At 48.8% G+C, this 57,671-nt stretch carries 49 protein-coding genes and 2 tRNA genes (1 of these 51 running past the window's edge); 23 read left to right on the top strand and 28 right to left on the bottom strand.

Annotated features, from left to right (window positions below; genetic code table 11):
• The first annotated feature begins 406 nt into the window (after positions 1-406).
• The 3 genes from EG028_RS05465 to EG028_RS05455 all read left to right on the top strand — a co-directional run bounded on the left by EG028_RS05465 (position 407) and on the right by EG028_RS05455 (position 7,395).
• Positions 407-3,337: a SusC/RagA family TonB-linked outer membrane protein gene (locus tag EG028_RS05465; RefSeq protein ID WP_221198097.1), complete on the top strand. Its 2,931-nt coding sequence runs from the start codon at positions 407-409 to the stop codon at positions 3,335-3,337.
• Positions 3,338-3,358: 21 nt separating this feature from the next.
• Positions 3,359-4,999, top strand: coding sequence for a RagB/SusD family nutrient uptake outer membrane protein (locus EG028_RS05460; RefSeq protein ID WP_241559060.1), 1,641 nt, complete (start codon positions 3,359-3,361; stop codon positions 4,997-4,999).
• Between the two features lie 104 nt (positions 5,000-5,103).
• Positions 5,104-7,395, top strand: a complete 2,292-nt coding sequence (locus EG028_RS05455; protein ID WP_120515225.1) for a GH92 family glycosyl hydrolase — start codon at positions 5,104-5,106, stop codon at positions 7,393-7,395.
• A gap of 89 nt (positions 7,396-7,484) precedes the next feature.
• Here EG028_RS05455 and EG028_RS05450 read toward each other — a convergent pair whose 3' ends face one another.
• The 3 genes from EG028_RS05450 to EG028_RS05440 all read right to left on the bottom strand — a co-directional run bounded on the left by EG028_RS05450 (position 7,485) and on the right by EG028_RS05440 (position 10,987).
• Positions 7,485-9,767 (bottom strand): GH92 family glycosyl hydrolase, encoded by a 2,283-nt coding sequence (locus EG028_RS05450; protein WP_120515226.1) that lies wholly within the window; start codon positions 9,765-9,767, stop codon positions 7,485-7,487.
• Between the two features lie 234 nt (positions 9,768-10,001).
• Complete coding sequence (locus EG028_RS05445) at positions 10,002-10,616, bottom strand: GNAT family N-acetyltransferase (protein WP_241559061.1); 615 nt, start codon at positions 10,614-10,616, stop codon at positions 10,002-10,004.
• Positions 10,616-10,987 (bottom strand): DUF7674 family protein, encoded by a 372-nt coding sequence (locus tag EG028_RS05440; protein ID WP_120515227.1) that lies wholly within the window; start codon positions 10,985-10,987, stop codon positions 10,616-10,618. The genes EG028_RS05445 and EG028_RS05440 overlap by 1 nt, the downstream gene beginning before the upstream one ends.
• Positions 10,988-11,345: 358 nt before the next feature.
• Here EG028_RS05440 and EG028_RS05435 point away from each other — a divergent pair, with 358 nt between their 5' ends.
• The 5 genes from EG028_RS05435 to EG028_RS05415 all read left to right on the top strand — a co-directional run bounded on the left by EG028_RS05435 (position 11,346) and on the right by EG028_RS05415 (position 18,718).
• Entirely contained in the window at positions 11,346-12,494 is a 1,149-nt protein-coding gene (locus EG028_RS05435) for a FecR family protein (RefSeq protein ID WP_120515228.1), read from the top strand.
• A gap of 38 nt (positions 12,495-12,532) precedes the next feature.
• On the top strand, positions 12,533-12,736 hold the full coding sequence (locus EG028_RS05430) for a hypothetical protein (RefSeq protein WP_120515229.1): 204 nt from the start codon (positions 12,533-12,535) through the stop codon (positions 12,734-12,736).
• A 267-nt stretch (positions 12,737-13,003) separates the two neighbouring features.
• Positions 13,004-13,537, top strand: a complete 534-nt coding sequence (locus tag EG028_RS05425; protein WP_162946274.1) for a sigma-70 family RNA polymerase sigma factor — start codon at positions 13,004-13,006, stop codon at positions 13,535-13,537.
• A 189-nt stretch (positions 13,538-13,726) separates the two neighbouring features.
• Complete coding sequence (locus tag EG028_RS05420; protein ID WP_123864574.1) at positions 13,727-17,317, top strand: SusC/RagA family TonB-linked outer membrane protein; 3,591 nt, start codon at positions 13,727-13,729, stop codon at positions 17,315-17,317.
• A gap of 3 nt (positions 17,318-17,320) precedes the next feature.
• Positions 17,321-18,718: a RagB/SusD family nutrient uptake outer membrane protein gene (locus EG028_RS05415; RefSeq protein ID WP_120515232.1), complete on the top strand. Its 1,398-nt coding sequence runs from the start codon at positions 17,321-17,323 to the stop codon at positions 18,716-18,718.
• Between the two features lie 33 nt (positions 18,719-18,751).
• On the opposite strand, the gene EG028_RS05410 is transcribed toward EG028_RS05415, so the two are convergent.
• From EG028_RS05410 to EG028_RS05405, 3 genes are all read right to left on the bottom strand, one after another.
• Entirely contained in the window at positions 18,752-19,030 is a 279-nt protein-coding gene (locus EG028_RS05410) for a hypothetical protein (RefSeq protein WP_123864573.1), read from the bottom strand.
• A 113-nt stretch (positions 19,031-19,143) separates the two neighbouring features.
• Positions 19,144-19,578, bottom strand: coding sequence for a MauE/DoxX family redox-associated membrane protein (locus EG028_RS28050; protein ID WP_394364017.1), 435 nt, complete (start codon positions 19,576-19,578; stop codon positions 19,144-19,146).
• A 368-nt stretch (positions 19,579-19,946) separates the two neighbouring features.
• Complete coding sequence (locus EG028_RS05405; RefSeq protein ID WP_120515234.1) at positions 19,947-20,900, bottom strand: AraC family transcriptional regulator; 954 nt, start codon at positions 20,898-20,900, stop codon at positions 19,947-19,949.
• A gap of 177 nt (positions 20,901-21,077) precedes the next feature.
• Here EG028_RS05405 and EG028_RS05400 point away from each other — a divergent pair, with 177 nt between their 5' ends.
• Positions 21,078-21,599: an adenylyl-sulfate kinase gene (locus EG028_RS05400; protein ID WP_120515235.1), complete on the top strand. Its 522-nt coding sequence runs from the start codon at positions 21,078-21,080 to the stop codon at positions 21,597-21,599.
• On the opposite strand, the gene EG028_RS05395 is transcribed toward EG028_RS05400, so the two are convergent.
• Both EG028_RS05395 and EG028_RS05390 read right to left on the bottom strand, forming a co-directional pair.
• Positions 21,575-22,471, bottom strand: coding sequence for a sulfotransferase family protein (locus EG028_RS05395; RefSeq protein ID WP_120515236.1), 897 nt, complete (start codon positions 22,469-22,471; stop codon positions 21,575-21,577). The genes EG028_RS05400 and EG028_RS05395 overlap by 25 nt on opposite strands.
• Positions 22,468-23,139, bottom strand: a complete 672-nt coding sequence (locus EG028_RS05390; protein WP_120515237.1) for an aspartyl/asparaginyl beta-hydroxylase domain-containing protein — start codon at positions 23,137-23,139, stop codon at positions 22,468-22,470. The genes EG028_RS05395 and EG028_RS05390 overlap by 4 nt, the downstream gene beginning before the upstream one ends.
• Positions 23,140-23,706: 567 nt before the next feature.
• On the opposite strand from EG028_RS05390, the gene EG028_RS05385 reads away from it, so the two are divergent.
• Positions 23,707-24,297, top strand: a complete 591-nt coding sequence (locus tag EG028_RS05385) for a hypothetical protein (protein WP_120515238.1) — start codon at positions 23,707-23,709, stop codon at positions 24,295-24,297.
• A 73-nt stretch (positions 24,298-24,370) separates the two neighbouring features.
• Entirely contained in the window at positions 24,371-24,952 is a 582-nt protein-coding gene (locus EG028_RS05380; protein ID WP_120515239.1) for an LOG family protein, read from the top strand.
• Between the two features lie 10 nt (positions 24,953-24,962).
• Here the strand turns inward: EG028_RS05380 and EG028_RS05375 are convergent, their stop codons facing one another.
• Positions 24,963-25,361, bottom strand: a complete 399-nt coding sequence (locus EG028_RS05375; RefSeq protein ID WP_120515240.1) for a winged helix-turn-helix transcriptional regulator — start codon at positions 25,359-25,361, stop codon at positions 24,963-24,965.
• 111 nt (positions 25,362-25,472) lie between these two features.
• Here EG028_RS05375 and EG028_RS05370 point away from each other — a divergent pair, with 111 nt between their 5' ends.
• Together EG028_RS05370 and EG028_RS05365 are read left to right on the top strand one after the other, a co-directional pair.
• Complete coding sequence (locus EG028_RS05370) at positions 25,473-26,042, top strand: YceI family protein (RefSeq protein WP_120515241.1); 570 nt, start codon at positions 25,473-25,475, stop codon at positions 26,040-26,042.
• 171 nt (positions 26,043-26,213) lie between these two features.
• The gene (locus EG028_RS05365) at positions 26,214-26,849 is read left to right on the top strand and encodes a redoxin domain-containing protein (RefSeq protein ID WP_120515242.1); all 636 of its coding nucleotides are present in this window, start codon (positions 26,214-26,216) and stop codon (positions 26,847-26,849) included.
• 184 nt (positions 26,850-27,033) lie between these two features.
• Here EG028_RS05365 and EG028_RS05360 read toward each other — a convergent pair whose 3' ends face one another.
• Together EG028_RS05360 and EG028_RS05355 are read right to left on the bottom strand one after the other, a co-directional pair.
• A complete protein-coding gene (locus EG028_RS05360) occupies positions 27,034-27,507 on the bottom strand; it encodes an acyl-CoA thioesterase (protein ID WP_120515243.1) in 474 nt (157 codons plus the stop codon).
• Between the two features lie 50 nt (positions 27,508-27,557).
• On the bottom strand, positions 27,558-28,037 hold the full coding sequence (locus EG028_RS05355) for a thermonuclease family protein (RefSeq protein WP_120515244.1): 480 nt from the start codon (positions 28,035-28,037) through the stop codon (positions 27,558-27,560).
• 110 nt (positions 28,038-28,147) lie between these two features.
• Between EG028_RS05355 and EG028_RS05350 the strand changes: the two genes are divergently transcribed.
• Entirely contained in the window at positions 28,148-29,347 is a 1,200-nt protein-coding gene (locus tag EG028_RS05350; RefSeq protein ID WP_162946276.1) for a glycoside hydrolase family 88 protein, read from the top strand.
• 246 nt (positions 29,348-29,593) lie between these two features.
• On the opposite strand, the gene EG028_RS05345 is transcribed toward EG028_RS05350, so the two are convergent.
• The 4 genes from EG028_RS05345 to EG028_RS05330 are packed head-to-tail and all read right to left on the bottom strand — an operon-like array spanning position 29,594 to position 33,955.
• The gene (locus EG028_RS05345; RefSeq protein WP_123864572.1) at positions 29,594-31,921 is read right to left on the bottom strand and encodes a hypothetical protein; all 2,328 of its coding nucleotides are present in this window, start codon (positions 31,919-31,921) and stop codon (positions 29,594-29,596) included.
• On the bottom strand, positions 31,887-32,915 hold the full coding sequence (locus EG028_RS05340; RefSeq protein ID WP_123864571.1) for a hypothetical protein: 1,029 nt from the start codon (positions 32,913-32,915) through the stop codon (positions 31,887-31,889). The genes EG028_RS05345 and EG028_RS05340 overlap by 35 nt, the downstream gene beginning before the upstream one ends.
• 21 nt (positions 32,916-32,936) lie before the next feature.
• The gene (locus tag EG028_RS05335; protein WP_206614381.1) at positions 32,937-33,440 is read right to left on the bottom strand and encodes a class I SAM-dependent methyltransferase; all 504 of its coding nucleotides are present in this window, start codon (positions 33,438-33,440) and stop codon (positions 32,937-32,939) included.
• A 5-nt stretch (positions 33,441-33,445) separates the two neighbouring features.
• Positions 33,446-33,955, bottom strand: a complete 510-nt coding sequence (locus EG028_RS05330) for a hypothetical protein (protein WP_123864570.1) — start codon at positions 33,953-33,955, stop codon at positions 33,446-33,448.
• A 150-nt stretch (positions 33,956-34,105) separates the two neighbouring features.
• Here EG028_RS05330 and EG028_RS05325 point away from each other — a divergent pair.
• Both EG028_RS05325 and EG028_RS05320 read left to right on the top strand, forming a co-directional pair.
• Positions 34,106-34,179, top strand: a tRNA-Asp gene (locus EG028_RS05325).
• Positions 34,180-34,280: 101 nt separating this feature from the next.
• Positions 34,281-34,354: transfer RNA gene (locus tag EG028_RS05320), tRNA-Asp, on the top strand.
• 80 nt (positions 34,355-34,434) lie between these two features.
• Here EG028_RS05320 and EG028_RS05315 read toward each other — a convergent pair.
• Entirely contained in the window at positions 34,435-35,274 is an 840-nt protein-coding gene (locus EG028_RS05315; protein ID WP_241559062.1) for a recombinase family protein, read from the bottom strand.
• Here EG028_RS05315 and EG028_RS05310 point away from each other — a divergent pair.
• Positions 35,267-35,629 carry an SIR2 family protein gene (locus EG028_RS05310; protein ID WP_185096809.1) on the top strand — a complete coding sequence of 121 codons (363 nt, stop codon included), beginning with the start codon at positions 35,267-35,269 and terminating at the stop codon, positions 35,627-35,629. The genes EG028_RS05315 and EG028_RS05310 overlap by 8 nt on opposite strands.
• Before the next feature lie 105 nt (positions 35,630-35,734).
• On the opposite strand, the gene EG028_RS05305 is transcribed toward EG028_RS05310, so the two are convergent.
• Positions 35,735-37,501 carry a hypothetical protein gene (locus EG028_RS05305; protein WP_120515250.1) on the bottom strand — a complete coding sequence of 589 codons (1,767 nt, stop codon included), beginning with the start codon at positions 37,499-37,501 and terminating at the stop codon, positions 35,735-35,737.
• Between the two features lie 1,046 nt (positions 37,502-38,547).
• Between EG028_RS05305 and EG028_RS05300 the strand changes: the two genes are divergently transcribed.
• Positions 38,548-38,865 carry a hypothetical protein gene (locus EG028_RS05300; protein WP_123864568.1) on the top strand — a complete coding sequence of 106 codons (318 nt, stop codon included), beginning with the start codon at positions 38,548-38,550 and terminating at the stop codon, positions 38,863-38,865.
• 43 nt (positions 38,866-38,908) lie between these two features.
• Here the strand turns inward: EG028_RS05300 and EG028_RS05295 are convergent, their stop codons facing one another.
• On the bottom strand, positions 38,909-40,870 hold the full coding sequence (locus tag EG028_RS05295) for a hypothetical protein (RefSeq protein ID WP_120515252.1): 1,962 nt from the start codon (positions 40,868-40,870) through the stop codon (positions 38,909-38,911).
• A gap of 430 nt (positions 40,871-41,300) precedes the next feature.
• On the opposite strand from EG028_RS05295, the gene EG028_RS05290 reads away from it, so the two are divergent.
• A complete protein-coding gene (locus tag EG028_RS05290; RefSeq protein ID WP_120515253.1) occupies positions 41,301-42,743 on the top strand; it encodes a S41 family peptidase in 1,443 nt (480 codons plus the stop codon).
• Between the two features lie 101 nt (positions 42,744-42,844).
• A complete protein-coding gene (locus tag EG028_RS05285; protein WP_206614382.1) occupies positions 42,845-43,066 on the top strand; it encodes a hypothetical protein in 222 nt (73 codons plus the stop codon).
• Between the two features lie 15 nt (positions 43,067-43,081).
• On the opposite strand, the gene EG028_RS05280 is transcribed toward EG028_RS05285, so the two are convergent.
• Together EG028_RS05280 and EG028_RS05275 are read right to left on the bottom strand one after the other, a co-directional pair.
• Positions 43,082-44,794: a GMC oxidoreductase gene (locus EG028_RS05280; RefSeq protein WP_120515254.1), complete on the bottom strand. Its 1,713-nt coding sequence runs from the start codon at positions 44,792-44,794 to the stop codon at positions 43,082-43,084.
• Between the two features lie 6 nt (positions 44,795-44,800).
• Positions 44,801-45,670, bottom strand: coding sequence for a helix-turn-helix domain-containing protein (locus EG028_RS05275; protein ID WP_120515255.1), 870 nt, complete (start codon positions 45,668-45,670; stop codon positions 44,801-44,803).
• Positions 45,671-45,874: 204 nt separating this feature from the next.
• Here EG028_RS05275 and EG028_RS05270 point away from each other — a divergent pair, with 204 nt between their 5' ends.
• From EG028_RS05270 to EG028_RS05260, 3 genes are read left to right on the top strand one after another with little or no spacing between them, the layout of a single operon-like run.
• A complete protein-coding gene (locus EG028_RS05270; RefSeq protein ID WP_206614383.1) occupies positions 45,875-47,278 on the top strand; it encodes a glucoamylase family protein in 1,404 nt (467 codons plus the stop codon).
• A 19-nt stretch (positions 47,279-47,297) separates the two neighbouring features.
• Entirely contained in the window at positions 47,298-48,125 is an 828-nt protein-coding gene (locus EG028_RS05265) for a phytanoyl-CoA dioxygenase family protein (RefSeq protein WP_120515256.1), read from the top strand.
• Complete coding sequence (locus EG028_RS05260; RefSeq protein WP_120515257.1) at positions 48,126-48,722, top strand: RNA polymerase sigma-70 factor; 597 nt, start codon at positions 48,126-48,128, stop codon at positions 48,720-48,722.
• Here EG028_RS05260 and EG028_RS05255 read toward each other — a convergent pair.
• The 8 genes in view from EG028_RS05255 to EG028_RS05220 are tightly spaced (at most 43 nt apart) and all read right to left on the bottom strand, a layout consistent with a single transcriptional unit that may run on beyond the window.
• Entirely contained in the window at positions 48,694-49,737 is a 1,044-nt protein-coding gene (locus EG028_RS05255; protein ID WP_120515258.1) for an SIS domain-containing protein, read from the bottom strand. The two genes, EG028_RS05260 and EG028_RS05255, sit on opposite strands and share 29 nt — an antisense overlap.
• On the bottom strand, positions 49,734-50,657 hold the full coding sequence (locus EG028_RS05250) for a carbohydrate kinase family protein (RefSeq protein ID WP_120515259.1): 924 nt from the start codon (positions 50,655-50,657) through the stop codon (positions 49,734-49,736). Before EG028_RS05250 ends, EG028_RS05255 begins: the two co-directional genes overlap by 4 nt.
• A gap of 28 nt (positions 50,658-50,685) precedes the next feature.
• Positions 50,686-52,110 carry an FAD-dependent oxidoreductase gene (locus tag EG028_RS05245; RefSeq protein WP_120515260.1) on the bottom strand — a complete coding sequence of 475 codons (1,425 nt, stop codon included), beginning with the start codon at positions 52,108-52,110 and terminating at the stop codon, positions 50,686-50,688.
• A 1-nt stretch (position 52,111) separates the two neighbouring features.
• Positions 52,112-53,296, bottom strand: a complete 1,185-nt coding sequence (locus EG028_RS05240; RefSeq protein WP_120515261.1) for an aromatic ring-hydroxylating oxygenase subunit alpha — start codon at positions 53,294-53,296, stop codon at positions 52,112-52,114.
• Between the two features lie 12 nt (positions 53,297-53,308).
• Entirely contained in the window at positions 53,309-54,502 is a 1,194-nt protein-coding gene (locus EG028_RS05235) for an MFS transporter (RefSeq protein WP_162946279.1), read from the bottom strand.
• An 8-nt stretch (positions 54,503-54,510) separates the two neighbouring features.
• Positions 54,511-55,698, bottom strand: a complete 1,188-nt coding sequence (locus tag EG028_RS05230; protein ID WP_206614384.1) for a Gfo/Idh/MocA family protein — start codon at positions 55,696-55,698, stop codon at positions 54,511-54,513.
• Positions 55,699-55,741: 43 nt separating this feature from the next.
• The gene (locus EG028_RS05225) at positions 55,742-57,283 is read right to left on the bottom strand and encodes a RagB/SusD family nutrient uptake outer membrane protein (RefSeq protein WP_120515263.1); all 1,542 of its coding nucleotides are present in this window, start codon (positions 57,281-57,283) and stop codon (positions 55,742-55,744) included.
• A gap of 19 nt (positions 57,284-57,302) precedes the next feature.
• Positions 57,303-57,671, bottom strand: partial view of a TonB-dependent receptor gene (locus tag EG028_RS05220; RefSeq protein WP_162946281.1) — the final stretch only. The gene runs 2,778 nt beyond the window's last position; only the last 369 of its 3,147 coding nucleotides appear in the window; its start codon lies beyond the right edge, outside the window; the stop codon is at positions 57,303-57,305.

Genomic DNA, 57,671 nt, shown 5'->3' with positions numbered 1-57,671 from the left:
TATCCGCTTCCACAACACAAACGCGAACAGCAAAACCAGCAGGGAAGCCAGCAATCAGCTTCCTGCCGGACAAACACACATTGTAAAACTGACAGGAAACCGCCCCGGCGATTCCGTTGTGAAACAAAACTAACATCGAAACCAAACTGGATCGGGTGACGGAAGCCACAACCATGATCCTCTTTTAGAAAACTCAATTACTAACAATGAAAAGGTAGCAACCCGGCAGCCTGAAAACTGCCACCTAAATTCCGCCATTATTTAAACCATTTGCTAAATCGATTTTTCTCGGTGTCACAACAACCGGGGATGGGATCTTTTTGCATAGACGTAACAGCCCTTAACAGGGCGACAGGACTTTCCATGTCATTACTTTTTAACTAAACCAATTTCAATTGCAATGAAAATGAGATCCACGTTTTCCATGCGCATGAGTTGGCTGAGCTTCCTGATGTTGCTCACCACCTCCCTCACCTATGCACAGTCCATCACCATAAAGGGTAAGGTGATTGATGCAAAGGACAACACACCATTACCCGGTGTAACCATCAGAGTGGTAGGCACCACCACCGGCACTTCCACCGTGGCAGACGGAACCTATAGTATCAGTGTGCCCAACGCCACCGCACAACTCGAATTTTCCTACATCGGCTACGAGCCTATCGTCCTGACTGCCGGTAGCAATCCCACGCTGAACGTACAGATGAAACTTTCTTCCAAAACCCTGGATGATGTAGTAGTAGTGGGTTATGGCACACTCAAAAGAAAAGAGATCACCAACGCCGTGTCTTCCATTAAAGCGGAAGATTTTAACGCGGGCGGCGCACGCTCGCCCATGGACCTTGTGCAGGGTAAAGTACCCGGCCTCAGCATCACGCGCGTGAACGGTAACAACCCCAACGCGTCCGCCAGCGTGCAGATGCGCGGTATCGCCACGCTCAGCGGTGCTGTAGCTCCCCTCATCGTAATCGACGGTGTGCCCGGCGGTAACCTCGACCTGTTGCAGCAGGACGACATCGCCTCCATCGACGTACTGCGCGACGGTTCCGCCGCCGCCATCTATGGTACACGTGGTACCGGTGGCGTTATTCTCATCACCACCAAAAAAGGCAGGAGCGGCGATCCGCAATATAACTTCGCCTCTTACCTGCAGACAGATGCCGTTGCCAAAAGACCGGAGATTCTCAATGCGGACGAATTCCGCAAGTTGTCTCCCGCCAACGATATGGGCGGCAATACAGACGTATACAATGAACTGATCAATAAACAGAACGTAAGCCAGTACTACACGCTCAACGCTTCCGGTGGTACGGACAAATCCAATTACCGCGGCGCCGTGTTCTTCAACCGCGCGGAAGGTATCGCCAAACGCAACAACCGCACGCAGTACGGCGGCCGTCTGAATTTTAACCAGGTAGGTTTGCAGGGTAAACTCACCATGCAGGCTAATCTCGTGGCCAACTTCAACAAAGCGGACCTGCTTGGCGGAAGCGCCGGTGATTTTGAGCAGGCTGTACAACGCAACCCCACGGCGCCTATCAGGAACGCTGACGGCAGCTTCGTCGAAACTTCCGCGTTCAATAACTTCAATCCTGTTGCCCGCCTGGAACAGGAACTTAGCGAAAGAGACCAGCAGACCATCCAGGGCGACGGCAAGCTGAGCCTCGAAATCCTCAAAGGCCTGCGCGTATCCGCGTTCGGCGCTATTGTAAAAAATACCTGGAACGACCGCCAGTACCGCCTGCGCAATTCCAACTCTTCCAAACAGAGTTATGAAGGCGGCGGTTATGCCTACAAAGGCAACCGCATGGAGCTGGACCAGACCTTTGAGACTACTATCGACTACAATACCACCATCAACGAAGATCATACGATCTCCGCGGTGGGCGGTTACAGTTATTTCTACAACACCGTTGAGCAGTTCAGCGCGAACAACTCCGGCTTCCTTACGGACGCGTTCCAGGACTGGAATCTGGGTAACGGCCTCTGGCGTACGCTGGGTCGCGCGGGTATGAGCAGCAACAAAGTGGATTACAAACTGGTCGCTTTTTTTGCAAGGGCGAACTATTCGTTCAGGCAGAAATACTTCGCGCAGGTGATCATCCGTCGTGAGGGCTCTTCCAAATTCGGTGAGAACAACAAATGGGCGAACTTCCCGGCCGCCTCTGTAGGCTGGGCCATCAGCGAAGAAGATTTCCTGAAAGGCAACCGCAGCATCAACCAGCTGAAACTGCGTGTGGGCTACGGCGTAACCGGCAACTCCGGTTTCACCAGCTACAACTCGCTCGTATTACTGGGCACCGGCGGTGCTTACCTGCAGAACGGTTCCTGGTACGAAACCTTCGGCCCTTCCCGCAACCCGAACCCGGACCTGCGCTGGGAGAAAAAAGGAGAGTGGAACGTGGGCGTCGATTTCGGCCTGTTCAACAACCGCATTTCCGGTTCATTCGATGTATACCAGCGTGACACCAAAGACCTGCTGGGCACCTTCGAAACACAACTGCCTCCTTTCGTGACGAACACGATCTATACCAACGTGGGCAGCATTCGCAACAGGGGCTTTGAAGTTGTGCTGAGCGGTGTGGTAGTGCAGAAAAAGGATTTCGGTTATACTACAGACATCACTTTCAACCGCCAGCGGAACGAGGTGCTGAGCCTTTCCAACGAGCTGTACCGTGTGGACAGGCTTACTTATGGCGACCTTCCTTCGCCGGGTAACCTCGGTCCCGCTATTCGTGTGGTGGAAGGCGGCCAGATGGGCAACTTCTACGGCAAACGTTTCGCCGGGTTCGACGATGCGGGCAACTGGCTGTTCTATAAAAAAGATGGCTCCAAAGTGCTGGCAGGCGCCATCACCGAAGACGATCTCGGTGTGATCGGCAACGGTGTGCCTAAAATGATGTTCAGCTGGAACAACAACCTGCGTTATAAAAACTGGGACCTGACCCTTTTCTGGAGAGGCAAACTCGGATATGACATCCTGAACCTGAAGGAAATGTATTTCGGCAACCAGACCTGGATACCGAACAACGTACTGAAAAGCGCGATCACCAAACACGCCGCGCTGAAGGTACCCGCGCAGTACTCCGACTACTACCTTGAGCCGGGCGGATTTGTGAAGCTGGATAACGTGGCCCTGGGTTACAACTTTAAATTCCGCGGCAACTACATCCGCAACATGCGTGTGTACGTGGCAGGCCGCAACCTGGTGACCATTACCGATTACAGCGGTCTGGACCCGGAACTTGAAGATAACGGCGCCACTACCGGCATCGACGGCCGCGGTTTTTATCCCAGAACACGTTCTTACACCCTGGGCCTTACACTCGGGTTCTAAAAATTCCTAAAAATGAAGATCATGCAAAAGAAATATATCATATGGGGTTTGGCCGGCCTGCTCACCGGAGCGGCCTCCTGCACGAACCTGGATGAAAAAGTGTACAGCGAAATACCGGCGGATAACTTTTACAAAAACCGCACGGAAGTGATGGCGGCCGTGCTCAGGCCTTTCACGCACGCAAACGCATGGGCTGCCCCCACCGGACAGGTCGGCTACTGGCGCGTGAGCGAGTTGAGCGCGGACCAGCTGGCGTGGCCTACCAAAGGCCGTCACGGGTTCGATAACGGCGATTGGATCCGCCTGCACCGTCATACCTGGATCGCGAACGACAACAATACCTGGAACCCCTGGAGGCTGATGTACTGGGGGCTGGGTTTCTGTAACAATACTATTAAAGACCTTTCAGCCATTGATTTTAAGACCATCGGCATGACCGATGAGGAAAAGGCCTCCATCATCGCTGAAACCAAAGTGCTGCGGGCATGGCATTACCTGAAGCTGATGGACCTCTACGGCAATATTCCCATCGTTACTGAAGTAGGCATCCCCACCAGTCCCCCGAACGCTCCCCGTGCGGAAGTATGGGCATTCATCGAAAAAGAGCTGAGGGAAAATGTGGACCTGCTGCCCAAGCTGCAGCCCAGCCTGGTTGGCCGTGTTACCCGCGCCGGCGGTTATGCGATGCTGGCGGAGCTTTACCTCAATGCCCAGGTATGGGCGGGCACTCCCAAATGGGACGAATGCGTAGCCGCCTGCAACAAGATACTGGACGGCTCCTGCGGCAGCCTTTCCGGGGCCGCTCCCGCCCTGGAAACGGACATGATGAAGCCGTTTGCCACTAATAACGCCACCAGCCCCGAAAACCTGTTCCAGATCGCTTACGATTATACCGTGGGCAACTTCCGCTTCGGGTTCCAGGGCGACCTCTGGCATTACGTGCAGGGCGAGGCTTACAATTCCGCCTTCAGGGGGAATAACGGTATCGTGGTGATCCCTACGGCTTACGACGCCTTTGCCGCCAACGACCTGCGCAGGACCAACTGGCTGCTGATCGGCGAGCTGAAAAAACACCCCGCGCTCAGGAAAACCGTTGCGGATTCTTTAGTGATGGGTACTGAAGAATATAACGGGAAACCCCTTATCTTCGTGAAAGAAATCCGTAAAAATTCCACGGGTCAGACCGGTGAAGGTACCATGATGGACGGTGAAGAGAACAGCGGGGCGCGTTTCAACAAGTACCAGACGGACCAGCAGACCAACACGGCCCAGTACTGCAACAACGACTTTGTGTTGTACCGCCTGGCGGAAATCTACTATAACAAGGCTGAAGCCCTGATGCGGAAGAACGGGAACGTTGCCACCCAGGAGGCAGTAGACCTGGTGAACGAGGTGAGGAAAAGAGCGTTTTCTGCAACAGATTGGGTCACAGCGTCTTATACAATTCCTGAATTAACTTTGGACGAATTCTTGGCAGAACGGGGCCGCGAGTTTATTTTTGAGGGGAAAAGACGTGCAGATTTGATTAGGTTTGGTAAATTTACCACCGCAACCTGGTGGGACCATACCCCCACCGCTGCCAAATATAATGTGTTCCCGATTCCCTATCAGCAAATGGTGCTGAACAAGAATCTGAAACAAAACGAGGGTTACGACCAATAACCCATACTAACAAGTGCTTATCATACAAACAATAAAGAGTAGCATCTAACGGCTGGCCCATTCCTGGGCCGGCCCCTCTTTTTTAACAAAATCGATTTTGCAAAATGAAAAAACTAGGATGGTGTATACTTGCCATTTGTGCCAGCTTACATATTAATGCACAAACAGTTCTTAAGGTGACCGATCCCGTTGAATGGGTAAACCCGCTGATGGGAACCGATTCTAAAGGAAGCCTGTCTAACGGTAACACCTATCCCGCCGTAGCAGTTCCCTGGGCTATGAACTTCTGGATGCCGCAAACCAATACCATGGGCAACGGCTGGGCTTATCAATACAGCGCGGACAAGATCCGCGGTTTCAAACAGACACATCAGCCTTCCCCCTGGATCAGCGACTATGGCCAGTTTGCCATTATGCCCGTGACCGGTAAGCTGAAGTTTACGCAGGACGCCCGCGCCAGCTGGTACTCCCATAAAGCTGAAACCGCCAAACCATATTATTACAGCGTATACCTCGCGGATGCGGATGTAACTACCGAAATCACCCCCACCGAAAGAGCCGCACAGTTCCGTTTCACCTTCCCGGCAACGGACAGTGCTTTTATCGTAGTGGATGCTTTCGACAAAGGTTCTTATATCAGGATCATCCCGAAGGAAAACAAGATCATCGGTTACACCACCAAAAACAGCGGCGGCGTTCCCGAGAACTTCAAAAATTATTTTATCCTCACTTTCGACAAACCGTTCACCGTGGCCCATGCCTGGAGCGGCAGCCAGCTGGCGAAGGATACGCTTGAGTATAAAGCGGATCACGTAGGCGCGGTAGTAGGGTTTAAAACCTTCAAAGGCGAGAAAGTACACGTGAAAGTGGCCTCTTCTTTCATCAGCCCCGAACAGGCCGCGCTGAACCTTCAGCGTGAAGTAGGCGCCGATGGATTTGACGCCACCAGACAAAAAGCAAAACAAAGCTGGAACAAAGAGTTGGGCAGAATGCTCGTGGAAGGCGGTACCTCAGACCAGGTGCGCACTTTCTACTCCTGCCTCTACCGTGTATTGCTTTTCCCCCGCAAGTTTTATGAATATGACGCGGCGAACAAAATAGTGCACTACAGCCCCTACAATGGCCAGGTACTGCCGGGTTACATGTTTACGGACAACGGTTTCTGGGATACTTTCCGCGCCGTGTTCCCTTTCTTCACCCTCATGTATCCTGAGCTGAACAGCCACATCATGGAAGGGCTGGCCAATACCTACAAAGAAAGCGGCTGGCTGCCCGAATGGGCAAGCCCCGGCCATCGCGATTGTATGATCGGCTCCAATTCCGCTTCACTGATAGCAGACTCTTACCTGAAAGGTATCCGTGGTTATGATATCGAAGCGCTGTATGAAGGCATTCTTAAAAACAGCGAAAACGAAGGCCCGCTGACCTCCGTGGGCCGCAAAGGCGTGAAGTATTACAACAAGCTGGGTTATGTGCCCTACGATGTGAACGTAAACGAAAACGCCGCACGCACGCTGGAGTATGCATATGACGACTTTACGATCTACAAACTTGCCATCGCGCTGAAACGCCCGCAGGCTGAGATAGACCGCTTCGCCAAACGTAGCCAGAACTTCCGCAACATCTTCGATCCTGAAACCAAACTGATGCGCGGTAAAAACCAGGACGGGAAATTTATGGCGCCGTTTAATCCCTTCAAATGGGGGGATGCCTTTACCGAAGGCAACAGCTGGCATTACACCTGGTCCGTTTTCCATGACATAAAGGGCCTCGCGGGCCTGATGGGCGGCCGTGAGCAATTCTCGAAAATGCTGGATTCCGTGTTCGTCATGGCGCCGGTATACGACGAAAGTTACTATGGCAGCGTGATCCACGAGATCAGGGAAATGCAGATCGCAAACATGGGCCAGTATGCGCATGGCAACCAGCCCATCCAGCACATGATCTACCTCTACAACTACGCAGGCCAGCCCTGGAAATCCCAGTACTGGGTGCGCCAGGTGATGGACAGGCTGTACCATTCCGGTGCGGACGGTTATTGCGGTGATGAAGATAACGGGCAGACCTCGGCCTGGTACGTGTTCTCAGCCATGGGATTTTATCCCGTGTGCCCGGGTACGGACCAGTATGTACTGGGCGCGCCGCTGTTCCCGAAAATGACGGTAACGCTGGAAAACGGGAAACGTTTTGTAGTGGAAGCGCCGGGCAACAGCAAAACAAATGTGTATATGCAAAGCGTATCACTGAACGGTAAAGCGCATACGAAAAACTGGATCAGCCATGCGGACATCCAGAATGGCGGTGTAATGAAAGTATTGATGGGTGCGGCGCCGGAGAAAACGAGGGGTACAAGCGAAGATGCGTTTCCGTATTCGTACTCAACATCTAAAAAATAATCAAAATCCTGGAATAGTAGCTCTAATTGCTATTTCATTGTTCACTGTAGACATTACATCCCGATTCTTCGGGATGTTTTTGTTTTATATCACTTCGTTGGCCTGCGGTCCATGTAGAAGGTGATCTTTCCGCCGTTCATGATATCCTCATGATGAATAAACGGCCTTTGCAGGGTCTTCCCGTTCAGTACTGCTTTCTTAACGTATACATTTTGTTCGCCCTGGTTCACGGTTTCAACTTCGAAGGTTTTGCCGTTCTCCAGCTGTATGGTAGCGGATTGTATGGCGGGGCTGCCCAGCGCATATTCCGTGGAGCCGGGGCATACAGGGTAGAAGCCGAGCGTGCTGAAAAGATACCAGGCGCTCATCTGCCCGCAGTCATCGTTGCCACCGAGGCCGTCCGGAGCGGGTTTGTACATTTTACCGAGGATCATGCGGATGCGTTCCTGCGTTTTCCAGGGAGCGTCCGTCCAGTTGTAAAGGTATGCGGCGTGGTGGGCCGGTTCGTTGCCGTGCACGTAGTTGCCGATAATGCCATCGCGGGTGATGTCTTCCGTTTCGGCAAAAAATGCGTCGGGCAGGTGCATGGTGAAAAGGGAGTCCAGGTGGGTGGTAAACTGTTTGCGGCCGCCCATCAGGCTGATCATTTCAGCGGGGTATTGGGGCACGTAAAGGCTGTAGTTCCAGGCGTTCCCTTCAATATAACCCTGGCCATGGGTGCTGAGTACGTCAAACTCCTTGCGGAACTCGCCGTTGCTGAGGCGGGGGCGCATAAAGCCGGTGGATGCGTCGAATACATTGCGGTAGTTGAGCGAGCGCTGGATAAATTCCTTGTAAAGGTCCTGGCGGCCGAGCTTTTGCGCTACCTGGGCAATGCACCAGTCGTCGTAGGCGTATTCGAGGGTTTTTGAAACGGAGGAACCGTTTTTATCTTCCGGTACATAACCCATCTGCATATACCATTCCAGGCCGTCGTAAGGTTTGTAGCGGGCGGTGTTCGCACAGGCTTCCAGCGCCTGCATGGCATCGTACCCTTTGATATTGCCTTTCATGATGGCGTCCGCGATCACGGAAACGCTGTGGTAACCGATCATACACCAGTTTTCATTTCCCTGGTGGCTCCATACCGGCAGCATTTTATGTACGCTCTGGTTGTAATGTTCCAGCATGGAACGCACCATGTCCGCGTTGCGCTGTGGCTGCAGGATGTTGAACAGCGGGTGGAGCGCGCGGTAGGTGTCCCAGAGGGAAAACGTACTGTAGTTAGTATAACCGTTTGCGGTATGGTTCAGCTGGTCGATGCCGCGGTAGCCGCCGTCCGCATCCATATAGGTGGTGGGGCCGAGGTAGGTGTGATAAAGGGCGGTATAAAAGTTAACGAGATCGTCCGGTTTGATGGTTTTCACCGCTACTTTGGACAGCTCTTTGTTCCAGGCGTTCTGGCTTTGTTGTTTCACGGCTTCAAAGTCCCAGCCGGGTATTTCAGCTTCCAGGTTGCGGCGCGCGCCGTCTGTGCTTACAGGCGAGAGCGCGAATTTCACTTTTACCTTTTCCCCCGCCTTTGTGTCAAAATCAAACCAGGCCCTGATCTGGCGGCCGGCCATTTCGGGGAAGTTCTCGCTTTGGTTGAACTTGCGCCAGAAACCTTTGTATACGTCATTCGCGTAGTTGCGGTGGCCGTACTTTTTGATGGGTTTGGAAAAGGTCATCGCGAAATAAAGCGTGCGGGTGCGCGCCCAGCCATTGGTCTGGCGGTAGCCGGTGATGAGGGTATCATTTTCAACCCGTACAAAGGTCCACACGTTTTTGTTGGCGTAATTGTAGATGCCGGCCATCAGGTCGAGGATGATGTGAGCATCGCCGGAGGAGGGAAAGGTATACTGGTGAAAACCCACGCGGTTGGTAGCGGTCAGCTCCGCGAGGATGTCGTGATCATCCAGTTTTACTTTGTAATAACCGGCTTCGGCGGTTTCGTTCGCATGCGAAAAACGGGAGCGGTAACCGTTCTCGGGATGATCCGCCGTGCCCGGATTTAGCTGTAAGGGGCCGGTGGTGGGCATGATCAGGAAGTCACCAAGATCGGAGTGGCCGGTGCCGCTGAAGTGGGTATGGCTGAAACCGGTGATGGTACGGTCCGTATACTGGTAACCCGCGCAATATTTGTATACATCGGGATTGTATTTGCCGTCCAGTTCGTATGGAATGGTATCGGTGTCCGGGCTGAGCTGCACCATTCCGAATGGGACGGTGGCGCCGGGATAGGTGTGCCCCATTTTTTCGGTGCCGATGATCGGTTTTACGTACCGGACGGGCTGTTGCGCGTACAGCAGGCCGGGGCACCACAGTAACAGGGTAAAGGAGATTTTTCTCATGCTGCAGAAAATTGGTTTAGGTCCTTTCAAAGATAAATCGTTTTAGCGTAGGTAGGTAGCGGATTTGCGGGGTTCTGCAAATAAAAAAACAAGAGGCCGGAAGGGTTTCGGATAGGATTCCTGGGGGAGATTGAACCGGCCCCTTGTTTTTGTGTTTTGTTATGAGTAATTGCACATCCGGTCGTGCAAAGAGTTAGGTCATTTTTGAGTGCCGGGGCATGCAAAATCGTTTGTTTATTGCTTTGACTGTTGCGCGGGATCAAAGAGTAAAGCTGTGCAGAGACAGTTTTTACCGCCTTTCGAGCAAAGGATCCCGTGATTCACGCAGCTGCCGCAACCTTTCCAGAACTCAGGGTCGTGTGTGAGCGCATCGTAGGTGACAGGCTCAAAGCCCAGCCTTGTATTCAGTTTCATAACGGCCATGCCGGTGGTGATGCTGAATATTTTCGCGGCCGGGTACAGCACGCGGGAGAGCTGGAAGATCTGTTGTTTGATCATGGCGGCTATGCCTCTTTCCCTGAATGCGGGAGATACGATAAGGCCGCTGTTGCTGACGAAACGTTCCTGTTCCCAGGTTTCCAGGTAAGAGAAGCCCGCCCAGATACCTTTGACGGTGAGGGCTATCACTGCTTTCCCCTGCAGTATCTTCTGGATGATGGAAGCCACGGAGCGGCGGGCGATGCCGGTGCCCCGGGCTTTGGCGGAGGCTTCCATTTCAGCCGTGATGGCCGCGGCATACTGCACGTCTCCCGCTTCCGCGGTGCGGATGATGATAGCGTCCTGTTGGGTGGTGGCTGGTATCACGGTGTTGGAGACGACGGGGTCGTCCGGTTTTGCTGAAGTTTCCATTATTGTTCGTTTGGTATATTTATCTGCAGATGTTGCTGCATGTAAAGATTATAGATAGACGGCGGGATCAGGGAGTACAGTTTGATGCAGCTGAGATTGTCTGCCGGGTGCTCCCTGGACAGGTCCGGCAGGATGATCCTGACTACCGCGTTCCTGACCAGTGGGTTGCCTCTTTCGTACAGGCGGCCCGTAAGTTGAAGGCATTTTTCCAGCAGGGCGTAATTTTTGTTGCGCAGCTGGCGGATCAGGTAATTATCCAGGCACTGTACCGTTTCGTAAATGTGAAAGATGGCAGGGAACTGGTGCAGCGGTTTCTTAAGCTCTGGCAGTGCGTCTTCAATTAAAGCAGGCACTTCATATTGATTTATCATCTTTTTTAATATATTTTTAGAAAATCCAGGCAAGTGTGAGCGCTATCAAGGTAACGGCCACCATGCCGATAATCAGGTTTGTGAAGTAAAGTGAGCGTTTCATCAGGTTGAAAGATTTGAGCGGTATATGCCAAACGGCATTCCAGGGCTGGGGAAAAGTTTCGTTAAAACCACGAAATGCAGTGTGGGCGTGAGAGAAGCCGTTAAGGAGCGGTTGGCGGGGTGGAACAAAACCCTTCAGTTTCTGAAGGGTGCCTTCGGAAAATGAAAATATTCACCGGAAACAGGAAATATTTATTGTAAGATACACCCTACCGGGTTTGAAAATCCATCTTTAATATAACACCCTTGTTAGTTTATGGAAGCAGATCTCGAACATATCAGGCAGTTATACCTGCAAAAATTGGCGGGAGGGCTCACTGAAAAGGAGGAAGCGGAGCTGGAAGCTGCTATGGTGGAACCGGCGGTGCGCAAAATGTGCAAGGAGCTGGAAGAATTGTACCAGAGCCCTGAAATGCTGGACCTCCTCAAGGAGCGGCCCACGAGCAAACGCTGGGACGAACTGGCGGAGCTGGCGATGAACAGCCAGTATACCCCCAGGAAGACCCGCGCAATGGTGTGGTGGGCGGCAGCGGCCGGCGTTGCGGTGCTCATCGGGCTGGCGGCTTATCTCCGGCACGATGCGGTGCAACAACAATCTGTTAACTATTCCGCGGGCCGTGGAAATATCAAGGACAGGCCCCGGGACGTGCGGCTCAAACTTGCCGGTGGCAGAACCATCAGCCTGGCGGATCATGGCAGCCGCAAAGTGGGAGATGTGGTGCTGACATACCAGGAAAAGACCCTTCAGTTCGACGATAAGTATCATAACAATGGCCAGATGAACACTTTAGAGGTGCCGTCCAGGCTGGATTATAAGATACGCCTGAGCGACGGCACGGAGGTTTGGCTCAATTCTTTGTCCTCCATCCGTTTCCCGTTCTCCTTTACGGGCAGCACGCGGGAAGTGGAAGTGGAAGGCGAGGCCTACTTTAATGTGGCCGCCGATGAGGAGAAACCTTTTATTGTACATACGCCTGAAGGAAAAGTACAGGTGCTCGGCACCACGTTCAACGTGAATGCTTACGAGCAGGGGCATATGATCACTTCGCTGGTGGACGGGGCTGTAAAAACCTCGAACAGCGGGAGGGAAGTAATACTCCGCCCGGGCCAGGAGGCAATCTGGGACGAAGGCCGGGAGGCAAGGGTACAGAAATTTGACCCGGTGCAGAAGCTGGCCTGGATGGAAGGGGTGATTTATTTTAAAGGGGCGGATTTTAACACGATCGCTACCGCGCTGGACCGCTGGTACGACCTGGAGCTGAGGGTGGAACGGCCTGAGCTGAACAGCTTACGTTTTCATGTTCAGCTGGAGAAAAACAAACCCATACAGGATTTTATGGAAATACTGCGGGTGTCCAAAGGATTCCAGTATCGTGTGGATGGACATATTTTACACATATTCTAAAAAAGATATTCATTGACCTTATAACAATCATTTGTTCTATGGACAACACAAATCTCACAAACCGGCTGCAGTATATCTTCCTGTCAGACAATCTGAGTTGGGATGATTTTGCCTTCCGGGCGGGTGAAAACGGCGCCAATTTGCGGGAGGAACTCATAGACCTGCTGGAGGAGTCCAGCGAGTTATTGTCCCGCATCGGGTATCATATTGAAATCGTCAAGAACACAGATCGAATTCGTTGATTCATATAAAGTTAGCCCATTCCCCAAGTTAACCGTTTAAAAGACCACAGGATAAATTTTTATAACCAGATCCTATGGCTATTAACCGAAGATTAACATCTTCTGTTTTTTCTTACTGTGCAATTTTCACTATCTTCAGTGAACGCATTCTTTGTCTAACTATTTATTTCCAGTTCCGAACAAAGCTCCTTTCCCTGTCAAGGGTAAGGAGTTTTGTCAATGTCCATTTTTTTGAGTTTCACGTTTTACCCAAAAGATCAATGCGCTATGCGTGAAGATTGTACAACACCAAACAATAGCCCGCAGGGCCTGGAAACGCTGAAGCAGCTGTTTAACCAGTACCGTTGCGCGCTGATTGTTGAAGCCCAGCTAATTCTGCATGACATTTGGGAAGCTGAAGATGTTGTTCAGGATACTTTTATTGTCTTATGGGAAAAGGATCATTTGATGAATGTGCCTCCGGAGAAGCACAAGTCGTACATATTCTGTGCGGTGAGGAATAATTGCCTGAGCCTTCAGCGTAAGTTGCAGACAGCCGAGAAAAAGAAAGCCCATTACCTGGAAACGGCGCCCCAATATGACATGAGCGACCAGGGAGAAGCCTGGGAGGTCCGCAGCCGGATCAATGAAGCCGTCCAGGAGCTGCCCGAGCAGCGGAGGCTGGCTTTTATCAAAGCGCATCTTCACCAGAAAACCTACCGGGAAGTGGGCGCCGAGATGGGCCTGAAAATGGAGACTGTGCGCAGCCACGTTAAAATAGCCCTGCGAAACCTGCGTGGTATGCTGAAACACCTGAAATGATCTAACTTTCAGAAGATAAACGTTGCTTAAGCCAAAAAGATCAGAATCCTATCCTTCGTAGGATTTTGTTTTATTTTACGTAGTTTAATCCCTTATGTATACGTTGACAATAGAAAAGAATGAACTTTAAATGCGTATGTCCCGGAGAACAGCTGCCTGGCATGGAGCGTAACGGATCAACCAACAATTGTGCGTGCAAAAACGATGTGTAGTAAATTCGCAGCTTTCCTGGGGAAACTGGTGATGGGTATCGCTCTGGTATGCATCAGCACGGTTGTGCGGGCGCAGGTAAAAGGCGACGGCACCTGCACGATATCGGGTACTTACCGTGTGGAGGATCTTTTTGCCGAAGTACGCAAACAAACCGGTGTAAATATCAATTTCGAGATCTCGGTATTGGACCCTGATCTGAAGGTAAAAGTTGATTTCAAAAAAGCCACGCCGGAAGAGGTAGTGGAAAAGATCACGAATGACCTTCGCCTGGATTGGATCTACATGAAAGGCCAGATCGTCATCAAAGAAGGCAGTCCGCAGCCGGTGATCGAAAAAAAGAAAGAAGAAGAAACCATTTCCATTACGGGATTTGTGACCGATACGCTGGGCAATCCCCTGCCCGGCAGCACGGTGTTGGTAAAAGGCACCATGCGCGGCACCACCACCGGCGAAAACGGCCGGTATGTGCTGGACAAGATCCCGCCCCGCTCCACCCTGGTAGTCCTGTCGATCGGTTACCTCAGCCGCCAGTACCGCCTGGACAATGAAAAGAAGATCAATTTCCACATGGAGCCGAACGTTGCGCAGATAGCCGCTGTGGAAGTGACGTCTGTAGCCACGGGCTACCAGGTGCTCCCGAAGAACCGGACGACCGGGTCTTTTGTGTTGATAGACAGTGCTTTGCTGAACAGGAATCCTAGTCCGAACATATTGGAGAGATTGGAAGGGGTGACGAGTGGGTTGTTGACGTTGAGGGCCCAGCTGATGAATATGTACTATGTTCAGAAAATGCCCACCATCAACTTTGCCGGAATGTCACTTAGAGGTATAAGTACTCTTTCACCTAACCAGGTTAATGTGAATCCACTGTTAATCCTGGATAATTTTCCATATGAGGGTGATATCAGAAATATCAACCCTAATGATATCGAATCCATATCTGTACTTAAGGATGCCGCTGCGGCGAGTATATGGGGCGCCCGAAGCGGCAATGGGGTAATCGTTCTTACAAGTAAGCGAGGGAAGTACAATCAGAAAATGAAGGTTGACTTAAACATGAACTTCACTGTAGGGGCTAAACCTAATTTATTCTACGATCCTAACTATATGGAGGCTTCGGATTATATTGAGGTGGAAAAAACGTTGTTTGACCGGGGTTATTTTAATAATGATTTAACAAATCGAAGTAACCGACCGGCAGTTACTCCGGCAGTGGAAATTTTTTCGAAACTTAGGGGCAATGAGATTTCTATTCATGAAGCTGAAGCAATGTTAAATGAGTTGAGAAAGAATGATTTGCGTAGTGAATTAAGCAAATATTCGTATCAACGGATGGTCAGCCAGCAATATTCTGTTGGAGTAAGAGGAGGTAACAAGGATTTTGCATATTATCTTTCACTTGGACATGACCGTAACAAAGATAACCTTATTAATAATGGAAGAAGACGCACTACAGTTATTTCATCCAATTCATTTAAACCGGTCAAAAGAATGGAGGTTAAAACCTATCTAAACTTTAGCCAGTCAAAGACAATGATGGGAAATGAGGTAAGGTATGGTGGATTATCTGTAGGGACATCGAAATACAGTAATTTGTATCCATATGCAAGGTTGGCCGATGAGAATGGTCATGCCACGGATGTAGTTAAAGATTATCGAAGTACATACAAAGATAGTACTGGAAAATTGGGTTTTCTAGACTGGCAGTATAGGCCTTTAGATGAGATGAATAATAGAATTGAAAGTGTGTCTATCCAAAATCTTGTTTTGAGGACTGCTTTGAAATATACTTTTTCGAAGTATGTAAATGCACAAATGCATTATCAGAATGAAAGGCAGATAGTATACTCTAAGATTTTCTGGGATGAATCGGCCTATTACTCCAGAAATCTTATTAATAAATTTGCTGCCTTTAACCGGACGACAAATGAGTTTACATATAATTTACCTCGTGGAGGGATAATGGAAATAGGCGATTTCGATTGGCGTACAAATAGTGTCAGGGGTGATATTAATTTTGAGCGGAGATTTGAGGATCATTTCGTTAGAGGGATATTGGGTTTGGAGATACGAGAACTTTCGGCAAATGGTTCCATAAGAAGAACTGTAGGGCATTTGGATGAGAATTCTTCGCAATCATCTATTGTGAACTCCAATACCTTGTATCAGCTGAATCCAAACGGAAATGCGACGATAGAATCCCTTGTGGGTCTAAGCGGGGGGAATCCGGGTGTGACCAACCGGTTTATTTCTTATTATACAAATATTGAATATGGGTTCAAGAGCAAATATGATCTGAGTTTAAGCGCACGAAGGGATGGAGCGAATTTACTTGGAATTGAAGTAAAAGACAAAATAGCCCCTTTTTGGTCAACCGGCATAGGCTGGGATATACATAAAGAAGAATTTATAACGGCCCCGTGGGTGAAAAATTTAAGGCTAAGAGCCTCTTTTGGAGAGAATGGGAATATTTATAATGGAACAGCCTATTTAGTGGGAAGGCAAATAACTGATCCGCTAACCGGGGCTGATGTATATCAAATTAATGACCCGGCCAATAATCGACTCAAATGGGAACGTATTCAGATAGTGAATTTGGGGCTGGATTTTTCATATAATACAAGATTGGATGCAACTATAGAATACTATATCAAGAGAGGTGTCGACCTTATACAAAGAGTTCCTCTAGCCCCTCAAACAGGTTTTGGATTTGCCAACTTAAATTCGGCAAATACCAGAACAAAAGGATTTGATATAACGGTTTCTTCCAGATTGGTAGAAAAACCTTTTATTTGGAACACCACTCTGTTATTAAGTACATTAAACGATGAAATTACCCGGATTGATATTCCCTCAAATACCGCAAGTTCAATTATGATTAAAGATGCAGCCTTTTCGTTGTTAAACATCAAGGGGAAACCCTTAAGGGGCATTTTAAGCTATAAATGGGCGGGAATAGATCCTCAGAATGGTGACCCAATGGGATATATAAATGGAATAGCAAGTAAGGATTATAATGCTATACTGAGAACGAACCCTGATAGCTTAGTCTTTCACGGGTCGGGAGTTCCAACAGTATTTGGTTCCTTTAGGAATGATTTTGAATTTAAAGGATTTTCAGTTTCATGGAATCTAATTTTCAAACTTGGGTATTATTTTAGACGTACTTCTGTAAATCTAAACTATATAGGGGTTTTGAATCAGGGTATGCATGTGGATTATTCAAAAAGGTGGAGGGAATCAGGAGATGAATTAACCACCAATGTTCCGTCGCTAACTTATCCATTTAACGATTCGCGGAACTTATTTTATCAATTCTCTGAAGTATTGGTTGAACGCGGGGATCACATCAGGCTTCAGGATATTCGTATTGCATACCATATTTCTAAAGCAACAAAAGCCAGGCTTCCCGTAGATTTTGTTGAGTTGTATGCAAGCCTAAATAATGTTGGAATCATTTGGTGTGCAAATAAACATAAGCTGGATCCAGATTTATCCAATCAGATGAGCAGTCAGAGCATTCCAGTTCCTTTTTCCATTACAAGCGGCTTAGTTGTGAAATTTTAAGTTATGAAAAAACTAATAATAATACTGGCCTGCCTTATTAGTGATATTTGTATTGTAAGTTGTAAGAAGCAAGGCGAATGGTTAGACGTTCCAAGGAATCGTGACGAAACTACCTTAGAGAATTTAAATGTTCTTCAGGCAGTACTGGATAATACAACTATTCTTAATGCCAATTATCCGAGTATTGGCCAGCTGGGCTGTGATCACTATTTTCTTTCTGAGCAATACTATAATAATACATTGCCAACTGAAAGAAATTCTTACATCTGGAGCCCGGATATTTTTGAAAACAGACCTTCTCTAGATTATACTAGTGGGTACATTAAAATCAGTTATGCTAATATTGTTTTAGATGGATTGAAAGATTTAGAAATAACTCCAGGCCAACAAGCAGATTTTAATAATGTAAAAGGGCAGGCTTTGTTTTTCAGATCAATGGCATATTTTGAACTTGCAAGTATTTTTTGCAAGCAATACAATGAGCTAACAGCTACCAGTGATTTGGGGCTAAGCTTAAAGTTAACTTCTGATATTCATGAAATTAAACAAAGGTCGAGTCTCAAAGTTACCTACGAGCAAATAATTAATGATTTGATGCTCGCCATCCCTTTGTTGCCTTTAGTTTCCAAATATAAAACCCGCCCATCAAGACAAGCTGCTTTTGCTCTATTGGCAAGGATTTATCTAAATATGTCGGATTATTTAAAAGGGAAGGAATTTTGCGATTCCTCATTTGCAGTTAATGATGAATTATTGAATTTCAATGAGGGAATTCCTTCTTTGGCAATAGAATACAGATTTCCTGCTTTTAGGGTGGGTAATAAAGAGATAATTTTTTATGGTGAAGGCATCGGATATACAGGTATTATACCAGATTACAATTTTAATCAAGGGTTTGTGGATACCATTTTATATATGTCTTATGATGAGGACGATCTTAGGAAAAGATATTTTTTTGAAAACCAGGGGGTAAATCAAATTAAGTTCAGAGGTACTTACGCTGGAGTCGGATTTAATTTTTGTGGATTAGGAATAAACGAGATTTATTTAACCAGAGCTGAATGCAATGCAAGGCTGAATGATATTTCGGCATCACTAAAAGACTTAAATAAACTATTAGTCAACCGATTTGAACAAGGAAAGTATTTAAATTATTATACGGATAATGCAGATTCCCTCTTATTTAAGATTCTCGCTGAACGTAAAAAGGAGCTTTCATTTACAGCACAATTAAGATGGCAAGATCTAAGACGGCTCAACACCGACCCTAGATTTGCCATCACTATAAAAAGGAAAATGAATGGGCAAATACTTACGTTACTACCAAATGACTTGAAGTATGTATACCCCATTCCACAAGATGAAATTGATAAAACCGGAATCGCCCAGAATGAGAGATAGTTGGTGATTTTAAAATGCCCTCAAGTGCGTTTTTTAGTTGCCATACGTACTAATGATAACAGATTCGGAAACCCATGCCATTTCTCCAGGACTAAAAACCTCCTCAGATGAAAATCTGCATATATATGCATAGGAGCTTCCTCCTACGCACTGAGCTGAAGGGGGAGTTGCACTCACGTATACATGCACACCTGTTGTTGAAGCATTAGGTTGTGCCCAGTATGTATAAACGGCCTTCTTCGATTTGCCATATGCACCCGCAAAACCCATAAGTAAGCCCAGGGCTAATACAGCCAGTTTAATTTTTTTCATGTTAAAAGCGATTTAATTAATTGTGAGAGTAAATAAATTGAGAGTATGTGTTAATGGAGAGTAAAACAAGCCGTTTTTAGCAGGAACGGCTTTCAAACCTTTAAAGTGTAGATTTATGATAGTTGGATTTTTTCAAATGTGGGCTTCACGTTTCTTCGAAGCCATTTATGGAAGACAATCCCAGCGAGACTTATGATGATAAAGAATAGGTTAAAATATAAATGCTCAGTCCATGTAAATTGCTTGATCACCCCGCCACAGGAGCAGGGGATATGGTTAAAGAAGTTTAACTTGATAAGAGTGATATAAACAGTAAAGATTAACATTAATGCCAGGGACCCATATAGGCCAGCCAGTAAAGTGCGCCTGAAGATTAATAAGCCGGCTATGAGATATTGCAAGGCGGGAAGTCCCCAAACTAAAAGAATAGAAAATTTATCGTCAAACGGCTGGTCATTCATCTGGACGAGGAAAACCTTATAATCCATTAATTTAGATGTAGCCGCGTATACAAAAAGAGAAAATAAAAGGAGGACGATAATCTCCATGATCCATCTGCGGAGCATAGAATATGGTTTTAAAGTTGGACAAATTATAACTGGAGCTTGATGCGTTGTAATGAAAAAGTTACGTGCAGTAAGATGCGATGCTCTGGAACATTCATGTCTGATTTTCTCTCGATTACTAGTGTAAATCTAGATTTTCACATTGATTAAAAAATTGCCGAAATGACCGGCAGCGTTGCAAGAATTTCACTTAGCGTATAATTTACACGTATGCTGCAGGATAGGAGGATGAAAATGGAGCAATTTCTTTACAAATTTTATTCTTTTGCGAAAGAGGTATTCTGGTTTTGTGGGAAATCAATCAAATGAAAGCATTAACTTTCTATGCTTAGGATGCCCATAAAAATTCCTCACACCGCCTCCCTCCTGAAATCTTTTGGTGACAACTTATAATAATTCGAAAACACCCTCGAAAACCCCGCCGCACTTTCGTACCCCACTTCCCAGGCGATCTCATGCACCGGCAGTTCGGTTTTCTCCAGCAGCTTCCGGGCTCTTTCCAGGCGCAGTTCCCGGATGTAATCTGCCAGGTGATGATGGAAGATCTTTTTGTAACCACGCCGCAGTTGGGTGGGCTGTATCCCGAAGCGGTTGGCCAGTATCTGGATGGACAGTTTTTTGTCGATGTTTTCGCTGATGTAGTCTTTCACTTTTTTATACGTCAGGTAGTCGCGGTGGTAAATGCTGGTGTCTTCCTTGCGGTAAGCGGCCCCCATTTCGTCGAGGGTTTTAAAGAGAAGGTTCAGCAGTAGCACCTGGCGTTTTAGCCGCCATATTTCCCCGCTAAGCTGTGTTTGTTCCAGCTCGGCCAATTGCTGAAGGCTGTTTGTATGGAGAGGGCCCGGGCGGGGAGCTTCGTAGGGATTGCTGATGCAGGTTTCATCCAGCTGGCTGAATATGCTGGGGCCGAGCTGCAACAGCAGTATGCGGTTATGCCCTGGTTGCAGGCGGAGGCTGTGCTGATCCGGCTGAAGGCTCAGGAGCGTATAATGACTGCCAGGCAACGGCAGTGGGCTGTGTTGCCGGGTCTGAAGCATGGCCTCGCCTTCAAGGTTGTAGATCATGACTACGGACGTCTGCTGCAAATGCAGGGGAATAGTAAAAGCGGCTTCCGTTTCAAAATGGTAAAGCCAGCCGCTGGTGTACTGGTCGGAAAAATGCTGGGCAAATATTTGCCCGGACGAATGCTGGCAATAAGATACACACGCATCCTGTACAAGGCTGCCTGGCTGGTTGGAGGGAATCGTTTTGCCGAACTGGAATGCAGGCCCCAGCAAAATCCCTTCGGTTTGATTCAAAGGCATGGAAGCAGGAATTAAGTGACAGAATCAGTAGAATTAAGCTAGTCGGCAGAAAAAATTGGATGGGCAGGCAATGGTTGAAGAAGGTGTAAAAACACCGGTTTCTATATCCTACTGAAACAATACCGCAGTGGGAATTGTTTGGTAGTTACGTAAAAAGAACATTCACTAAATTCACATATGCCCCTCATACAGCTCACCGGCCTATCCGGTTCCGGTAAAACAACTATCGGGGAATTATTAAAAGCCCGCTGCCTCGCTGAAGGCCGCCCTGCTGAATTGCTGGACGGAGATGATTGCAGGCGCGTGCTGTCCAGGGACCTTGGTTTCTCCGCTAATGACCGCAAGGAAAATATCCGCCGGCTCGGTTATGTCGGCAACCTGCTCAGCCGCAACGGTGTTACGGTGGTGATGGCTGCCATCAACCCCTTTGAATCCATCCGCCTTGAAATGGAACAGCTGTACGGCGCCCGTACGGTGTACCTGGATTGTTCCCTGCCTGAGCTCATCCGCAGGGATACCAAGGAGCTGTATAAAAGGGCCCTGTTGCCAGACGGGCATCCGCAAAAGTTATATAACCTCAGCGGTATCAACGATCCGTATGAGATCCCTTTTAAGCCTCATCTCATCCTGGATACCGAAAAAGATACCCCGGATGTTTCGGTGGACAAGCTATCTCATTTTATCCGCAATTGCAAGTAGGCGGCCTCCGCCGGAGCCAGGTATTCCGGAATTTTTTCCAAAACAGGCGCTTCCCTGAATAACTCATGGGGATGTTTGGCATTTTTTGCACCCCTTGCTACCATTTTTTCCAACAGTATGTCCGTAGGCGTTATACCGCAGCAACTGAATAACTGCTCCAGCATAGGGCGCAGTGAGGGTTGGTAATGCAGCAGGGTGGAATGTGCATCTTTTTGAAGAATATGATGGATCTGCCGGTAATATTTTTCAAGCAGCCGGGCGAGGTACAGGTCCTGCTGCCAGTGCATCACTTCTTCCTGCTGCCACCCGAAAAGCGCCGCGGGCAGCATACCCGGCACAGCCTGTATGCCTCGCTGCCGCCGGTGACTTGCAAATACGGGAGCAGGCTCGCGGCAAAGCAGGATAAAAGGTACCTGGGGAAAAGCGGCCCTCAGCTGCTCGTAATAAAACAGGTGCCAGCTGTCCAGTTTTATCCAGCTATGGGTCTCGTGGCCGGTTCTTTTTTTGCTCAGCAGTGAAATGACGCTGGTAAACAAAAGCGGGCCGGCGTTTGCGCGAAGCAATTCATCCAGCAGCGGTACTTCCGGCAGCACGATCTGTTGTTCATCTTCCGCCAGGGCCTGCCCCAGCAGCGTGCTGCCGCAACGGCTCACGTGAAAGATGAGCGCGGCCGGCGGAGGGGCTTCGATCTGCGAGGCCCATTCAATGAGGCTTTCAGGGCTGCTCAGGCTTTGGTACGGATGCCGGTTCTCCGGAAGGGAGCGGAACCGACGGATATCGTCTTCAAAAAATGGTTTGTGGTAGGGCTGATCTCCTTTGTACAGCCAACGGAAATACCCGTCCGGCAGCAACTGGTAAGGAATGTGGCTCATGGCTGTTGCAGTTGGGCGATAAGGGCCAGCGCGGCGGGTGTATTTTGCAGTCGCAGCTCGGCGATTATTTTCTGAAGCGTTTCCGGATCAGGCCCGGTGGCGGGTGGGATGTATCCCGCATCGCGGAAGAGACGGTCTATCCATTCATTGCGGACCAGGTCCAGCACCAGGTGCACCCGGTCCGTTTCCCCGCGGTTCGCCACGCTGTGCGGCAGGTCAAAGTTCGCATACCAGCATTCGCCGGGTACAAGGGGCAGCTGCCGGCCTGCTACTATAAATTCCACACCGGGATTGGTGATCACCGGGATGTGTAACCGGAAATGCCCGTCTTCATACGAAGTCTGTTGGTCCCGGTGTTCTTTTACCATGCTGCCGGGCGCAAGGCACAGCAGCCGGATGGCTTCTTTTTCACATTCAAACTGTGCGGTTATTTCGCGGAAATAAGGGCAGGCTTCCATCAGCGGCGTATCCAGGTATTGCCCGCCGGCATGTGCGCGGATGTCTTCTTCAGCGCCCGTCATAGAGCGCAGCGCAATCAGTTGCCAGCTGCCATCGTAATCCTTTGCGTTAAAATGTTGCTCCCAATGGCCCCGCAGGCAGCGTTGCAGGTCCGCCTCCAGCAAGGCGGGGTTAAACAAAAACGGGAGACGGAGGTAAGGGGTTTGCATATACTAAAAATAAGCCTTTCCGCCGGAAAGCTTTTGTGTCATATCACTGTCATGCAGGGATATGGTTTTTAGGCCCCGGGGCAGGGATTTTCTTGCAGGATTGATCAAAGAGAAAGGAATTAAAACGGACTTTCAGGCCGATCGTTCATTGTGCGCAACGAGGTATTGTTGAGCCTGTTTTTGTATGTCACAATTGCATCACTTTTCGGTAAGATATAACACGGCTGCATTCGCTGCTTACTATCTTGTGGCTTGATAAGCGTCGTATAGTAATCTTTATTGTTTTTGTATGGATCCGCACTGTTTTTGCGAAACAAATTTCCGTGAATATTAATGAACGAATTATGTATGTTCCTGTCGGGGCAGATCAGTTTTTTATTTAGATAAGCCGCTACTCTTAATTGTTTGATACGCACTACCAGTTACGCGTAAACGAAAATCAACCTTTTTACATCGCAGAAAGCAGCAAGTACAGGGTGTATCCGGATTGGATACACCCTTTTTTATTTTTACCGCTTCCAAAAGAGAGAATGTATTACATTTATTGTCTCTAAAAACCCTTGAACTATGAAGATCAGGATCATTTCCCTGGTGCTGGCGGCGGCTTTTTTCTGCACAGCCGCACAGGCACAGAAAGTAACGGTGTTCGGCGGAAAGATCACGGCCCTCAAAGGCATTGATACTTTTAATATTGTATTCGACTACAGCAAAATGAACGTGGGAGATATGGGCCGGGAAGCCAACTATGTAAAAAAGAAACGCGCGGACGCGGAAAAAAGAGCCTATGGCTCGGCAAATGCCTGGGAAGAAGGCTGGTACAAGGACCGCACCACTTATTACGAACCGAAATTTATCACCGAGTTCACCAAACAATCGGAAAAGGCGGCAGGCAGCTATCCTGATGCGCGTTACCAGCTGATTTTCAGGACCAAACTCATTGAGCCGGGCGGTACGCTTACCGGCAGAACGCCAAAAATGGATGCGGAAGTCTGGATCGTGGAAGCTGCTGCGCCCACCAAAGCCCTTGTGAAGTTCCGCGTGGAAGATGCCAGCGGCAACGGCGCCCTCGGCGATATCCCTTCCGGCGCGAGGATAGGGGAGGCTTATGCCAAAGCGGGCAAGGAGCTTGGCGCTTTTATCCTGAAGGAAACGAAATAAATTCAACGTTAAGATACTGGTTAAAACTGGCCGTCTCCCTTCCGGAGCGGCCTTTTTGCTTTATATTTATTCTATGAAAAGTATCACGGTTTTTTGCGCGTCCAGCCCGGGATTTAGTGCGGTATATATGGAACAGGCTTACCTGGTGGGGAAAACGCTGGCGGAAAAAGGCATCCGCCTGATCTATGGCGGTGCGAACATTGGGCTGATGGGAGCGGTGGCAGACGGCGCGCTGGAAGCCGGCGGGGAAGTGGTCGGCGTGTTACCCGATTTTTTACGGGCGAAAGAGATTGCCCACCGCAGGCTCTCCGAACTGATCATGGTGGAAACCATGCACGAACGCAAAACAAAAATGAACGACCTCTGCGATGGCGTGATCGCGCTGCCCGGCGGCTACGGCACCCTGGAAGAATTGTTTGAAATGATCACCTGGGCGCAGCTGGGCCTGCATCAAAAGCCGATCGCGCTGCTGAACATAAACGGCTATTACGATCATCTTACAAAACTTCTGCAGCACATGACGGATGAAGGCCTGCTGAAGGCGGAAAACCAACGGATGCTGCTCTCCGGCACAGACATTCACCAGCTGCTGGAACAGATGAAACAATACACGCCGCCCCTGGTAGGTAAGTGGATCACGAAGGACGAGCTCTGAGGGGAAAGGATTACTCCGCTGCCACCGCCGCACGCTCCTCCGTCTTCTGCCGCAGCTGGCTGCGGATCTTTTCCCGGTGCATGGTGCCCCACTCCCGCAGGGAGTTCACCACCGCGCCAAGCGTATTGCTGTAGTCCGTCAGCTCATATTCAATCACCACAGGCGTGGTATTGTACACCTTCCGCAGCACAAACCCGTTCAGTTCCAGCTCCTTCAGTTCATGACTGAGCACTTTGGCCGCAATGCCTTTCACCGTTTTCTGCAATTCATTGAAACGTTTATTGCCCGAGCTGAGCGCCACGATAATGGGCAGTTTCCATTTGCCGTGAAGAACATATAAAGCGTCCTGTACAGCGCTTAAAGCGGTACAGGATTCCCATTCTGCTGAAATTGTTTGTAACTTTAACATATATACTATTGTTAACTAACCTGGATGTTAGTGCTTACCTTTAGGTAACTACTTACCAAGCGTAAGCAAATGTACATAAGTTTGCATTCCTTTTTAAACCAAACACAAATCATGAAAAAAATTACCTGCTTCGTATTGCTCCTGGCAGCTTCGCTGAGCACTTTTGCGCAAACCTGGAAATCAGATAAAGCGCACTCCCAGCTGAAATTCGATGTGCAGCACATGGGCATTTCCACTGTTTCCGGCGAGTTCAAAGACTTCACCGCTACCGTTACCGCTTCCAAGGCGGACTTCAGCGATGCCGTATTCACCCTCACCGCTCAGACCGCCTCTATCAACACCGGCATTGAACAGCGCGACAACCACCTGAAAACTCCCGACTTTTTTGACGCAGCTACCAACACCACCCTGACTTTCAAAAGCACTTCGCTGAAAAAAACAGGTGAGAACAAATACCAGCTTACCGGCGACCTCACCCTCCATGGCGTGACCAAACCCGTAACCCTGGACCTCTGGTACCGCGGCACCATCGAAAACCCGATGAACAAAAAACAAGTTGCAGGTTTCCGCGCCACCGGCACCATCAAACGTTCTGAATTCGGCGTAGGCGCTAAATTTGCCGCTCCCATGCTGAGCGAAGAAATAGCCATCATCGCGGACGGTGAGTTTGGTAAAGAATAACCCGGGAAGAACGGACGAAATTTTGGAACCCGCCACCATGGCGGGTTTTTTCATGCCCAAAGAATATTTTGGATAAAGTCTATAGAATTAGTAGGATAATACTGAAATCTCCCTATATTTGCATTACAATAGCCGTATATAAAAGTCAAACCAACCTTAAAAAAAGAACATATGCGTACGATTAACCGATATGCAGACTTTCTGCCCCTCAGCTACGACATCCGCCGCACCAAGCCGCTGGATAATACCCCCATCAAGCCTATTACCGCCGGCCATACCCTGCCGCTGTTTAACCTGCACAAGGAAGATTTTGTGATCCCTTTCCAGTTCATGAACCGCGACAGCAGTTACATTGTAGGCAGCGAACTGCTGAACCAGCCGCTGGTACTGGCATTTTTCTCCATTCATTGGAACGGGTATGGTGATAAATACATCAAAGAATTGCAGGACCTGTATGCGGATGTGCAGGTGATGGGAGGGCAGCTGCTGGTAGTATCGGCGGACAGCCGGAAGGAGCTGGAAGAAGTGGCGGCAAAACATAACATCACTTTCCCCCTTGCACTGGACCGCAACCACCAGATCGACCGTAGCGCTGGTATTTATTCTGAGACGGACCCGCTCTGGGACCGCCTGTCAGGCTTCGAAGAAAATGCCCCGCTGCCTGCTATTTTTGTGATCGGCCAGAGCCAGCGCATCACCTTCGACTTCATCGACCGTTATTTCGACCGCAGCATCAACCGCCGCGAACTGCTGTCTGAAGTATACACCGCGGGCCAGGCACAGGCGCTGAGCCGTGCTATTGCCTAAACTTACAAGAATAATTCACTGATAATTGCCGGGTTATGGCGCTCAGCGTGCATAACAGGAACGGAGTGATCTTTAAAAAAGATTTCTCCGTTTTCGTTACAGGCAGGGCCTAACCGGAACAGATTTTCGGCATGGCCTGCGAGGCCGGTTTTTACCTTCCGGATATGGCTTTCTCCGTCCGCCCCTACAGGTAAGGTTTCATCTCATCTTCAATCGTCTTGCGAAGGTCCATCAGCCGGTGGGCGTAATCCTCCATGCTTTTGTCATGATCCGTCTGCGGCACCCATTTGGGGATAGGCACGGTTTTGCCGTGTTCGTCAATCGCCGCGAACACCATGATACAATGGGTGGTTTTTTCTTTCTCCCGCTGCCGCGGGCTGCCCGCAAATACGTGAATGGAAATATGCATGCTGGTATTGCCGGTGTAAATGATGGAGGCCGAGATCTCCACCAGGTCGCCGATGGATATGGGCTTGTAAAACCGGATGCCGCCCACATATACCGTTACGCAATATTGTCCGCTCCAGTTGGCCGCACAGGTAAAGCCCGCCTGGTCAATCCATTTCATCACGGCGCCGCCATGTACTTTTCCGCCGAAATTTACATCTGAAGGTTCTGCCAGGAAACGCAGCGTTACTGTGTGTTGCGGATTTTCCATTGTATTGTTTTAATAAATGATCAAGGTTCTTCAATATAGCGGTTATCCCTTTACCTGCCGGTCATGCTCCGGCGCTGTTTGCGCCACACCCAGGGCGCCACGGGATGCGCGTCCAGCCACAGCCCTTTGCGGGCGGCCTTTGCTTCCGTTTGCGCCTGCGCCATGTCACGGCTTTTGCTGAACTGGGTGTATTGCCAGGCAAAACCCGCTTTTACCAGTTGCATATTCAGGCTGGAGCCGTCGGGCAAATATACCTCAGCCACAGTTCGCCCATACTGGTCCCGGCTTTCTTTCCGGGCTTTCACCACCTTGCCGAAACAAAGCCCCGAGGTATACTGCCGCGCCTTTTCGCCGAACGGCTGGCCTTTTTCCGGGCTGTCTACCCCAAAAAGCCTGATCCGTAGGGGTTTCCCGTTCACCAGCATTTCAATCGTATCCCCGTCCTTTACGGCCGTCACTTTCCCGGTATAGGTCTGCGCCCGGGCTATTACGCTGCTCAGGGCGAGTATTAATATCAACAAGGTGCGCATGCTGCAAGATTAAAAATTTCCTTGGATATTCCCCCTCGTTTATTATTTTTATGCAAACGTTTGCAACCCAGGCAGACTTTACACGTTTACAGTCCTAAATACACGCAAAAATGAAATCCACTTTTGAAAGACTGGCTACACTAGTCATTGTCGCATTACTATTACCGCTTTTATCCGCCGCGCAGGCATCCTCTACCAAAAAACAAATGGCCGGCCTCATCGATGACAACATGCAGTTTGCCGTAAAACAGTACGAAGTACTGAAAAACAATACCCCCGCGGACCGTATGCCCCGTTCTTTCGCCAATGGCAAACCCGTTACCTCGGACACGGAATGGTGGTGCAGCGGTTTTTATCCCGGCACCCTCTGGTACCTGTATGAATACACCAAAGACGCCAATGTGAAGGCCGAAGCGGAAAAAAGGCTCGCCATCCTGGAAAAGGAAAAAAGATATACCGGCAACCACGACATTGGTTTTATGATCTTTTGCAGCTTTGGCAATGCGTACCGTATCACCGGCGATAAAAAGTATAAAGAAGTGATAGACACAGCGGCTGTATACCAGGTCACCCGCTATCGTCCGTCCATCCACTCTATCCAGTCATGGAACAAAAGCAAAAACCTCAACTGCCCCGTGATCATCGACAATATGATGAACCTTGAGCAATTGCTCTGGGTGACCCAGAATGGCGGCAGCGGCAAATACAAAGAGATCGCGCTTACACATGCGAACACGACCATCAAAAATCACTACCGTCCTGACTACAGCACTTTCCACATCGTGGATTACAACCTGGACAATGGAGAGATCATCAAAAAAGTGAACGGCCAGGGCGCGCATGACACCTCCGCCTGGAGCCGGGGCCAGGCATGGGGCCTGTACGGTTTTACCATGATGTACCGCTTCACAAAAGACCAGGTATATCTCAACCAGGCCAGGCAGATCGCTAAATTTATCCTCAATCACCCGAACCTGCCGGCCGACAAGATCCCTTACTGGGACTACAACGCGCCGCAGATCCCCACTTCCCGCGATGCATCTGCCGGCGCTATCGCCGCATCCGCATTGCTGGAGCTGGGCCAATATGTAAACAAAGCCGAGCGCACCACGTATGTGGATGCCGCCGCGGTGATGCTGCAATCGCTTTCATCGGATGCCTACCGCGCCAAACTGGGCGAAAATGGCGGTTTCCTGCTGAAGAACAGCGTGGGGAGTTTCCTGGCGAATTCCGAAGTGGATGTGCCTTTAACCTACGCGGATTATTATTTCCTGGAAGGATTGCTGCGGTACAAAAAATGGTACCTGTAAAGAGCATCGTGCCCGCTCATATGATAGTATTTTGCTTTTTGCTTGGAAATTACCGCGTAATTACCGGAAACCTATATGGTGCCTATAGGAGAGATACAGGGAAGGCGGACTTAAGGTGGAGATGAGGTGGACTTGATCTGGAGTAGATTTGGTTAATATCCTACCATTTTTTTGAGTACGTAGTAAGATGAAAAATAAAGAAGGGATGGAGTTTTTATTCCATCCCTTCGTTTTTATGCGTATTGCTTACAATTTTGGCTGGGACCGGTGAAAGTCGCGGAGATAGCCGCATTGCGTCATTCTTTCTTTGTAGAATTCCGTTTGCTGGAAGTTTTTGTAAAGCTCCGGGAAATATGGATTGTTGGTGGCCAGTTTATACCATTCAGGTTCCTCGGCGTTCAGCATGTGTTTCTGTGCGCAGCGGGCGGCCATATACAGGCATTCGGCCTTAAATTCCTTATCTGTCGCGGCATCCGCGGCCTTTTTGTAATATTCTTCCGCGCGGTAACATCCGAAATACTGTTTCCCGGAAGGCGTTTTGTCATCTTCGGGCGTGTACCAATCGGTACTGGGGCGGTAACTCGCCGAGAACTGGTAGGCATGACCGTAATAAGAAATGCTGAACAGGCCGGTGGCATATTCGAAATAGACTTTTGCGTCCGGTTTTTTCTTCATTTGTTTTTCCAGTTCCAGCATACGTTCCGCAAACTGCTGCTGGCTGATGCCGGTGAGTTTGGCGGAATCGGAGTTGTCATAACCGAAATCTTCCAGTTGAGGCGTAAAGGCCAGTGTGGCGTAACGGGAGCTGGTGGAACGTTTGAACCACTCCACCGCATCCTGGAACTGGTGTATCCGCACATAATTCACCGCGATCATTTCACCGATCTCTTTATCGCTCATTTTTAATTGTTCGTACAGGTATTGTTCAAAAGGCGTTTTCTTTTTTGATTGATACCCGTTGTATAGCGCCAGCAGCTGGTGTGCCTGGAGGCTATCTTCCATATAATCTATGCCGCTTACGTTAAAATAACTGTAGGCATAAGGCAGTACATGATCTCTTTTAACCATGATGAGCGCTTTGCGGGCCAGATCGTTCTGTTTGGCATAGCGGGAGGAAATCACCAGGTCCAGCAGGTTGCGGTACATCCGTTTGAAATAATAGGTGTCCATCTCGGCCGTCTCCAGGTTGTAGGTACTGGTGAGTTTGCCGGCCGTTTTGCCGTCCAGCCAGCGGAAGGATTCCAGCAGCTTATTTTCAAATGCGGGGTCGATGGAGGGCTGTTCGTTGATGGTGACCAGCAGTTTTACCACTTCCAGCTGATCTTTCAGGGCAGGCCGCAGGTTGGGCGTGGAAGCCAGGGCCAGCTTGCCGCGGGCGCCGGCAAAGTCTTTGAGCATGTTCGAGATGTAGGCTGAAGAGATATTCCACAGCGCGGGCTCTTTCACTTTGCCGCCTTTGGCGAGTTCGTCCAACAGTGTTTGCAGTTCTGTTATTTTGGATTTGTCGTTCCTGTTTTCCGCCCAGAAGAAGGATTGCCCGTTGGCATCCGTTTCGAGCATAGTGGTGAAATAATCCTCTTCCAGTTTATTCATTTCCCGGCTCAGCAACACATCCAGCATGGGAGACTGTGGATCCAGCCGGTACACTTTGCGCAGGCCTTCCACATTTACGTCCGTGGTTTTCAGCGCGTAGATAGCGGCCACCGTGGCTTTTTCCCGGTCGTTTTTGCAGAGCGGCAGCACGGCGTTTTCATCGGCATCTGTATAATGTACATTGCGGTAGGCCATTTCCCGCTGCGAGGGGGCATTTTCGAAGATACGGGAAAAGAGGTACGCGCTCCGGGCGTTTTTGCCGGTACGGCGTAAGGCGCCTGCCCTGAGCCCTTCGATCTTGTAATGAATGAGCGATGTGGAACCGGCGGGCGTTTTTAACGAATCGTAATATTGCAATGCCTGCGTATAGGCATTACAGTAGTGCGCCAGCCGGATGGCTTGGAACGCAAAACGTTCGCGGAGGTTTTCATTTCTACAGGCTTTGTAGAGCTGTACCCCGTTCCGGGAAAGTTTTATCATAGCCAGGGAATCCCTTTTCACTTCATCCCAGCCTTCAGGCCCGCTGGTGTGCGGCTCGCACTGTTTGGCAAACATGAGGTAACCCAAAGTTTCCTTATCCGATGACTGTATAAAATGACGGGTCAGCGCATTGTTTTTGATGCTGTCAGGCAGCTGAAGCGCCGCGCCCTTTTCGATATGCAAGTACAGCGTGCTCATCTGCGGGCGGGTGTAGGTGTAGATAAACTCGCGGATATCCTTTTCCGGTATTTTGCCGCCGAAAAAATCGTTCCATTCTTTCAGGTTCAATGGTTCTTCAGGTGTTTCATTGCCATAAAAGGGAGAGAGCGCGGTGTAATAAAAAGGCTCGAACCCCGGTTGGGAAGAAATGTTAGGGTTGAAAAAATTGGCGTAATAGTCATACGGATCGGGTTCGGGGCCGCAGGAAAATACATACGCAACGCCGCCCAAAAGGATCACCAGGAGGCTACTCAAAAATACTGTAAATCGTTTCCAGTTCATGCACAGAATACTTTTGCAGGATGATGGGATCAAGATGATAAAATATAATGGCCGGCTTGTGGGGTTGCCGCTGCCGGGTCAGGTGATGCGCTGCCTTTTGCAGCAGTTCTGGCGGACAGCTCTCGTGCCGCACCACATCCCCCTGCCGGATGAGCACGCCCTGAAGGGCGGTATCACGCAGGGCGGTGTAGGTGTATTGGCCGTCTTTCCTGAACAGGCGCCTGTTGTCAAGGGGCAGTTGCCGCAGCAGTCCGGTGTATCTTTTGTTCCGGAACAGCACATCCCATTCAAAGAGGGGCAGTGCCAGGTCCAAAGATAAAGGATAATTGCTGATCCTGTCGGAGCCGGTGTAAGCCCTCAGCGCATCCATGTCCAGGATGGAGTTGTGATCGCCGGGCTTGCGGAGGTCGCCCATGTTGTAACACATCAGCAGGCCTTTGTCCACGGGTGGTACGCCGCTGCTGCCCAGGTATTTCACCTGGTGCATGCGGATGGTAGCGGATATCTGTCTGCCGGCAAAAAAGGGCTGTTGCCTGATGTGATGCAGGAAACTGAAGTACTGGTCGCGGCTGGTGCGCGTCCAGTCACAATCAAGCTGTATTTCGCTGATCTGCCGGGTGGGGATCCGCGCGCATTGTTTTGCCAGCAGCGAAGCCGTTCTTTCCGCCATCAGCTGTGCCCAGCCGGAATCTTTTTGCTGCCATATTTCGTTCATCAGGAATACGACCGGCACCACCTGCAGGCTGTCCGGGAAGGGTGTTTTAAAATCTGCGAGGGCAACGGGCACGGCTGTACGGTTTACATCATTCCACGACACGTCAAAACATTTCACGTACAACCTGTTCACATGCAAGGTCCGCAAAGCGGCATTTTCCGCCAGGCCGGGCTCGTAGCGCTGCTTCCAGTAATAAAATGCACGGTCTGTCTCCCTGGGACGGGAACAGGCCATACACAAGGGCAACAGGCACCATAATAATAGTTTGCGGATGTTCATGCGTTTGCAAATATCGATAAATCAGTGGATGAGTGCGGCGTACATCTTCGAGCGGTGATAAATGGAAGGATGTTCGCGCAGGAGCTCCACTTTTTTGTATCCCGCTCCCCTGAAAAGTTTTTGCAGGTTGGGGAATGAAAGGGGATAAGGCACCCATGGATTGGAAGTGTCCGTATTGTATTCCACGATGAGGAAACGATGATCTTTTTCGAGATGGGGAGCGGCTTTGGCGAGGAAGGCTGTTTTGTTCTTCACAAAGTGAAGGGAGTTGGCCATCAGGATACCATGCAGGGGCGGCAATTTCCACTCATCTTTTTCAAAATCCATTTGTTTGAACTGGATGCCTGGCTGGGGAAACTGCACCGGCTCGCGGTCCACCGCAATTATTTTGCTGCCGCCGGGCAGGAGGGAGGCCAATGCGCGGGTAAAAAGCCCCTGACCGCAGCCAAGATCCGCCCAGGTGGCCGGCCCCGGCGTATGGATGGCCGGGGTGCTGATAAGAGATATGGCGGTATTCAGTTCCATCTCTTTTATTTGTTGATCGCAGTGATACGGTAACCATCCGGCATGGAAGCGAACCAGATCTGGCCGCTGCCGATCATGGCGCCCTGGTAATTGCGGAAGATGCGGTCCAGGCGCTGGGTGTCCACCAGGGCTTTCAGGGAAGCGTCAAATATTTTGTCGTAATGCTGTTCGAGGGATTTCGCGGTTTTGTATTGCCTGAGCGGGAACTGGACGTGCAGGATGACGCTGTCTTTCCGGTCGTTTTTCACCCAATCCTTGAAGCGGAGGAGGAATTGTTTGAACCCTTCGGGATCGTCGAATCCTGCGTTGCTCCAGGTGGAGGGGATGGTGCCGTCTTCAAAAAGGGTATCCTGGGCCTGTACCTGGGCGGCCTGCCGGTCGATGGAAGGGGGTGGCGCGACGGGCACGAGCTCTTTCACACCTTCGATAATGGAGCTGTCTGCGGCTGTTTTTTTGCTGGTGGTATGGCAGGCAAACAGCAGGGGGAACAGTAATATGATACAATGGAATTTCATGTGATAGGCTTTGATGCTCAATGAAATTAAGTATTTCCGGGGGCTTAAAATTTTTGTTAAAAAGATTTGCTTATATGCTTTAATTGTCCTTATCTTTGCAATCCCAAAACGGAAGAGCGCAAGGCTTGGAAGTCTATAAAGGAAAGGTTTGGATCGGTAGTTCAGTCGGTTAGAATGCCGCCCTGTCACGGCGGAGGTCGCGGGTTCGAGTCCCGTCCGGTCCGCAAAAAATGCTCCCTGAAAAGGGGGCATTTTTTATCTCTTTGGTTAGAAAATATTATCTTCACGTTCCTGGCGAAAGGCCGGTACGTATATAAAAAAAGTTGGATCGGTAGTTCAGTCGGTTAGAATGCCGCCCTGTCACGGCGGAGGTCGCGGGTTCGAGTCCCGTCCGGTCCGCAAAATGGGACAAATCTTTTTCACAGAAGTTTGTCCCATTTTTTTTGGTAATGTCTCGTCCATGGCGTAAATCAGCTGCATCACTTCATTAACTTTGTGGTTCGATATAGTTCACCGTCGAAAACGAGGTTTTCGGGGAAAATTGAACTGATTATTTTCCGTTTTTGCTCTACATCTTCTTGCTGGTAGCGGTCTCCGAGTTGAAAGGCGTTTTCTAATGCGGCATCTATATCGATGCTGTTTTCGTTTTGGGGGATGTTGGTTAATCTTGCTTCTAACCGCGTTAATTCCTGTTCGAACTCGGCTTTACTTTCGCGGTACTCCTGCGGGGTAATTTCTTTGGAGAACATTAACTCCCGTGCGGTTTTTATCTTTTCGCTGAATAGTTCTATTTGCTTTTTGATGCGGTCTTTTTCTACGTTGGCGCTGCTGCCGTATTGCTTTACGGCGCGTTTGATTACTTCTTTGAATAATGCGCGGACTTCTCTTCTCGGCATGTATTTTTTGATTTCCGACTCCAACGCTTTGTTGGCTACGTCTGCTTTGTAGCGGCAGCCGCAGGAGGAAATGCAGTGGTAATAGTGATAATGAAGTTTGCGGCCCTTGGAGGCGCTGCTGGTTAGCTTTCTGCCGCACTTCGGGCAAATAAGGAAGCCGCGTAAAGGAAGGTTTTCATCACTGAATTTTTTCGTTCGCTGTTTCTTTTTTCTTCCATCTAAAACATCTTGTACTTCGAAAAACAATGCTTCGGAGATTAACGGTTCGTGTTGGGCGGGTACATAAAATGCTTCTTCTTCCTTATACTTCGGAATGAAAATTTTACCACAATAGGCGGGATTGCGCAGTGCTACCCAAAAGTTATTCTTACTGCATTTGAGGCCTTTTAACCTTACAGCTTTTAGAATCTGTTCAGTGTTCAAGTGGCTGGCGGCAATTTCTTCGAACACCCAGCGCATTAAACTTGCCTGTGGTCCTTCATTTTACAGTTTGTTGGATAGTTTATTTCTTGTAAATACAATATTATTTATTGGCTGTGGTTTGAGTGATCCTGATATACAACTCGTACTTGAAAATTCGAATATCGCAGTGCCAAGTGCACATCCTCATTACTCTATTATGCCCGCAGGAATGCACAATGCCTTAAATAAGGCCATAAAGAGCTCTTATAATATTAAGATTTTAGAATATGAAAATGATAATGGTGACCATGCAAGTCTCTTGGCCTCATTAAATGAACTTAAAGACCTAGTTTCAGCGATAAGAGCTGTTAATTAAGGAATGGAGCATAATTCCTGTTTGGCCGTAACTAAAGTATGTTTTGGTTATCCTAGTCTTGTTTCTGTTTGTTAATTAACGAGATTTATATAATTGAATTGTGGCTTAATAAATGATTTGGGCTGGATTATCTATTTTAATGTACTCTTTTATTGTACCCCCATTTAAAGACCCCAGCATTATTTCTTGTGCAATGAAATAGTCATCAATCGAAACTTTTCCATCGTTATCCGTGTCCACAGACTGTTCTGCCATAAAATCTAAAATCGAATTAAGAATAAAAGTTAAGTAATATTTCATGTGCGATATGCTTACATAGATACCTCTTTTGATTGCCGCATTATGGACTATTTCATTCCTAATGCGATAAAGACGAGTGAAATTGTGAGTAAGATTTATTTCATGCTTTCTTAAAGTTGATTGGATATTGTTCGGAGCTTCTACCCATTTTCTGAAGTATTTTGCCCGGAATTTTAGTAGTTCATTAGGGCTACAATCGATAATTTGTTGGTAAGTAGCGTGGTTTGTCAAATATTCTAAGTCGTCACTGTATCCATCAATGTGAATGGAAACATTTAACCTCTCCAACGTCCTGTGAAAATCATGAAGGTTTCGCTTCACGTAAATTAATGAATGACATTTTGGAAATAAAGTTCTAATTCTTTCAATGGTTTTTTCTTCGCTTCTTGTAGATGTAAAAATATATTCTAAGCCGATCCAATAATTTAACAATTTAGTTTCTAATTCAGGAGATTCACTGCCTGTCCTGTAATATCTGATTGCAGAAAGGATTTTATCAAAGCTTTCCCTGTCCGTATTGTTTAGTTTTATCTTGTTTATTTTATCAAGCAGTATTTCAAAAATCGTGGCGTTACTCCTAAAGTATCCGTCTATTTGAAAGTTGCATGGAAAAGTAGCTGATTTTTGAGGATTGATTTTTCCAATAACGGCACATTTTTCGTCAATTTTGAAAGAATTTTTGCTGAGGCCCAGATGATATATGTCAATGTCCTTTGATACTTTATCCAATGATAACTCAATAGCTTTTAAATAGTCTAAAGCACTAACTGAATGAGTAATCATTTGATCTAGCTTGTTGGTAGTAAGAAATTCATTGACTTGTTCTGATACTATCGGCTCGATAATTTTTCTGAACCGCTTATTGACTAACTCATACACCGAATCAATTTTTTTAAACTCAATAAATTGAAATGAACTGCCAACTATCTTATAAATAATTGTAAATTCTTCTGCTGGTTTTGCAATAAGCGTTTTCAGAATTTCGACTCTTTCATTAAAGCTAATGCCGGCATTACTATTTCTAACAAAAGACACTTGAAAGAAATTATATAAATATTGTTTATTGTACCCGCTATTTACCAATTCAACGAAGAAATGGTTAGTCAAAACAACTATTTTCTTTTCTAAGTTGGATTTTAAATCCTCGTCAATTAACTCAGTGTAGGAACTTGTTAAGTTTATAATTTCATCAATTGTATTAGTAACGTAATTAGTATTGTCACTTAGTATTAATTTGCATGACTGGATTGTAAGTGCATTGTTCTTGTTTGAAATTTTAGACAAGGTATCAATAAAGTGCTTTTTACTTACCTTTTGGAAAATTATGCTGTGATTTTCTTCGTTAATTAGTTGTGATAATTCTTTAGCTATTGCGCTAGCATAGTCATTGTTAGTAAGTAGTCCAAGTGCTGACGATTGACATACAGAAACAAGTTCTTCAATTAAAGTTTTTGGATTGTGTAGGCGCAGTCGATATGTATCGACACTATTTTTAAAGAGCAATTCTAATCCCTTATCAATAAATAGTCGTTCAAAAGGATTGACATTGAATGGAATAGTAATATTTTGCATAGTGCAATTAAAATCATAATTTTGTATTCTCAAAACATCGATTTCTACTTTTTAAAGATACAGAAAGGGGCTCGGAACTAACCTCTAAGAGTTGTCGTAACACGGTGATTATTAAGTTTTTTTCGTTCCCCTAAGAAATTGGCACCAACTAATTGGTGCCTTTTTTTATCAAACTATCTGGTGGGAATGGTTCAACTTCCGCCCCACAACCTCCGCAAAAGGAAACAACAAATTTCAGTTGTTTCCTTTTTTTATGCTCATAAAAATCTGATTTACAGAAAATTGCCTCTAGGATTTCCTGATGAAAAAAGTGTTCGAGATTGGGCTGAAAGGTACATTTTGATGTTCGATTCCCTATTTAAGTTCAAACCTCTGGGATATTTCCTCATTGTTTTCGGTACTCCTGTATGTCTTGGCGATGAGATAGGGAAAATCCAATATAATATTAGTCTTCTCCTTGTTTGCGTTTATCCCATTATGTCTCAATATTTTGGTAGCCTGTTCTGTCGAAATTTTTCTGCTTGAAAAGCCTTTCCATTCCTGTAATGTATTTGTAACATGATCTTTAAAATTGTTGTTAACGAAATAGAGCTTTGTACTTTATGACCTGGGATCAAAAAACCTTCATTACGATTATGCAGACGAAATATATAATCGCTTAATGTTAGATCGCGGTTCAGATGAATGGAAAGCTAATGACCAGGTGAACATTCTGATTCCTACTTCTTTTTGAACGGTATTGCCAAATACGCAAAGAAAAATCCTTTATTGCAAGCACATGTAATAAAATTACTAATTAGGTTTGAGCTAAGTTTTGAGATTGACCAAATCTCCCATGATTCCCCACTGGCTGAAGAAGGGGAATCAAAAATACCGAAGCGTTTAACCATAGCACGTAGTGCTTTCAATACTTTTCTTTTTAATAATCTGTATCATGTGCATACCAAGTCCTCCTATTTCAAATTGACCTCTATTATGTAGGTTTCAATCGCTATCGGATTAAGAATGAGGAGATGATAAATGAGTTGCTAAAAATTAGGTCAGAAATGGAGCGGGATTTTCCTGCTAATATGGAGTTTTTAGCAGGCTTAAACGAAGGACAATTTGATACGCTCGCAGAGATAATGATGCAGTCTAATAAATTTCCAATGGAAAATAAAATTAATATTATAGGGCAAATGAAGAGCTATCAGTTATTTCATGAGCGGTGTAAAAACCAATCCATTGATATAAAAGAGGTGTTAGTGCCTGACCAAATTGCCTACCTAAATCCGGTATCTTTTATTCTCAAAAACCGAATTACAAATATGGTGTCTTTGCCAAGTAGTGATATGCATAATCTTCTAAAATCTTGGGGCTTTTGAAAAATTGAAGGTTTACGCGACTGAGCTTGATTTTTTCTACTCCCTAATCGAAGGAAGCATTTTCATAATATAATCTGATAGGAAAGTCGCTGAAGGTCATTCGTGTTTCCTTAATAGAAACTGATGATTTCAGCTGCTCTATAATGATAGGGCTGCGCATTTGCGTTTCAAAATTGGCATTAAATTCATCTTCGCTCCCGTATAGTATTTTTGCCTGTTCTATCTGTGACGTTAATTGTCCTTTCAATCCAGAAGCAGAATACTCAATTTGATAATTATGTTTACAGTAACCTTCTAACCAGTGAAAATCAATGACCGGAATATCATCAATCAAACAACCTGCAAAAATCGGATAATTGGTAACTACCAATCGTATCAACTTTTTGCCCCCGACCGGCCCCGTGATTGATTTGAACCCGTCAGAATTCCGGCTGAAAAAGTCTGCTTTACGGGCAACCTGTGCAGCACCTCTTTTTAAGCGTTCGTAGTTATTATAATAATCCCTTATTTCCATCGGATATTTAATGCACTTTACTTCTGCAATAATTATGACTGATTTGAGGTTAATGATAAGATCAATCTCCTCTTTTTCGCCTGCTATTCGAAAACGCTGGGTTTCCGGTATGTGGTGTTCAAAATTCTTTGTAGTTAATAATTCACGTAGAGTGCTTTTTACATGGCTTTCCAGCATACGGCCTCTTTTCTCCAGGTTAAAGCCACCTTGTTCCAGCCAGCGATCAAGAAAATGAAAATGATTCGCTGCGGTTATCGGTAAAAGTGATACCAGTAGATCTTCACCAAGTTCAGCCAAAGGCTTGTTCCAAAAATTATAATACTCTTCCTGCAGCTTTGTTATCATCGTCAAAAAAGTATCAATGGTAGCCTGATTGTAAGTGCTGCGTTCTAAGAGATAGCGCCCCAGCACATCTTTGGCAATTTTGTAGGGGTGGCTGAACATCGTTTTAAGGTCGGTAACCTTTTCGGCATAATCAGTATTATCGGCCACTTTGCTAAACAAACTAGTCGTTAGTTGGAACATCAAGATAATGTCACTCATCTTTAACGGGGCGAATGTTGGCAACGATACGTTATTCAAGTAAGGGTAGAAAGTTTCCAATGCTGCAAAAAAACTGAATGTATCGTCTAGTTCTTTAGCATCTACACCATCCTGCAGTTCATAAGTAACAGCTCCCTCCGTTAACTGAATGGATTTAATGCACACATGTTTCCGTACAGCAGGATCGAAGCCCAAGTTGGTTTCCCCTTGCTTTGCAAGTATTTGCTGAAGCTTAACGTTCATTGCCAGGCTATCCATTTGAAGTCGGAAACGACCGATCTCCTCTAAAATGAGTTTTGCTCGGTCGGGGAAGGTAGCCAAGAAATCATTTTCCCCACGTTTTCTGACGTAGCCGCCATTCCAAATTACTGCTTCATAAGTCGATTTAAATCCAAAAAGTAAATTAGCTTCTTTTACTAGTTGATCAGTATAATGAATTGCCGCAATGTCCGTTGGGTTACTTGCATTAAGATTGAATGCGGATTTATCTTTCACAAAATTGAGCGCAATTTGCAAAGTATCTACCAGAGTGGCCAGCCCGCCGCCCGTATTGATGTCGCCAACCCCCGGATCTCTGGAAGTCGTACGGTGTCCAAATGTTTCGGTAAAATCAAAATCCGTGCGGCCTTGAAATGATGCCCGGAACTGGCCGATCACCCATAAATAGGATGCATTATGTTGGGCTAGCAAAAGGCTAATTAGGGCCTCTCTGGTCAAAGCGGTAAGTGTAATGATTTCGTCGATCTTTTGGGACACTAACGTATAAATATGATTGAACATGGGCAACACATTGCACGTTTCGTGTAGTGCTTGTATGTCTTCCAAATTTCCTTCTAATATTTTCGGAACAGATTCTGTCCATGTTGCCCGGAGATAAGTAATATCAAACTTAGGGTTAAATGGATTGAGACGGCTATCTGTCCGCAACAAATCTCTAAATGTCTGCATTGGTTGTGGTCTATCTTCTTGAATAATACCCTCGCAAGACGAGGTACTCTCATCACCCGGTGGATGATGCTACGGGGAATGCAGAAACACTATGCACCCTGATAAAGGAATACGACCTTAACGTCAGCCTGAATCACAGGCAATAAAACACCACCCGTACCAGGAAATCAACTCCAAATGGAAGAACCAGCAAAGATGATAGGAATAAGTATGTCATAAAAGGCAGATTGACAGGATTAAACAATAATGCAAATATAGGTAAATATTTATTGAAAAACAATAAATATTTATCAAGAAACCATCTTTGGGAAACTTTTGATATTCAAGGCAACTAGAAAAGAAATGGATAAAATCATTACTATTACAGGAAATAATTCCCGGATACCACCGTTCTATCAAACTGTGAAAACGCAATAACACACATTGAAAGATGAACAGCCAAAATTCCCTTTCCCGGTACGTTAAAATTTATCTCTGTTTCACCATCATCCTGTTTTTTTCTCCAGGCGCCATTTTCTCTCAATCCCTTACCCTGACGAAAAAACAGATGCATGAAGACCTGGATACCCTGATCAGTACCATCGCCCGTATCTCCCCGCATATCGCCATCAAAAAGGATGTGTGGAAATACGATGCTCTCCGGGAAATGAATGTCCTCGGTAAAGAGATAGACACGATCTCCTCCGATCTGTCGTATTACCTTCTCCTTCAAAAAGCCCTCACGCTTTCACAAGATATGCATACCAGTAGCTGGTTTCCCCTCTCCCCCTGGGCGCAGGCGCAGGATGAGGCCTACCGCCGCCAGCGTTCTTTGTTCAAAATGGCGATCCCCAACACGTACATGGATGGAAAGTACATCGTGCGGGAAGCTTTTACATATGGGAAGGACACCATTGGCATCGGGGCAGAGATCACGCACTTTGAAGGCAAGCCGGTGGACAGGTATGTACGAGGCCACCTGTCAGGCAGGTACTATGCTTATGACATAAAACATGGAAAATTCTTCGGCGCCGGTTTCTTCAAAAACCCGGAAACCATTTTTCGCGACAGCCTTACATTCACGTTTCGCCTTCCTTCCGGCAACAGTAGAACGTTAACTATGCCCACCCGCGAATTTACCCGCTACCTGCCTGTGGCATATAAGCGGAAACACGGCACCGGCATTACATTCTGGGAAGAAGAAAAAGTATTGTATATCCGCCTCACCGAAATGAATTCAGATTCTATTCCTTTCCTCCAACGGGAACTGGGCCGGTACAGGAGCCGTGTGCCTGAAATAAAAAGGATCATTATCGATTTCCGGGGAAACCCCGGCGGCGATGATATCACCTGGCAGTCGCTGTACGCGGCTATTATCCCGGAACGTATCAATTACCAGCTGAAAATAAGCGCCACCAAAAGTGTCGGAAAAGAAAAAGAATCATCACCCTTGCTGGCAAAATATAGATTGTACACGCTGGTTGACAAAACAGAGTCGCTGATGCCTTCGGATTCTTCCCTTCGTTTTACAGGACCTGTTTATGTGCTTTTTGAAGATCATTACTCCAGTGCCGGCAGCGCCATGATCGTCCCGAATGCACGGCCGGATGATCATTTTTACACCATCGGAAGAAGAACGGGGAATTTCCTCGGTGTAGGGTATGCTCCTTTGCTGTTCAAACTTCCGCATACAAGTCTGCCATACCGTGTAGCGCCGTCCATTGAAGTGACAGGCGCCAAAAAACCGGCGGACCTGATGCATGACAACCTGGAGATCGAAGTGCCCTATGATATCCGCGATTTTATCTCCACCAGCCAATATTCCGGCGCACTCAACGATAAGGCTTACCTGCTTCAGTATGATCCTTTCATCAGGACAGTAATGCGGTTATAAAAAATATAAACTAACGAAATGAATCACCAGGAAGTAGTTCTGAATATCCGGTACGATGCCCGGATGAAGTCTGGCAAAAGATATTTGTCATTTACGAAGATATGCCCGGCTGGTTAGGCAGCGACGGCCCTTACTGGTTTAGCCAGGAAGAGGAGGACGATACAAAGTACATCTGGGCCTCGATTGAGCCGGGCGGCCTCCAGATTGCCGGGAATATGGAGGATGAGGAATGGAATGCCTGGATCGGAAAGTTTACCAGCGCGGCGTCCGCGGCATTAGGTTACCCGGTGGGCTGTGTATGGGATGGTTTTGGTTATGAGTAGCCAGGATGGGCTCTTTCACAGATTCCCTTTTTTCATCTCACTCACCGCACGATCCGCAGCCCTGGCTGTCAGCGCCATGTACAAAATAGACGGGCTTTGATTGCCCGTACTCGCCATCGCCGCGCCATCCGTTACAAATACGTTTTTGCAGTGATGCAGCTGGTTCCATTCATTCAGCAATGAGGTTTTCGGGTCGTTGCCCATCCTGCATCCGCCCATTTCATGAATGTCAAGGCCGGGCGGCTGGTGGTTGTCATATTGCTGAATATTTCTGCAGCCGGCTTTATCCAGCATTTCGGCGCTTTGGGTCAGGAAGTCGCGGATCATCCGTTCGTCGTTTTCGTCATAGTCCACGGATATTTTCAGCAACGGCATACCGAACTGGTCTTTCTGATCTTTACTCAGTTCTACTTTATTGGTTTCTTTGGGGATCGTTTCTCCCTGCATGTACATATAGGTTTCCCATCCGCCGGGCTCTGTCATGGCTTCTTTCAGCCCGGCACCCACGCCGGGAAGGTCTTTGTAAATTTTGTTAGCCCGGCGCGCGCCCATAAAAGTGGTAAAACCTCCTACGTAATCCGTGTCCTGTTTGTGCAGGTTCCTGTAATTGGCGATGATAGGCTCAGTCGGGTTTTTACCGAAATAATATTTGTCTTCCATACCATCCAGTTCTGCACTTACGGAAGCCCTGTAGTTGTGGAAGGCGACGTATTTTCCAAGCAGGCCGTTGTCATTGCCCAGCCCGTTCGGGAAACGGCCGGAAGTGGAATTCAGCAGCACAAGATTACTGTTCAGCGCGGAGGCATTTACAAATATGATACGCGCGAAAAAATCCGTTGTCTGTTTCGTATTGGCATCTATAATTCTTACGCCGGTAGCTTTTCCTTTCTGTTCATCGTAAATGATGGAATGCACTACGGAATGCGGCCGTACGGTGAGGTTGCCGGTTTTGCCGGCCCACGGCAGGGTGGAGGACACGCTGCTGAAATATCCGCCAAACGGGCATCCGCGCATACATAGATTCCTTGCCTGGCATTTGGCCCGGCCCTGCTCTATGTGGACCGGTTGCGGAGATGTAAGATGCGCCCAGCGTGCGTGTACAAGATGACGGTTCTTATAATGCGCGTTGATCTTTTGCCGGATATGCGCTTCCGCGCAATTCAGATCGAAAGGTGGCAGGAACTCGCCGTCCGGCATGGCTTCTATGCCATCGCGGGTGCCGCATACACCGATAAATTTTTCTACATGGGAATACCAGGGCTCCACATCCGCATACCCGATAGGCCAGCCGATGCCATACCCGTACCGCCGTGGCGCAGTGAATTCAAACTCGCTCCACCGCTGGCAGGCCCGCCCCCAGGTGAGCGACTTGCCACCAACCTGGTAGCCACGTATCCAGTCGAATGGTTTGTCCTGGATGTATGGGTGGTCTTTATCTTCTATGAAAAAATGCGCATTGTCTTCTCCAAACCCCGCCGCCTTGCTGATGAGCGGGTTCGCCAGCAGGAATTCTTTTGTCATCTGCCCGCGGTGTTTAAATTCCCAGGGCGATTTGGTGGCGGTGGGATAATCTTTGTTGTGCTCCACATTTCTGCCTCTTTCCAGCACCAGCGTTTTCAGGCCGTGGCCGCAAAGTTCTTTGGCCGCCCAGCCGCCGCTGATGCCGGAGCCGATCACAATGGCATCGAAAGTATTTTCTTCTTTACCTGTAGAATGGATATTGATCATAACGTGTCATTTTTCGCGGAGAAAGGAACGCCGGTATTTCAGCGGATTCATCTGGTAGTGATGGAGAAACTGCCTGTTAAAATTAGAAATATTATTGTAACCGCATTCGTAACACACGGCTGTAACGGAAAGTTCGTTTTCCTCCAGCAGCCGTGCGGCTTTCTGCAACCGAAGCTCCTGTACAAATCCCGAGAATGTCTTGCGCGTGCGCAGCGAGAAAAACCGTGAAAAGGCGTTTTCGTTCATATCCGCGATGGCGGCGGCTTCGCTCAGGCGGATGTCGCTTTCAAAGTTCGCGTGTATCCAGTCGAATACATTACTCAGCCGGTTGGCTTCTTTTGGATTATGCCCCACAAAAGACGATTGAGTAATAGCGGTAAGGCTTTTTGATTCAGCCATATCCTGCAGCATATCCACCAGGCACAGCCAGCGGCGCATGCCGGAGAGATGCACAATCTCTTGCAGCTTCTGGCTCACTTTGCGCTGGGTGGCGCCGCCAACGTCCAGCCCGCATACGGCGCGTTCGAAAAGTTTGCGTATCCGTTTTGTTTCAGGCAGGGCGATAAAATCTTCTCCCAGGGAAGACTCGGTGAAATGCACAACAATAGACCGGGCGCGCAGTGTAGAACCTTCTTCCAGGTATTTGTCATCGTTCCTGTAATGATGCGGCAGGTTTGGGCCGATAAAGGCGAGGTTGCCAGGCTGGAAGTCGGACAGGTGATCGCCGATGAAACGTTTCCCGGTACTTTCCGTTACCAGTACGATCTCATATTCGGGATGATAATGCCATGGAGTGGGATAATAACTGTAGTCGAAATCTTTTACAACGAAAGAATGGTTTTGCTCCTTTGGCAAATGTTCCAGCGCCGGCTTCATAACGATTGTATTATGCTTATAAGTTAACGCTTATTTGCCGGATTTTGCTATGAAAGTATAGAATTTAGGGTTAAAAATGGTGGTTTGGAAGAACCGGGATATCTAGCTTTGTTCATGTGCCACATACCATCCGTTGCTGTTCTCCCTCCGCGTAAGATCGCATACCACGTTCAACTATAACCACAGCCAAAACAGCACTCAGAAATGATACAAAAGATGATCCTGGTCATGGTGACGGCTTTCAGCGTTGCCGCAACAGCTCAACCTAAAAAACAACCCCATACCATTGCGCCGGTCGGCATCATAAAAGGTCTTAGCGACGAAGCATTGCTGGAAACGGTACAGCGGCAGACCTTCCGTTTCTTCTGGCATGGCGCTCATCCCGTGAGCGGGCTGGCGCTGGAAAGAAGTAATACTGTGCTGGCGGAGCATTACTGGGACTATATCAATGAAGCCTGGGACGAACCGAATTTCAGTACCACCCCGTTTGGCCCCGATGCCGGCGCCATCGGCGGTACGGGTTTTGGCATCATGAGCACCATCGTGGCCGTGGAAAGAGGTTGGATAGGCAGGGATACCGCTGTGGGAAGGCTCATCCGCATCGCGGACTTCCTGATCAACGCCGATTGTTACCACGGTATTTACCCCCACTTTATGAACGGCCGCACAGGTAAAACCATCAAATTCGACCGCCTGGATGATGCGGCTGACATAGTGGAAACCTCTTACCTGCTGATGGGTTTCCTCTGCGCCAGGGAATACTTCACCGGGGACGCCCCGCGCGAAAAGTACCTCCGCAAAAGGGTGGACCAGATGTGGGGCGCCGCCAACTGGAACTGGCATACGAACAACCAGGATAAACTGTTCTGGCACTGGAGCCCGAACAACGGTTTTGATATGAACTTCCCGGTATGGGGCTGGAACGAATGCCTGATCACTTACATTATGGCGGCTTCCTCTCCCCGTCACGGGATTTCGAAGGAGGTATACAACGGTTCATGGGCCGGCAGTAAAGGTTTCAGGAATGGAAATACTTACTACGGCATCAAACTGCCGCTGGGGAATTTTGACCGTGGCGGTCCATTGTTCTTTGAACAATACACTTTCCAGGGCATAGACCCCAACGGCCTGAAAGATTCGCTGGGCATCGATTACCAGGAACAGGCACGCGCGCATACGCTCATCAACAGGGCCTATTGTATCGAGAACCCAAAGAAATATAAAGGGTACAGTGAAAAATGCTGGGGCCTCACCGCCGGAGACAGTTACAAAGGGTACGCCGCACACTGCCCGGATACCGATCTGGGTGTTATCCAGCCCACCGCGGCTATTTCATCCATGCCTTTCACGCCAAAGGAAAGTATGCAGGCGCTGCGTTATTTCTACGAAGAAATGGGCGACAGGATCTGGAGCAAATACGGCTTTACGGACGGCTTCAGCATCCATCACAACTGGTATGCAAAATCGCACCTGGCCATAGACCAGGGGCCGATCGTGGTAATGATCGAAAACTACCGCACCGGCCTGCTCTGGAAACTGTTCATGAAAATACCCGATATACAGAACGGCATGAAAAAACTCGGCTTTCAAAGCCCCTGGATAAAATAATCACCTCAAACATTACATTATGGGACACTTTCAATTAACCGCAGCGCAGATCGAAGATTATCATAAGAACGGTTATGTGATCATCAGGAACTATCTCAGCGAAGGGGAAGTGCAAAGATTGCAGGACATTGCCTTTGCGGACGGCCTCATGCGGAAACACGCCTTTGATCTGAACGATCAGACCGGGAAAAAAACGAAACTGACACTCTGGTATGTGCCCGGCAACGATGCGTACGGCCTGCTCAGCAAAAGCAGGCGGATGGTGGAGTCGGCGGACAGGCTCATGGAAGGGGATACCCCCGTGTGTCATTTTCACAGCAAGCTGATGCAGAAGGAACCGCGTGTGGGCGGCGCCTGGGAATGGCACCAGGACTATGGTTACTGGTACAAAAATGAATTTTTATTCCCGGACCAGATGGTGTCCGTCATGGTCGCTATAACGGATGCAAACAAAGCGAACGGCTGCCTGCAGGTGATCCGGGGTTCGCATAAGATGGGCCGCATTGAGCATGGTTTTTCCGGTGAGCAGGTAGGCGCCGCCGATCATTACGTGACGCTTGCACTGAAAACGTTGGAGCTGGTGTATGTGGAGCTGAAAGCCGGTGACAGCCTCATTTTTCACCCCAACCTTTTGCACCGCTCCGAAGCCAATTTGTCCGAACATCCACGCTGGTCTTTGATATCTGTGTACAACAGGGCCGGCAATGTACCGTACAACGAACCTTCACAATCCAGCACCGTACCTGTGCAGATGGTGCCGGACGAAGCTTTGCTGGAATGGGCGGCTCAAGAGATCTCAGAAAATGCGGGTTTCCTCGAAAAGGATAAAGACGAAGCATTAAAATAAATGAAACATTTGCAGCAATATGATGACAGTGAACTGTTCCGCCTGGTGCGGGATGAGGATAGCAGTGCTGCATTTGAAGCCCTGTATAACCGGTATTGGGAAAAACTGCTGCTACACGCAAAACATAAAACCGGTTCAGAAGAAGATGCGGAGGAAATCGTGCAGCATGTGTTTATGAACATCTGGAAGACACGGAAAAACATTCATCTCCGGCATTCCTTTTATACATACATCGCATCCTGCGCGAAGTACGAAATACTGGCCATGCTGGTAAAACAGAAAAAACAAAAGGAAGCGCACAACAGTTTTTATGACGACGTTGCTGCCAGGCAGGACAACTATACGGCTGAATGGGTGGATTACGAATCCACCCGCCGGCAGTTGGAAGACACGATCCGCCACCTGCCGGATAAATGCAGGCTTGTATTCCGGATGAGCCGTGAAAGCGGCTTTTCCGAAAAACAGATTGCCGAAAAACTAAGTATCTCCCCCAAAACCGTACAGGCCCACATGACGCGAGCATTGAAACTACTGCGTACGATCATGCAGCACCGCTTGTTTTTTTTCCTCAAAGTCCTCCTTCTGATTCAACAATAAAGTTGCAGTAAAGAAAAACATCCGGGTCGATTCCTTTCATGCGCGCCAGCTTTTCCGCGGCCAGCTGTAAAGGTATGATGTTGATGACCGGGCTGAACAGCCATGGACATGATGGAACATATACGGTATGCCCTTTCAGCCTGCCGGGCAGCTCCTGCCCGATGGACAGCACATTCACTTTTTTTCCCACAAGATCATTGATCAGTTTTACATCATGATCCCTCGCGATGTTGTTTTCCAGCCACACCGCCATATTGAGCGGGTTGTCGATGATTTCCTGCGGCCCGTGCCTGAAAGCGCCGGTGGTAAGGGCGGCGGCGGGTTGTTTGGCCACTTCTTCCCAGAGCAACATGCTTTCATGAGCGGAGGCAAGGCTCGCACCTCTTGCGGTAAAGTAAGTATGCCCGTTTTTTTCCGGCCACGAAGTTGTTTCGATGATATCCTGCCATTCCTTTAGCCGGCCATTTACTTCCCGGAGCGATTCCATGAGCTCGTCGTATATCAGCAGTCCGGGGGATTGTGGCCTGAAATACTGCGTCAGCAGCAAACCCGTGAGAATGATAGAAGAATAGGTGCTCACGGAAATGCTGTGGTCAAATCTTACGCTGGTGAGCAGGCACGCATCCGAACTTTCCGCCAGCGGGCTGTCCGCGGCATTGGTAATACTGATAACGGCCGCTTTCGCCAGTTTACATTTAGGCAGGGCCTGCACCAGCTCCACGCTTTTCCCGCTCCGCGACAGGAAAAGGACCGCTGAATCCGGCGGTATCCTGGTGAAATAAAGAAAGTCCGCCGCATCGCATAAAACGGCCTGTACGCCCGCTTCATTAAAAGCCGCCTGGATAGCGATGCCCGCGCTCCAGCTGGCGCCGATGGCGGTGATAAAAACATTTTTTGCACCGGTGATCAGCCCGGCTGATTTTTTTAAGGCCCCACTGCCCTTGTCCACGCTGTGTTGCAGCGATTGCAGCAACTGGTCCGGCTGGTCAAGTATATCTTGTAAGTAACGGCTCATCCTGGTGATTTTTCGCTGTGACTGATTTGTGTTTCGATGCCGCCCAACCCCTGGAGACTGGCTACTGCGCAGCGGAAACCATTATGAATACATTCCGCCGGTGTTTTACCGGAAAGCCAGGAGAAAATGAACCCCGCGTCAAAGTTGTCTCCGGCACCGGTGGTGTCCGCAATCCGCAGGTTGTCGGTGAGCGCGGATGGGACGGGATAATATTGGGAACCGGATCCGGTGAAGATCATTGCGCCATTTTCTCCCATTTTGATGACGGTCAGCGGGCAGCGTTCCGCCAGGAAAAGGCCCGCTTCCATGAGATCGTTTTTGCCGCTGATGGCTTTGGCCTCTGCTTCATTGGGCAGGAATACGTCCGTGAGCGGCAGCAGCTGCAATACATTTTCCCAGTTACCGAAAGGGTCCCAGTTGGTATCGAGTGAAATGCTGACGCCGGTGTTCCTCAACTGTTGCAGCCAGCCGGGCCATGCGGGGATCATATTTTCGAGCAGGAAATATCCGCCGATGTGCCAGTGGCGGGTTTGATGCAGTAGTGCTCCGGTTAGCAGCTGAGGGGCGGTTTTGTTCATCGCGCCGAGATAGGTGAGCATGGCGCGGTCTCCTTTGCAGGATATGTTCAGGCCCATGGGCGTTTTTTCAGTATCATGGATGGTGATCAGGCGGGTGTCCACACCGGCTTCAGTCAGCCGGTTCAATACGATCTGCCCGGCCATGTCTTTGCCTGTGCTGCCCAGCAGGGCGATGTTTCCGCCCAGCCTGGCGAACTGGCAGGCGAAAATGCCTACAGAGCCGCCGAGGTCGAACATATAATCATCGGCCAGCAGTTCCACCTGGTTGAACTGTGGCTGCACGGGGCTGCTCACGATCATGTCGAAGCAGAGATCGGCAACGGAAAGAATATCATATTTCATACAAGGCTGCTATATGGGTTCGGCGGTTTTATACTGACTGCTTTAGTATTTCATTCAGAAGGTCTTCCAGCAGGGAAGTACAGCTTTCACATCCCGTTCCCGCACCAGTAGCCCTTTTGACTTCATCCAGCCGGGTGAGATCATTTTCCCGGATATCTGCCACAATAGCGCCTTTGCAGACGCCTTCACACAAACAGATCACCGTATTGTCCGGCAGGCTGGTGATAGTTTCGGTGCTGCCTGCCTGGAAGGTGATCAGGGCAACCGGGTCGCCGGTGATCTTTACGCGGTTGCGCTGCATATGAAAGAGGCGGGCGCTGCCCATGGTATCTCCTACAAATATACCGCCCAGCACGTACTGACCATCAGGGGAAATGTTAATCCTTTTGTAAGCCCCGGCTTCGCTGTTCACCAACGCAATGTGAGGCTGTATGCCCAGCGCATCGCCAAAAGAGGTTACACTTACTTCTATCACTTTCAGTTTTGTAAGCGGCAGGTGGCCGCCAAAAACTTTGTAGATCTTTCCAAGCCTTGCCGCTACTACTTCCGCCATTTCAAAACAAGGCGCAGCCAGCCCCCATATTTTCCCGTCTGAAAGGGCGCATTCGCCAATTGCGAAAATATTTTCATCGGAAGTAAGGTTGTAGTTATTCACTACGATACCGCCTGCATCACCCATGTTCAGCCCACAGGCACGCGCCAGTTCGTCGCGTGGGCGGATGCCGGCGGAGATGACAATGATATCCGCGGGAATGAACGTGCCGTCGGCACATTCTATGCCTTCACCGGAAATATGTTTCGCCTGTTTGCTGCAATGGATGTGCAACCCGATTGTTTCCAGCTGCTGCCGGAGTATAGCCGCGCCTTCCGTATCCAGCTGGCGGGGCATCAGGTGAGAAGCCGTTTCTACAATACTGGTGTGAAGCCCTTCCTGCATCAAGGCCCTGGCTGCTTCCAGCCCGAGGATGCCGCCACCCAACACTACTGCGCGTTGGCCTTTTTGAATAAAAGCCTGTATCGCATGGAGGTCTTCTAATGTGCGGTACAGAAACACGCCAGGCAGATCGCAGTTTTTGATCGGCGGCACAAATGGAACAGAGCCCGTAGCCAGCACCAGCGTATCATATGATGTCGTTTCTCCTGTATCGGTTTTGAGCAGTTTCTCTTCACGGTTTATTTCCACGACCCGCTGGCCCGTCTTTAAGATTATTTTATTTTGTGCATACCAGGCAGCCGTAGCCAGGTAAAGCTTTTCGGCAGACCTGCCGGCAAAAAAATCCGTAAGATGAATGCGGTCGTAGGCAGGATGTTTTTCCTCCCCATACACCACCAGGTCAAATTGTTTGCCCAGCCTGTATTTCACGAATTTCTCGCAGAACTTGAACCCTGACGGCCCGTTGCCAATCAAAACCAGTTTCTTCTTTTTTACCGGGTCGATCGTTGTCCGTTTCATATTACCGCGGTTTGGTAAGGCCCTGGCGCATCCTGTTCAGGTACCAGGTATGAAAATTGACCACATCTTCTTCCGAAGGCGCCATGGGGCCGGGCTCGTATTTAGAGGAACGGATACCTTTCTGGTTATTTTCACACAGGTGCCAGTCCTGCTCGCCTGTGATCTTCCAGAACTCCGTCAGCCGTTCCAGCTCGTAATCCATACCTTCTTCCGCTTTGCCGTCCACCAGCCATGTCAGGTCCACCATAGACCGTGTGGCATCTATCGGGGTGATGCGCATGGCCCAGATGTAATCGCTTACTCCATCCATCCAGAAGTTGGGATAATTGATGAGGCCCACTACACCGCTGTCGTATTGTGTGTGACGGCCCATCAGCGGGGCGGCGGGTTTGCCGTCCAGCGTGTAACTTTCCATACCGGGGCGGAGCGGGTAACGCGTAGCATAATGACTGGCTTCCGGGCCGTTTTCGATGGTGGCGGAAGCAAGGCCCTGCTGCTGCCAGGTCACCATACTGTCCTGCAATACGGTGTCCCGGTTTTCTACAAGGTTCGCGCCTACCACCACACTGCAATATTCGATGTGTACGGGGCCGCAATGGTAACATTCACGGAAATTTTCTCCGATCAGTTTCCAGTTGGCCTCCAGTTCGTACCGGTCGCGGTACGCAACTTTTGCTCCTTCCAGCTGGTAAGGTTGCAGGTAAGGCGCAAGGTCTGCGGATTCCTGTGAGAAGTCCGGCGGATTGTCCGCCAGTGAAATAAAGATCGCTCCGGCAACGTTGGTGAGATGTACGGAATGAAGCCCGAACTGGCTTTTGTCAAAATCATCGGGCATCAGCCGGGCGTTCCTGAGCTGGCCTTCTTTATCATACACCCAGTTGTGATATGGGCATTTCAGTTTGTCCTCATGGCCCCGCTCTTCAATGCAGATGGCCGATCCCCTGTGCCGGCAGGAATTATGATGGGCGTAAATTTTCCCGTCATCGTTGCGGATAATGATCACGGACTGGTCCAGTATGGCGTAGGTGAAATAATCACCGGGCTCCGGTATTTCGCAGGAGAAACCGGCAAACAACCAGTTGTGTTTCCAGATGGCATCCGCTTCCTGGTCCAGCACCTGCCGGCTCATGTAAAAATCACGGGGCAGGCTCCATCCTTTTTTATATTGTTCCAGTAGTTGCTCCATAAGATGAATTTTTTAAAGTAAGGTTGTTTCCGGCATAACCATTGGCCTGGGGCCGGAAGGTTTTATCAGCAGCCACAACGATGCGGCGCCTACGATCAGGACAAGCAGGCTGAATATGCCGAAAACCTGTTGCATGGGCATGTTTTCATACAATCTGCCTATCGCAATATTCCCCAGTACGGCTCCCGCGCCGAAATACATGGCCCATAGCATGGATTGGCCGGTGGTCCTCCATTGCGCCGGTACTTTTGCGTTCACAAACTCCACGGATGCGAGCCACAGCAAGGTCCAGGTGATGCCGTTCAGGCTTTCGATGCCGATCACCGCATAAGGATTGCTGTTGAGATAATAGAGCAGCAGGCGAAGGGCCGTGCCGAAGATGGCAATGATCAATACCTTCCCCGGCGCTGTTTTGCGCAGCAGCCATGCGGCAATGAAATAAAACGGCAATTCACTCAATGCCTGTACACCAATAGCGGTACCGGTTACGGAAGATGATGCGCCTATTTCACGCATGTAAACGGTCAGGAAAAATGAACTGGCGGATTGTGCGATGGACACGATCATGACGACCAGTAAAAAAATGAGCAGCACCTTGTTGCCCAATGTGCGGCCCAGTTCTTTAAAACTGAGATCGGCGGCTGAAACGGCGGGTGTTGTTTTTTCAAACCTGGTGGCAGGCAGCCAGGCCAGCAACAGAAAAGCGGCGCTGAGATAAAATATCACATTGCTGCCATAAGTTTCCGTGAGTATACCGGTAAGCCAGGCGCCCAGCCCGAAACCGGGCGCGCCCCAGAAACGCAGGCTGCTGTAGGAAGCCTTTGGGTGAAGCGCGGCATGGTCGAGCGTAATGCTGTCCAGCAGCGGCAGCACGGGAGTCTGGAAAACAGAGAATAAAAAGATCATCCCGCCGGTGAGCCAGGTTCCTTTTGCCATGAACGGGAACAGGGCAAATAACAACGCGGCGGCGATGGTAGCAAAATGGAAGCAGCGCATCTTCCCCGCCCGGTCCGCCAGTATGCCCCAGAAAGGTTGTACCAGCAGCATCACCAGCCAGGGGATAGCGGAGAGATATCCCATCTCCGTGCCGCGCATGCCCTGGTCTTCCAGCCAGAGGTTCAGGCTGGGCATCCAGCTGCCGAGAGAAGCAAAACTGAACAGGAAAACAACCCGGTAGCGGTTGTTTCCTGTCAGTATATGTTGCATAGTTGCCATTAGCTTACGATGGGCCAGGGGAAGGAAGACTTCAGCGGGATCCGTTTGCCGGTACGCTGCGATTCATTGGCCGCTTCGATGATCTCCAGCACATGCAGGGAATGTTCTACATTGATCAGCGGTTTTTTGCCGGTGGAAAGATATTCGCAGATCACGGACGCGCCTTCCTGCCACACATAAGTGCCTGGATCTTCTACAAAACGTTTGGTGGAAGGATTGTCGTGGGTGGCCATGTCCACACCGGAAGGTTTCCAATCGTAACCTACCATGTGCATATTGCCTTTGCTGCCATACACGGAGATTGTAGGCCGCTCCTGGCCGGTGCCCTGATGGCCGTACGGATCGAAATAATTGAAGCCGCACTGGATATGCGATAATACGCCGCTGCCGTGATCGAACAGCACCTGCGCATTGTCTTCCGCTACCACCGGTATCGTACCTTTATCATTCACTTTACGGGAGGGAGTGATCACGTTCACCATGGCCACTACCGATTTGGCGGGGCCGAAGAGGCCGGTGAGCGTGGCGATATTGTACACGCCAAGGTCCGGCAGGCTGCCGCCGTTTTTTTCATAGAAAAAAGCAGACCAGTTGGGCCCTTCATGACCGTAATGGCCGTGTGCCGCAGCGATCTTCCCGAGGTTGCCTTCATTCACCTGTTTGGCCATAAAAGCAAACTGCGGGCTGTTCACCACCGCGGGCGCTCCCCAGATCTGCACGCCTTTATTTTTGGCCATGGCCAGTATTTCAACACCGTCCTGGTAAGTGGTTGCCAGCGGTTTTTCGCACCATACGTTTTTGCCCGCGGCGATCGCGATCTTATTCAGGCGGCCATGCTCCTGCATATTCGTCGTGTTGATGAGCAGGTCAAAAGGTACGCCGGCCAGCATTTTGTCGATATGCGGATAGGCGGTGGCGCCGCTGATCTTTTTGGCGGCTTTTTCCGCGCGCTCGGGTTTGATGTCGCAGAGGCTTACCACTTCAGCATACTGGCAGGTGGCAAGATGGGGGAGGTATACGCCGGATACGCTGCCGCAGCCGATGAGGCCAACCCGTATTTTCCTGTTGAGCGGCGTGAATGGCTGCTGTGGTGTGCTGACAGATGCAAATGCTGCCGGAGACAGCAGGGCGGCGGCGCCTAATACGCTTACGTTGCTTAAAAAGTCTTTCCTGGTCATGTTCTTCATGTGTGCGAGTTTAATAGATGTATGTAGTTTGAATGGAGGGAACTCAGTACCCTTCGTTCTGTTCCAGTTTGTTGTTCGCGTCTATCGCGGCCTGCGGTATGGCATACAGCAGGTATTTGGTATCGCTGGTAAATGGTTTGAAAGGCGGGCGCGCCTGGAGGAATTTACCGTAGCGGATCATATCCTGTCGGGTAAAACCTTCCCAGGCCAGCTCGAACCTTCTTTCTTTGTAAACGTTTTCCAGCGTCACGGAGCCGTACAGTTTGGCGGGATCGGCAAAGGCCCTCGCACGTATGCTGTTCACCAGCGCGGTAGCTTCCCCGTTGCTGCCACCGTTGCGGAGAATGGCTTCGGCTTTCATGAGGTACACATCCGCCAGCCTGAAAATGTGGAAGTCGTTTTCCATGCTGTTGCTCAGCCCCGGTTCAAATTCCCACTTCTTTATTCTCGCGCCTTCTTCCTGGTTGATCCATCCCCAGCCGTCAGGGCCGGGCTCGTTCATCACCATATCCACGGTGTGGATCAGCGGGCGGCCATGGGGCGTCATGATGATATTGCCGGAAGGGTCTTTCATCGGGCCGATGAGGAAAGTAGCGGCATACCTGGCATCCGCCGGATCAAATTCTTTCACATAAGCGGGGTTGGCCGCAATGCCGTTCCAGGGGCTGATGCTCAGGCCCAGCGCGATAGGATCGAAATAATGAAGGGTGTTGAGCGCGATATTGTTTTGCCTGCCGGTGCCGCCGGATTTGAATGCGGCAGAGAATATCGCTTCGCGGGAAATGTGATTGTTCGGAACAAAATTGATCTCCCATTTTTCAAGCTGGTAGGGCATGGACAGTACGGTGTCGCAAGCCTGTATACATTCCTGCCATTTAGCGCCGCCCGCAGGGTTCCAGACCTGTGCGTTGAGGTACATTTTTGCCAGCAGCATGTAAGCCGCGCCACGGGTCATTTTACCATAACTGGCGAGTGTGGCCACATCTCTTCTCAGTTTGTCCTTAATATCGTTCAGCTCGGAAACGATGAAGTTGTATACCTCCGCGCGTGGTTTGGTCGCGGGCTGACTTTTATCCAGGAAGTCAGTCACGATAGGTACATTCCCGTAATGATCGCAGAGGATGTAGTACCAGAAAGCACGTACGCCCCTGATCTCCGCCAGTATCTGTTCTTTCAGGTCGGGTACAATGGCTTTGTTGATGTCTATCTGGTAATAGATCTGGTTGCAAAGCGCAATGTTCGCTGACGGACCGAAAAACGATTCGTTGAACCCGCTGCTGCTGGCGTTCCATTTATGTTGCATGCTTTCCTTGTACATAGGCTCGCTCCAGTCCCCGCCTTTGAAGCCGGGTATGGCGATCATGTCTGAAGAAAGGCCGTCCATGGTGACGTAGGTGTCCCAGTCGATGCCGTGCAGCTTCAGGCCGCTGTAAATGGAGCCTACCAGCGCGTTGATCTGCTCTTGGTTTTTTCCGAAATCGTCCACGGACACCTGCGTGTACAGTTTCTCATCCAGGTTGGTACAGGCCGGCGTCAGCACTGTAAAGATCAGGATGGTGAGTATCGGTAATCTGAAATTTTTCATGACGTTTGTTGTTGGCTGTTTAGAAATTAAGATCAACACCAAATGAATAAGTCCGGGCTTTCGGGACAAATACCGTTTCCAGCACACCGGGCGCTAGCCCGCTCATGTTCACTTCGGGGTCCAGTCCTCTGAACTTCGTGATCACAAACAGGTTCTGCGCGGTGAAATAAAGGCGTATCCCGCTGATGCCTCTCCAGGGCTTTTCTATCACGTTGTATGAAAGGCTGGCATTGTCCAGCCGGAGGAAAGAACCTTTTTCGATATAATAGCTGGAGTATTTCGGATCGTCGTTGATGCCGTTGGTGAGCGCATCTTTCATCACGTTGGAGCCGGGCAGCCATTTTTTGTTGGCGTATTGCAGCCGGGGATTGTTCAGCACGTCATTGCC

Source organism: Chitinophaga barathri, assembly GCF_003807585.1.
Lineage (GTDB): Bacteria > Bacteroidota > Bacteroidia > Chitinophagales > Chitinophagaceae > Chitinophaga > Chitinophaga barathri.
The sequence above is the reverse complement of the archived record's forward strand: the minus strand, read 5'-3'. Positions and strand labels throughout refer to the sequence as shown.

Excerpts from the sequence above, each read along its gene's own strand:
- EG028_RS05465 (WP_221198097.1), top strand. The coding sequence starts at position 407 with ATGAGATCCACGTTTTCCATGCGCATGAGTTGGCTGAGCTTCCTGATG.
- EG028_RS05460 (WP_241559060.1), top strand. The coding sequence starts at position 3,359 with ATGCAAAAGAAATATATCATATGGGGTTTGGCCGGCCTGCTCACCGGA.
- EG028_RS05455 (WP_120515225.1), top strand. The coding sequence starts at position 5,104 with ATGAAAAAACTAGGATGGTGTATACTTGCCATTTGTGCCAGCTTACAT.
- EG028_RS05450 (WP_120515226.1), bottom strand. The coding sequence starts at position 9,767 with ATGAGAAAAATCTCCTTTACCCTGTTACTGTGGTGCCCCGGCCTGCTG.
- EG028_RS05445 (WP_241559061.1), bottom strand. The coding sequence starts at position 10,616 with ATGGAAACTTCAGCAAAACCGGACGACCCCGTCGTCTCCAACACCGTG.
- EG028_RS05440 (WP_120515227.1), bottom strand. The coding sequence starts at position 10,987 with ATGATAAATCAATATGAAGTGCCTGCTTTAATTGAAGACGCACTGCCA.
- EG028_RS05435 (WP_120515228.1), top strand. The coding sequence starts at position 11,346 with ATGGAAGCAGATCTCGAACATATCAGGCAGTTATACCTGCAAAAATTG.
- EG028_RS05430 (WP_120515229.1), top strand. The coding sequence starts at position 12,533 with ATGGACAACACAAATCTCACAAACCGGCTGCAGTATATCTTCCTGTCA.
- EG028_RS05425 (WP_162946274.1), top strand. The coding sequence starts at position 13,004 with ATGCGTGAAGATTGTACAACACCAAACAATAGCCCGCAGGGCCTGGAA.
- EG028_RS05415 (WP_120515232.1), top strand. The coding sequence starts at position 17,321 with ATGAAAAAACTAATAATAATACTGGCCTGCCTTATTAGTGATATTTGT.
- EG028_RS05410 (WP_123864573.1), bottom strand. The coding sequence starts at position 19,030 with ATGAAAAAAATTAAACTGGCTGTATTAGCCCTGGGCTTACTTATGGGT.
- EG028_RS28050 (WP_394364017.1), bottom strand. The coding sequence starts at position 19,578 with ATGGAGATTATCGTCCTCCTTTTATTTTCTCTTTTTGTATACGCGGCT.
- EG028_RS05405 (WP_120515234.1), bottom strand. The coding sequence starts at position 20,900 with ATGCCTTTGAATCAAACCGAAGGGATTTTGCTGGGGCCTGCATTCCAG.
- EG028_RS05400 (WP_120515235.1), top strand. The coding sequence starts at position 21,078 with ATGCCCCTCATACAGCTCACCGGCCTATCCGGTTCCGGTAAAACAACT.
- EG028_RS05395 (WP_120515236.1), bottom strand. The coding sequence starts at position 22,471 with ATGAGCCACATTCCTTACCAGTTGCTGCCGGACGGGTATTTCCGTTGG.
- EG028_RS05390 (WP_120515237.1), bottom strand. The coding sequence starts at position 23,139 with ATGCAAACCCCTTACCTCCGTCTCCCGTTTTTGTTTAACCCCGCCTTG.
- EG028_RS05385 (WP_120515238.1), top strand. The coding sequence starts at position 23,707 with ATGAAGATCAGGATCATTTCCCTGGTGCTGGCGGCGGCTTTTTTCTGC.
- EG028_RS05380 (WP_120515239.1), top strand. The coding sequence starts at position 24,371 with ATGAAAAGTATCACGGTTTTTTGCGCGTCCAGCCCGGGATTTAGTGCG.
- EG028_RS05375 (WP_120515240.1), bottom strand. The coding sequence starts at position 25,361 with ATGTTAAAGTTACAAACAATTTCAGCAGAATGGGAATCCTGTACCGCT.
- EG028_RS05370 (WP_120515241.1), top strand. The coding sequence starts at position 25,473 with ATGAAAAAAATTACCTGCTTCGTATTGCTCCTGGCAGCTTCGCTGAGC.
- EG028_RS05365 (WP_120515242.1), top strand. The coding sequence starts at position 26,214 with ATGCGTACGATTAACCGATATGCAGACTTTCTGCCCCTCAGCTACGAC.
- EG028_RS05360 (WP_120515243.1), bottom strand. The coding sequence starts at position 27,507 with ATGGAAAATCCGCAACACACAGTAACGCTGCGTTTCCTGGCAGAACCT.
- EG028_RS05355 (WP_120515244.1), bottom strand. The coding sequence starts at position 28,037 with ATGCGCACCTTGTTGATATTAATACTCGCCCTGAGCAGCGTAATAGCC.
- EG028_RS05350 (WP_162946276.1), top strand. The coding sequence starts at position 28,148 with ATGAAATCCACTTTTGAAAGACTGGCTACACTAGTCATTGTCGCATTA.
- EG028_RS05345 (WP_123864572.1), bottom strand. The coding sequence starts at position 31,921 with ATGAACTGGAAACGATTTACAGTATTTTTGAGTAGCCTCCTGGTGATC.
- EG028_RS05340 (WP_123864571.1), bottom strand. The coding sequence starts at position 32,915 with ATGAACATCCGCAAACTATTATTATGGTGCCTGTTGCCCTTGTGTATG.
- EG028_RS05335 (WP_206614381.1), bottom strand. The coding sequence starts at position 33,440 with ATGGAACTGAATACCGCCATATCTCTTATCAGCACCCCGGCCATCCAT.
- EG028_RS05330 (WP_123864570.1), bottom strand. The coding sequence starts at position 33,955 with ATGAAATTCCATTGTATCATATTACTGTTCCCCCTGCTGTTTGCCTGC.
- EG028_RS05305 (WP_120515250.1), bottom strand. The coding sequence starts at position 37,501 with ATGCAAAATATTACTATTCCATTCAATGTCAATCCTTTTGAACGACTA.
- EG028_RS05300 (WP_123864568.1), top strand. The coding sequence starts at position 38,548 with ATGGAGCGGGATTTTCCTGCTAATATGGAGTTTTTAGCAGGCTTAAAC.
- EG028_RS05295 (WP_120515252.1), bottom strand. The coding sequence starts at position 40,870 with ATGCAGACATTTAGAGATTTGTTGCGGACAGATAGCCGTCTCAATCCA.
- EG028_RS05290 (WP_120515253.1), top strand. The coding sequence starts at position 41,301 with ATGAACAGCCAAAATTCCCTTTCCCGGTACGTTAAAATTTATCTCTGT.
- EG028_RS05285 (WP_206614382.1), top strand. The coding sequence starts at position 42,845 with ATGCCCGGCTGGTTAGGCAGCGACGGCCCTTACTGGTTTAGCCAGGAA.
- EG028_RS05280 (WP_120515254.1), bottom strand. The coding sequence starts at position 44,794 with ATGATCAATATCCATTCTACAGGTAAAGAAGAAAATACTTTCGATGCC.
- EG028_RS05275 (WP_120515255.1), bottom strand. The coding sequence starts at position 45,670 with ATGAAGCCGGCGCTGGAACATTTGCCAAAGGAGCAAAACCATTCTTTC.
- EG028_RS05270 (WP_206614383.1), top strand. The coding sequence starts at position 45,875 with ATGATACAAAAGATGATCCTGGTCATGGTGACGGCTTTCAGCGTTGCC.
- EG028_RS05265 (WP_120515256.1), top strand. The coding sequence starts at position 47,298 with ATGGGACACTTTCAATTAACCGCAGCGCAGATCGAAGATTATCATAAG.
- EG028_RS05260 (WP_120515257.1), top strand. The coding sequence starts at position 48,126 with ATGAAACATTTGCAGCAATATGATGACAGTGAACTGTTCCGCCTGGTG.
- EG028_RS05255 (WP_120515258.1), bottom strand. The coding sequence starts at position 49,737 with ATGAGCCGTTACTTACAAGATATACTTGACCAGCCGGACCAGTTGCTG.
- EG028_RS05250 (WP_120515259.1), bottom strand. The coding sequence starts at position 50,657 with ATGAAATATGATATTCTTTCCGTTGCCGATCTCTGCTTCGACATGATC.
- EG028_RS05245 (WP_120515260.1), bottom strand. The coding sequence starts at position 52,110 with ATGAAACGGACAACGATCGACCCGGTAAAAAAGAAGAAACTGGTTTTG.
- EG028_RS05240 (WP_120515261.1), bottom strand. The coding sequence starts at position 53,296 with ATGGAGCAACTACTGGAACAATATAAAAAAGGATGGAGCCTGCCCCGT.
- EG028_RS05235 (WP_162946279.1), bottom strand. The coding sequence starts at position 54,502 with ATGCAACATATACTGACAGGAAACAACCGCTACCGGGTTGTTTTCCTG.
- EG028_RS05230 (WP_206614384.1), bottom strand. The coding sequence starts at position 55,698 with ATGAAGAACATGACCAGGAAAGACTTTTTAAGCAACGTAAGCGTATTA.
- EG028_RS05225 (WP_120515263.1), bottom strand. The coding sequence starts at position 57,283 with ATGAAAAATTTCAGATTACCGATACTCACCATCCTGATCTTTACAGTG.